The organism is Dokdonella sp. (assembly GCF_017744955.1).
In the GTDB taxonomy this organism is placed as follows: domain Bacteria; phylum Pseudomonadota; class Gammaproteobacteria; order Xanthomonadales; family Rhodanobacteraceae; genus Dokdonella_A.
Map to the genome: position 1 here is coordinate 57,672 of NZ_JAGIAG010000011.1, position 57,671 is coordinate 115,342.

32 protein-coding genes and 1 tRNA gene (2 of these 33 cut by a window edge) are annotated in these 57,671 nt (G+C 69.7%); 18 read left to right on the forward strand and 15 right to left on the reverse strand.

Features of this window, described 5'->3' with window-relative positions:
• A protein-coding gene (locus J7520_RS17105) for an Hsp20 family protein (protein WP_291190917.1) crosses the window boundary here: on the reverse strand, positions 1 to 333 show its 5' portion. Its footprint begins 168 nt before the window's first position; only the first 333 of its 501 coding nucleotides appear in the window; the start codon lies at positions 331 to 333; its stop codon lies beyond the left edge, outside the window.
• A 239-nt stretch (positions 334 to 572) separates the two neighbouring features.
• On the opposite strand from J7520_RS17105, the gene J7520_RS17110 reads away from it, so the two are divergent.
• A complete protein-coding gene (locus J7520_RS17110; protein WP_291190920.1) occupies positions 573 to 1,001 on the forward strand; it encodes a hypothetical protein in 429 nt (142 codons plus the stop codon).
• Positions 1,002 to 1,111: 110 nt separating this feature from the next.
• Here the strand turns inward: J7520_RS17110 and J7520_RS17115 are convergent.
• Positions 1,112 to 1,185, reverse strand: a tRNA-Gly gene (locus tag J7520_RS17115).
• Positions 1,186 to 1,418: 233 nt separating this feature from the next.
• Between J7520_RS17115 and J7520_RS17120 the strand changes: the two genes are divergently transcribed.
• The 6 genes from J7520_RS17120 to J7520_RS17145 all read left to right on the forward strand — a co-directional run bounded on the left by J7520_RS17120 (position 1,419) and on the right by J7520_RS17145 (position 8,360).
• Positions 1,419 to 3,911 (forward strand): DUF6600 domain-containing protein, encoded by a 2,493-nt coding sequence (locus J7520_RS17120; protein ID WP_291190923.1) that lies wholly within the window; start codon positions 1,419 to 1,421, stop codon positions 3,909 to 3,911.
• 97 nt (positions 3,912 to 4,008) lie between these two features.
• A complete protein-coding gene (gene thiS / locus J7520_RS17125) occupies positions 4,009 to 4,209 on the forward strand; it encodes a sulfur carrier protein ThiS (RefSeq protein ID WP_291190926.1) in 201 nt (66 codons plus the stop codon).
• 147 nt (positions 4,210 to 4,356) lie between these two features.
• Positions 4,357 to 5,166, forward strand: a complete 810-nt coding sequence (locus tag J7520_RS17130; protein ID WP_291190929.1) for a thiazole synthase — start codon at positions 4,357 to 4,359, stop codon at positions 5,164 to 5,166.
• Between the two features lie 5 nt (positions 5,167 to 5,171).
• Positions 5,172 to 5,897 (forward strand): tRNA (guanosine(46)-N7)-methyltransferase TrmB, encoded by a 726-nt coding sequence (gene trmB, locus J7520_RS17135; protein WP_291190932.1) that lies wholly within the window; start codon positions 5,172 to 5,174, stop codon positions 5,895 to 5,897.
• Positions 5,898 to 6,053: 156 nt separating this feature from the next.
• The gene (locus tag J7520_RS17140) at positions 6,054 to 7,904 is read left to right on the forward strand and encodes an SLC13 family permease (protein ID WP_291190935.1); all 1,851 of its coding nucleotides are present in this window, start codon (positions 6,054 to 6,056) and stop codon (positions 7,902 to 7,904) included.
• Between the two features lie 84 nt (positions 7,905 to 7,988).
• Positions 7,989 to 8,360, forward strand: coding sequence for a hypothetical protein (locus J7520_RS17145; RefSeq protein ID WP_291190938.1), 372 nt, complete (start codon positions 7,989 to 7,991; stop codon positions 8,358 to 8,360).
• Between the two features lie 8 nt (positions 8,361 to 8,368).
• Here the strand turns inward: J7520_RS17145 and J7520_RS17150 are convergent, their stop codons facing one another.
• Positions 8,369 to 8,701: a Rieske 2Fe-2S domain-containing protein gene (locus J7520_RS17150; protein WP_291190941.1), complete on the reverse strand. Its 333-nt coding sequence runs from the start codon at positions 8,699 to 8,701 to the stop codon at positions 8,369 to 8,371.
• Between the two features lie 98 nt (positions 8,702 to 8,799).
• On the opposite strand from J7520_RS17150, the gene J7520_RS17155 reads away from it, so the two are divergent.
• Together J7520_RS17155 and yedA are read left to right on the forward strand one after the other, a co-directional pair.
• Positions 8,800 to 9,078, forward strand: coding sequence for a hypothetical protein (locus J7520_RS17155; RefSeq protein WP_291190944.1), 279 nt, complete (start codon positions 8,800 to 8,802; stop codon positions 9,076 to 9,078).
• 294 nt (positions 9,079 to 9,372) lie between these two features.
• Positions 9,373 to 10,293 (forward strand): drug/metabolite exporter YedA, encoded by a 921-nt coding sequence (gene yedA, locus J7520_RS17160; RefSeq protein WP_291190947.1) that lies wholly within the window; start codon positions 9,373 to 9,375, stop codon positions 10,291 to 10,293.
• A gap of 273 nt (positions 10,294 to 10,566) precedes the next feature.
• On the opposite strand, the gene J7520_RS17165 is transcribed toward yedA, so the two are convergent.
• The 4 genes from J7520_RS17165 to J7520_RS17180 all read right to left on the reverse strand — a co-directional run bounded on the left by J7520_RS17165 (position 10,567) and on the right by J7520_RS17180 (position 15,326).
• A complete protein-coding gene (locus J7520_RS17165) occupies positions 10,567 to 11,880 on the reverse strand; it encodes an ABC transporter permease (RefSeq protein ID WP_291190949.1) in 1,314 nt (437 codons plus the stop codon).
• A 78-nt stretch (positions 11,881 to 11,958) separates the two neighbouring features.
• Complete coding sequence (locus tag J7520_RS17170; RefSeq protein WP_291190952.1) at positions 11,959 to 13,122, reverse strand: FtsX-like permease family protein; 1,164 nt, start codon at positions 13,120 to 13,122, stop codon at positions 11,959 to 11,961.
• A gap of 167 nt (positions 13,123 to 13,289) precedes the next feature.
• Complete coding sequence (locus tag J7520_RS17175) at positions 13,290 to 13,979, reverse strand: ABC transporter ATP-binding protein (protein ID WP_291190955.1); 690 nt, start codon at positions 13,977 to 13,979, stop codon at positions 13,290 to 13,292.
• 111 nt (positions 13,980 to 14,090) lie between these two features.
• Positions 14,091 to 15,326, reverse strand: coding sequence for an efflux RND transporter periplasmic adaptor subunit (locus tag J7520_RS17180; RefSeq protein WP_291190958.1), 1,236 nt, complete (start codon positions 15,324 to 15,326; stop codon positions 14,091 to 14,093).
• Positions 15,327 to 15,582: 256 nt separating this feature from the next.
• Here J7520_RS17180 and J7520_RS17185 point away from each other — a divergent pair, with 256 nt between their 5' ends.
• A complete protein-coding gene (locus tag J7520_RS17185) occupies positions 15,583 to 16,011 on the forward strand; it encodes a DUF3052 domain-containing protein (RefSeq protein ID WP_291190961.1) in 429 nt (142 codons plus the stop codon).
• A 138-nt stretch (positions 16,012 to 16,149) separates the two neighbouring features.
• Here J7520_RS17185 and J7520_RS17190 read toward each other — a convergent pair whose 3' ends face one another.
• Positions 16,150 to 19,515: an Ig-like domain repeat protein gene (locus tag J7520_RS17190; protein WP_291190964.1), complete on the reverse strand. Its 3,366-nt coding sequence runs from the start codon at positions 19,513 to 19,515 to the stop codon at positions 16,150 to 16,152.
• Positions 19,516 to 19,827: 312 nt separating this feature from the next.
• On the opposite strand from J7520_RS17190, the gene J7520_RS17195 reads away from it, so the two are divergent.
• The 4 genes from J7520_RS17195 (at position 19,828) to J7520_RS17210 (ending at position 24,092) form a co-directional block, all read left to right on the forward strand.
• Positions 19,828 to 21,162 (forward strand): Fic family protein, encoded by a 1,335-nt coding sequence (locus J7520_RS17195; protein ID WP_291190967.1) that lies wholly within the window; start codon positions 19,828 to 19,830, stop codon positions 21,160 to 21,162.
• Between the two features lie 111 nt (positions 21,163 to 21,273).
• Entirely contained in the window at positions 21,274 to 21,963 is a 690-nt protein-coding gene (locus tag J7520_RS17200; protein WP_291190970.1) for a fumarylacetoacetate hydrolase family protein, read from the forward strand.
• A gap of 74 nt (positions 21,964 to 22,037) precedes the next feature.
• On the forward strand, positions 22,038 to 22,433 hold the full coding sequence (gene mscL / locus J7520_RS17205) for a large-conductance mechanosensitive channel protein MscL (RefSeq protein ID WP_291190973.1): 396 nt from the start codon (positions 22,038 to 22,040) through the stop codon (positions 22,431 to 22,433).
• A gap of 222 nt (positions 22,434 to 22,655) precedes the next feature.
• Positions 22,656 to 24,092 (forward strand): M20/M25/M40 family metallo-hydrolase, encoded by a 1,437-nt coding sequence (locus J7520_RS17210; protein WP_291190976.1) that lies wholly within the window; start codon positions 22,656 to 22,658, stop codon positions 24,090 to 24,092.
• A 154-nt stretch (positions 24,093 to 24,246) separates the two neighbouring features.
• Here the strand turns inward: J7520_RS17210 and J7520_RS17215 are convergent, their stop codons facing one another.
• From J7520_RS17215 to J7520_RS17225, 3 genes are all read right to left on the reverse strand, one after another.
• Complete coding sequence (locus tag J7520_RS17215; protein ID WP_291190980.1) at positions 24,247 to 25,113, reverse strand: TrmH family RNA methyltransferase; 867 nt, start codon at positions 25,111 to 25,113, stop codon at positions 24,247 to 24,249.
• Positions 25,110 to 25,667 carry a GNAT family protein gene (locus J7520_RS17220; protein WP_291190982.1) on the reverse strand — a complete coding sequence of 186 codons (558 nt, stop codon included), beginning with the start codon at positions 25,665 to 25,667 and terminating at the stop codon, positions 25,110 to 25,112. The genes J7520_RS17215 and J7520_RS17220 overlap by 4 nt, the downstream gene beginning before the upstream one ends.
• 146 nt (positions 25,668 to 25,813) lie before the next feature.
• The gene (locus tag J7520_RS17225; protein WP_291190984.1) at positions 25,814 to 33,946 is read right to left on the reverse strand and encodes a CARDB domain-containing protein; all 8,133 of its coding nucleotides are present in this window, start codon (positions 33,944 to 33,946) and stop codon (positions 25,814 to 25,816) included.
• Between the two features lie 603 nt (positions 33,947 to 34,549).
• On the opposite strand from J7520_RS17225, the gene J7520_RS17230 reads away from it, so the two are divergent.
• The gene (locus J7520_RS17230) at positions 34,550 to 35,161 is read left to right on the forward strand and encodes an ECF-type sigma factor (protein WP_291190986.1); all 612 of its coding nucleotides are present in this window, start codon (positions 34,550 to 34,552) and stop codon (positions 35,159 to 35,161) included.
• 340 nt (positions 35,162 to 35,501) lie between these two features.
• A complete protein-coding gene (locus tag J7520_RS17235) occupies positions 35,502 to 38,207 on the forward strand; it encodes a serine/threonine-protein kinase (RefSeq protein ID WP_291190988.1) in 2,706 nt (901 codons plus the stop codon).
• A 238-nt stretch (positions 38,208 to 38,445) separates the two neighbouring features.
• On the opposite strand, the gene J7520_RS17240 is transcribed toward J7520_RS17235, so the two are convergent.
• The 4 genes from J7520_RS17240 to J7520_RS17255 all read right to left on the reverse strand — a co-directional run bounded on the left by J7520_RS17240 (position 38,446) and on the right by J7520_RS17255 (position 56,097).
• Complete coding sequence (locus tag J7520_RS17240; protein WP_291190990.1) at positions 38,446 to 48,987, reverse strand: hypothetical protein; 10,542 nt, start codon at positions 48,985 to 48,987, stop codon at positions 38,446 to 38,448.
• A gap of 74 nt (positions 48,988 to 49,061) precedes the next feature.
• The gene (locus J7520_RS17245) at positions 49,062 to 51,038 is read right to left on the reverse strand and encodes a CshA/CshB family fibrillar adhesin-related protein (protein ID WP_291190992.1); all 1,977 of its coding nucleotides are present in this window, start codon (positions 51,036 to 51,038) and stop codon (positions 49,062 to 49,064) included.
• A gap of 62 nt (positions 51,039 to 51,100) precedes the next feature.
• Positions 51,101 to 55,009: a GEVED domain-containing protein gene (locus J7520_RS17250; RefSeq protein WP_291190995.1), complete on the reverse strand. Its 3,909-nt coding sequence runs from the start codon at positions 55,007 to 55,009 to the stop codon at positions 51,101 to 51,103.
• A gap of 374 nt (positions 55,010 to 55,383) precedes the next feature.
• Positions 55,384 to 56,097: a response regulator gene (locus tag J7520_RS17255; RefSeq protein WP_291190997.1), complete on the reverse strand. Its 714-nt coding sequence runs from the start codon at positions 56,095 to 56,097 to the stop codon at positions 55,384 to 55,386.
• A 563-nt stretch (positions 56,098 to 56,660) separates the two neighbouring features.
• Here J7520_RS17255 and J7520_RS17260 point away from each other — a divergent pair.
• The gene (locus tag J7520_RS17260) at positions 56,661 to 57,191 is read left to right on the forward strand and encodes an O-acetyl-ADP-ribose deacetylase (RefSeq protein ID WP_291190999.1); all 531 of its coding nucleotides are present in this window, start codon (positions 56,661 to 56,663) and stop codon (positions 57,189 to 57,191) included.
• Positions 57,192 to 57,324: 133 nt separating this feature from the next.
• Positions 57,325 to 57,671 carry the 5' portion of a cysteine dioxygenase family protein gene (locus tag J7520_RS17265; RefSeq protein ID WP_291191001.1) on the forward strand. 229 nt of this gene lie beyond the right edge of the window, so 347 of the gene's 576 nt are visible here — the first part of the coding sequence; it begins with the start codon at positions 57,325 to 57,327; its stop codon lies beyond the right edge, outside the window.

The following is a 57,671-nucleotide window of genomic DNA, read 5'->3' on the forward strand; positions in this document are numbered from 1 at the left end:
GGCCAGTTCGAAACGCCGCTCGAACTCGCGCTCGGCGATGCCCTTGTGGAGATAGACGCAATCTTGCGTGCCGCCCTTCTTGGCGCCCGACACGACGAGCAGGTTCGGACGGTCGGTCAACGTCAGCTCGTCCCGGTCGAAGCCGGCGACGGCCATGACGATGCGGTAGCTGTCCTCGCCCTGCCTGATGATGTCGTAGGGCGGCCAGTTGTCGAACGGTTGAACGCGGCTCGCGCTGTCCAGCGCGTCGAAGACGCGATCGAAGCCGATGCCGGTGCGAAACAGAGGCGAAAAGTCGAGTGTGGTCCTCATAGCCATATCCTCGAAGAACAAAGCAACATGGGCATGAAGAAGCGCCGATCGTCGACGCCCTCACGGCGGGCCCGAATGGCGCCCGCAGATCGCCATCTGAGAACGCTCCGGAAGTTTTCAAGGGCACGTTTTCTCGACCCCGCCACCGCGAGACGCTCCTTCCGGATTTTTCTTCGACAGGCCAAATTTTCGGGAACCCGAACGCATCGCCGCTGTCTTTCCGGACGCGTATCGTTGAGCTCTGAAGAGAGTGCTTCCTCATGAACCCGACCGTCCGCTTTCAACCTCCCCAGTGGTGTCTCATGGCGACGATCCAGGTCGCCGAAGGCGCGCCGAACCTGGTCGACATTCTGGCCGACCTGAGTTTCGACTTCCGCTTGGATCCCGCTCCGGCGTCGCCGCCCGGATTCATCTGGTTCCAGCTGTTCGTCGATGCCCGCCGCGGCCAACGACGATGCGAGCTGACTGCGCATCGGCTGCTGTCGGCGCTCCAGCGCATCGCCGAGGGCGGCGACCTGCCCGGGTTCCGCGTGGTGGCCGGCGAGCGATGGCTGGAATACCCGGCGTCCGATGCACCGCGCGAAGGCGCATCCGCGCTTCGGTCCGCACCCGGCAATGAACGGGGGAAAGCACGCGCACGTACCGACGGACACGCGGGACAGGAGAGCGAAGGTCGGCCGACGCGGTAGCGGTCTCGGCACCACCGGTGACCTGCTCCCGGAAACGCAGGCCTTCGGGCAGCGCTCCTCCACCGAGCGCGCGCGCCGATACGTTTCCGGATATGCGAATGGAAACGTAATGGAGCGGGTGATGGGAATCGAACCCACGTTCGCAGCTTGGGAAGCTGCTGTCTTACCATTAGACGACACCCGCGGACCGCGCAAAGCGTAGCCGCAGCCGCGGGCAGCGACAAGCCGCCGGGCAGCGCCTCTGAACCCGCGCTAAGCAGGCCTGCAAGGACTTGCAAAGGCCCCGTGGCGGAAAGTCGTCATTCAGCCGAATTGCGCTGATATTGTGCACAGCCTGTCAGCGCGGGCGGCTGATGCGTTAAGGGGAAAGCGAATCCCACCGCAACCGCGTCTGGCGTAGGCTCCAGGAGAGCATTCATGGTCATCACGCGTCATTCCATTTTCAGGGTCTGGTACGCCGCGGCGACGCTGGCGTTCGCCCTGTTCGCCGGCAACGCGCTGGCCGACGTCGATCCGCCGGACCGCGTCGCGCGCGTGAGCTTCCTGCGCGGCAACGTCAGCTTCCAGCCGGCCGGCGACGACCAGTGGGCGGAGATCTCGCTGAACCGCCCGGTCGTCACCGGCGACAAGGTCTACGCCGACCGCGACTCGCGCGCCGAGCTGCAGATCGGCGCCGCCGACATCCGCCTCGACGAGGGCAGCACCTTCAACCTGCTCAATCTCGACGACAACATCGCGCAGATCGAGCTGACCGAGGGCACGCTGAATCTGCACGTGCGCCGCGTGCTCAGCGGCCAGTCCTACGAGATCGACACGCCGACGCTCGCCTTCGTGGTCGACCGCCCGGGCGACTACCGCATCGACATCTCGCCGCAAGGCGATTCGACCATGGTGACCGTGTTCGACGGCGCCGGCGACGTCTACGGCGAGAACAACGCCAGCTACAGCGTGCGCGCCGGCAATGCCTACAAGTTCCACGATTCCGCGCTGCGCGACTACGAAACCTTCGACCTGCCGCGCCGCGACGACTTCGACCAGTGGTGTTCGTCGCGCAACGACCGCTACGAGCGCTCGGTGTCGAGCCGCTACGTGTCCGACGAGGTGATCGGCTACGCCGACCTCGACGACTACGGCAGCTGGAGCGAGGAACGCGACTACGGCTCGGTCTGGTACCCGACGTCGGTCGAGGCGGGCTGGACGCCGTACCGCTCCGGCCACTGGTCGTGGGTCGACCCGTGGGGCTGGAGCTGGGTGGACGCCTCGCCGTGGGGCTTCGCGCCGTTCCACTACGGCCGCTGGGCGTACATCGGCAATCGCTGGGGCTGGTGCCCGGGCGCGCGCCGTCTGCGTCCGGTCTATGCGCCGGCGCTGGTCGGCTTCGTCGGCGGCAGCGGCTGGGGCGTGTCGGTGAACATCGGCGGCGGCGGACCGGTCGGCTGGTTCCCGCTCGGCCCGCGCGACGTCTACGTGCCGTGGTACCGCGCCTCGCGCAACTACTTCACCAACGTCAACGTGCGCAACACCACGATCATCAACAACACCTATATCACCAATGTCTACAACGACTATTCGCGCGGCCGTCCTATCCGGAACATGAACTACGCCTACCGCACGAACGTCAACGCCGTCACCGCGGTGCCGCGCGACGCGTTCATCGGTTCGCGTGCCGTGGCCGCCTCGCGCGTGCAGATCAACGAAGCGAACCTGCGCAACGCACAGGTGGTCAGCCGCGTCGGCATCGCGCCGGAACGCGCCAGCTTCGCCGCCACCGCCGGCCGCGGCCGCCCGGCGCCAGCCGCCGCGCTCGACCGCCGCGTGATCGCGCGTACCGCACCGCCGGCGCAGGCGGCGCCGATCGCCTCGCGCATCCAGGCGATCCAGCGCAACGACGCGCAGCCGCTCGCCCGCAACCAGCTGCGCGAACTCGCCCCGGCGCGCCCCGGCGCGACCGCCGGACGCGCCGCGCCGCCCTCGCGCGTGCAGGTGGTCGGTCAGAACGCGCGCAACGCGCCGCAGCCGCTGCCGATGCGCGGCAACGCTGCGACGCAGCGTGCGGGCGACACCGGCAACGACCGCGGCGCGCCGAACACGCCGCCGGCACGCGGCAATGCGACCCCGCCGAGCCGCGAGGCGATCAACGCGCCGCGTGGCGATGCGCGCGGCCAGCCGGGACGCGGCCAGCCGGACCAGTCGACCACGCCGGCGGATCGCGCCGGTGCGCTGCCGTCGTCGCGCTTCTCGCCGCGCGCAAACCCAGCCGGCGACAACCGCGCACCGGTTTCGCAGCCGCCGGCACGCGGCGCCACCGACACGCCGAATCGTTCGGTGACGCCGGCCAATCCGCGTCCGACGCCGGACGCCGGTGCGCGCGGCAACACGCGCGACGGCGCGCTGCCGTCGAGCCGCTTCTCGCCGCGCTCGCAGCAGACCCCGAACGAGCCGCGCACGCAGCCGCAGCAGGCGCCGCGCTCCACGCCGTCGTTCGACCGCGGCTCGACACAGACGCCGCGCAACGCCCCGCAGCCGCGCACGCAACCGGTGCCGCAGCAGCCGCGCAACACGCAGCCGCGTAGCGCGCCGGCGCAGGAACAGCGCAGCATGCCGCGCACGGAACGCGCACCGCAGCCGCAATACCAACCGCGCAGCGCACCGCAGCCCCAGTACCAGCAGCGCAGCGCGCCGGTGCAGGAACAGCGCAGCATGCCGCGCATGGAGCGCGCACCGCAGCCGCAATCCCAACCGCGCAGCGCGCCGCAGCCGCAGTACCAGCCGCGCAATGCTCCGGCGCCGCAGCAGCGCAGCATGCCGCAGCCGCAGCAACAGCGCAGTGCGCCGCCCCAGCAGCAGCAGCGCGCGCAGCCGCCGCAGCGTAACCGCGACGGCAAGGACAACGACCGGGATCGTCGCTGATCGGACAACGCACCAGGAGACCTCGACGCCGCGCACTGCGCGGCGTCTTTTTTTGGCGAGTTCGAGTCGCGCGATACGCTCCGATACAATGGCGATCATGAAAATCGCACTGAACGGCGAGGAGCGCGAGGTCGCCCCCGCCACCTCGATCACCCAACTGCTGCGCGATGCCGGCTACGCGGACCGACGCGTCGCCGTGGAGATCAACCGCGAAATCGTCCCGCGCAGCCGCCATGCCGAGCAGTTGCTGCGCGCCGGCGACCGCGTCGAGATCGTCCACGCGATCGGCGGCGGCTGAGCGCCCGGCCTCGCGCGTGAAGCCGACCCGCCGCAGCCGGAAGCAGGAAACCGCACGCACCGGTCGCCGCCGTCTTTCCACGCGCTCGGCGAACGCGATCGGCACCCGTCGACGCGCCTCCGCGAACTTCTCCTCACGAGCTTCATCATGAACGCACGAACCCACGCTCCGATCACCGGCGACGACGTCCTCACCATCGCCGGCAAACCCTACCGCTCGCGCCTGCTGACCGGCACCGGCAAGTTCAAGGATCTGGACGAGACGGAACGCGCGACCGCGGCCGCCGGCGCCGAGATCGTCACCGTCGCGATCCGGCGCACGAACATCGGCCAGGATCCGCACGCGCCGAACCTGCTCGACGTGCTGCCGCCGTCGCGCTACACGATCCTGCCGAACACCGCCGGCTGCTACACCGCCGACGACGCCGTGCGCACCTGCCGCCTCGCGCGCGAACTGCTCGACGGGCACCAGCTCGTGAAACTCGAGGTGCTCGGCGACCAGAAGACGCTGTTCCCCGACGTGGTGCAGACGCTCGCGGCGGCGGAAACCCTGGTCAAGGACGGCTTCGAGGTCATGGTCTACACCTCCGACGATCCGATCCTGGCCAAGCGCCTGGAGGAGATCGGCTGCGTCGCCGTGATGCCGCTGGCGGCGCCGATCGGCTCCGGCCTCGGCATCCAGAATCGCTGGAACCTGCTCGAGATCGTCGAGAACGCCAAGGTGCCGGTGCTGGTCGACGCCGGCGTCGGCACCGCTTCGGATGCGGCGATCGCGATGGAACTGGGCTGCGACGGCGTGCTGATGAACACCGCGATCGCCGGCGCGAAGGATCCGGTGCGCATGGCGCAGGCGATGAAGCTCGCGGTCGAAGCCGGCCGCCACGCGTTCCTGGCCGGACGCATTCCGCGCAAGCGCTACGCCTCGGCGTCGAGCCCCGTCGACGGGCTGGTCGGCTGAACGCGATGACCGGACCGACCGACGAGGAAGTCGCCGAGGCAACGCACGATCGCCGCATCCGCAGCTTCGTGCTGCGGCAGGGCAGATTCACGCCGGCGCAGCAGCGCGCGTTCGACCAGCATTGGTCGAGCTACGGCTTGGACTGCTCCCCGGCCGATCGCGACGGCGCGCCGCGTGATTTCGCCGCGGCGTTCGGACGCCGCGCACCGCTGGTGCTGGAAATCGGCTTCGGCAACGGCGAGCAGCTGCTGCATTCGGCGCAGGCCGAGCCGACGCACGACTTCATCGGCATCGAGGTGCACCGCCCCGGCGTCGGCCGGCTGATGAACGGCCTGGCCGAAGCGGGCGTCGCCAACGTGCGCCTGTACAACCACGACGCGGTCGAGGTGCTGCAGCGGGAGGTCGGCGATGCGGCGCTGGCGCAGGTGCGCATCTATTTCCCGGATCCGTGGCACAAGAAGCGCCACCACAAGCGCCGCCTGATCCAGCCGGAGTTTCTCGAACTGCTCGCGATCAAGGTCGAACGCGGCGGCCGCTTGCATCTGGCGACCGACTGGGCCGACTATGCGGAGCAGATGCGCGAGGCGCTGGCCGCGACACCGTCGTGGCGAGCCGATCCGCGCCACGACGATTCGGCGATGCGACCGCCCTGGCGCATCGAAACGCATTTCGAACGCCGCGGCCTGCGCCTCGGCCACGGCGTGTGGGATTTCGTCCATGAACGCACCTAGGATCACCAGCGCGGCCGGGGACCGCCGCGACGGCATCGTCGGAAGGATCGAGCCGGCGCAGAGGATCGACCCGGTCGGAGCGTGGCGGTCCTGGACCGATCGCAAACCCAAGACGTCCTGATCACGGTCAGGCACTGAATAAGAACCCAGCCCCGAATGGACGCCGGCCTGCCCCTGACCACCAACATGATCCTCGTGTTCGTGCTGCTCGCGTTCACGGTGCTGATGCTGGTGCTCGAATGGATTCGCGCCGACCTGGTCGCGCTGCTGGTGATCGTGGTGATCGGCGTCACGCGCCTGCTGCCGGTGGAGCAGCTGTTCGACGGCTTCGCCGGCAACGCCGTGATCTCGCTGATCGCGGTGATGATCATGGGCGCCGGCCTCGACCGCACCGGCGTGCTGAGCAAGGCCGCTTCGTTCATCCTGCGCCTGGCCGGCGGCGTCGAGGCGCGCGTCTCGCTGCTGATCAACGCGATGGTCGGCAGCCTCTCCGCGGTGATCCAGAGCCAGGCCCTGTCGGCGCTGTTCCTGCCGGTGGTCAGCCGCATCAGCGCGCGCACCGGACTGCCGCTGAAGCGCCTGCTGCTGCCGATGGCGTGCATGATCCTGTGCGGCACCAACGTCACGATGATCTCCAATTCGCCGCTGATCCTGCTCAACGACCTGATCGCCAGCGCGAACCGCAACCTGCCGCCCGGCGCGCAGACGATCCAGACCTTCAGCCTGTTCGCGATCGCGCCGATCGGCATCCCGCTGCTGCTCGCCGGCCTCGCCTATTTCGCGCTGTTCACGCGCAAGCTGCTGCCGAGCGACGAGGAACGCCAGAAGGTCACGCCGGGCCGCACCGAGACGTACTTCGCCGAGACCTACGGCATCGACGGCGACGTCGCCGAACTGATCGTCAGCACCGACAGTCCGCTGGTCGGCATGAGCGTCGGCGAGGTCGAGCAGCTGCGCGGCGCGCCGCTGATCCTCGCGCTGAAGACCGGCAACGAAGCGCGGCTGGCGCCGCCCGGCGACCAGATGATCTGGGTCGGCAGCGTGCTCGGCGTGCTCGGCAAGCGCGAGGCGGTGGCGGAGTTCGCCAACAACCAGCTGTGCCAGGTGCAGACGCGCCTGCGCAACTTCGCCGACCTATTCAATCCGAGCCGCGCCGGCATCGCCGAGGCGGTGATTCCGCCGAGTTCGCGCTGGATCAAGAAGGCGGTCGGCGAGCTGCGCCTGCGCAAGACGCACGGCATCTCGGTGCTCGCGGTCAACCGCGGCGAGCAGGTGTTCCGCGAGGACGTGCGCCAGGTCGCGCTGCGCGCCGGCGACACGCTGGTGCTGCACGGCTTCTGGCGCGACCTTGCGCAGACGGCCGAGTCGCACGACTTCGTCGTCGTCACCGACTACCCGAAGGACGAGCAGCGGCCGGCCAAGATCTGGCACGCGGCCGCGTTCTTCGCGCTGGCGATGGGCCTGGGCCTGTTCACCGACCTGAAGCTCTCGGTCGCGATGCTGGTCGGTGCGGTCGGCATGCTGCTGACCGGCGTCCTCAACATGGACGAGGCCTACGGCGCGATCAACTGGAAGACGATCTTCACCCTCGCCTGCCTGATTCCGCTCGGCTGGGCGATGGATTCGACCGGCGCCGCCGCCTGGCTGGCGCAGGAAGTGCTGGTCTATCTCGGCGACTGGCCGCAATGGGGCCTGCAGGCGGTGGTCGCGATCCTGGCGCTGCTGTTCTCGCAGATCGTCTCCAACGTCGGCGCCGCCGTCATGATGGTGCCGATGGCGATCAACGTCGCGCTCGCGTCCGGCGGCAACCCGGCCGTGTACGCGATGGTCGTCGCGGTCTCGACCTCCAACACGTTCATCATGCCGAGCGCGAACCCGGTGATCATGATCGTGGCCGGCCCGGGCGGCTACCGCCGGCGCGACTTCCTGCGCGTCGGCATTCCGCTGACGGTGCTCATGCTCGTCGTCATGCTGCTGGCGGTGAACCTGGTATTCGGGCGCGGTTGACGATTTCGCAATCGCGGCAACACGCAACGGAGTACGCTAGCGGCGGAATGGCCCCGCAGGGACGCGATCTGACGGAGAAATCCGATGATCATCCGCTTTGCATCCGCTCTGTTTCTCGCCTCGTTCGCATGCAGCGCGCCGGCTCTGGCCGAAGGCTGCAAGGTCACCGGCACGGTCTACGATTTCGAGGGCCGGCCCCTGCGCGACGCCGTCGTCCGGCTCGTCGATCTCGACACCCGCCAATCGCTGTTCGCGGTCGCCGACGCGCAGGCGGCATTCACCGTGCACGGTGCCGCGCGGCCGGGCACGGAGGGCTATCGCGTCGACGTCCTGAGCGAGCCGACGCGCGTCACCGGCTCGCACATTCCGACGCGTTCGATCCTCGGCATGACCGAGCCGTTCACCTGCGACGCCGGGCAGCTCGCGCGCCAGGACGTGCGCGTGCAGGTCGACTGAGCCGCCGCTCAGCGCAGGACGACGGCGCCGTCGACGACCTCGATCGGCGCCGGCGCCAGGCGGCTGCCGCGGCACGGACCTGCGATGCACTCGCCGCTGTCGACGGCGAAGGTCGCGCCGTGCGCGGCGCAGATCAGGCGGCCGTCGCGGACCAGGAACCGACCCGGGGCGTAGTCGAGATGGCGGCCCTGGTGCGGGCACTCGTTGTGGTACGCGAACGCCTGCTCGCCCTGGCGCAGCAGGATCAGCTCGCAGGCGCCGGCCGGCGCCTCCACGCGGGCGGCAATCGCATCACCGTCGGGAATGTCCTCGAGCCGGCACAGCGGCGGGTTCGCATTCATACTTTCAGCACTTGTCCCGGCGCCGTCCGTTCCCATACTGGACGTTCGGCTCCTCGAAACGGAAGACGGGGCGCGATTTTCGCATACGGAGTACCGGCATGATCCTGTTCCGCACCTTTCGTCCGCGCCATCCGCTCGCGCGGTTCGCGGTGGCCGTGCTCGGCGCGGTCGTGGTGGCGGGATTCATCGCGCTCAGCCTGTTCGCGATCGTCGCGCTGGCGATCGGCGGAGGCGTCTTCCTGCTGCTGAAAGCCCTGCGGGGGACGCCGCGGCCCGCCGCGGCGAAAGCGGCACCGTCGCGCGGCTCCGCTCCCGGAGTCATCGAGGGCGAGTACGTCATCGTGCAGAGCGCGCCGGCACGCGAATCCGCGCGCTGATCGCGCAAGATTCCGATAGTCCGGGTGCCGGCGCGGGCGTAGGCTGCGCGACATGGACGCTCGAACACTCATCGGAAACAGCCTGCGCGATGGGATCCCGCGCCTGACCCGGTATCTGCACGAACGACGAGCCGGCGCCCCGGATCGCAATCCGGCGCGCCAGCGATTCGAACGCAGAATGGCTCCTCGCTGGACGCAGACAGTGGAACTCGCGAGGAACCATCACCGCCCCTATCCTCACACTCGGCCCTCTCTCCGCCCAACGAGCCTTCGGCGCCGCCGCGCCGCATTCCGATGAACGACACTTCGTCTTGCGCCTCCGCCGAGACGGCGCCGCCGTCCGCGCTGCTGACGCCACGCGTGCTGGTGCCGCTGGCGCTGATCGCGCTGTACCTGGTCTGGGGTTCCACCTATCTGGCGATCCGCGTCGCACTGGTCAGCTATCCGCCGTTCCTGATGGCCGGCGTGCGCTTCCTCTGCGCCGGCTTCGCGCTGTACGCGTTCCTGCGCTGGCGCGGCATGGCCGCGCCGACGCGCGCGCAGTGGCTCAACGCCGCCGCCACCGGAACCTTGCTGCTCGGCTTCGGCAACGGCCTGGTCTGCTATGCGGAGCAGAGCGTGAATTCGGGGCTCGCCGCGGTCGCCGTCGCGGCGATGCCGCTGTTCGCGGCCTTGTTCGGCGGCATCTACGGCCATTGGCCGCGGCGCATGGAATGGCTCGGCCTCGGCGTCGGCTTCGCCGGCGTGATCCTGCTCAACTTCGGCGGCGGCATGGCCGGCACGCCGGTCGGCGCGATCGCCTTGATCGTCGCCGCAGCCGCGTGGGCGTTCGGCTCGGTCTGGAGCAAGCGTCGCGACATGCCGCCGGCGGCGATGAACACCGCCGCGCAGATGCTGGCGGGCGGCACGATCCTGTTCGTCGGCGCCCTGCTCGCCGGCGAGCGCCTGCCCGCCGCACCGACCTTGAGCGCGACGCTGGCACTGGTCTATCTCGGCGCCTTCGGCTCGATCATCGGCTTCACCGCGTATCTGTACCTGCTCAACACCGTGCGTCCCGCGCTGGCGACCAGCTACGCCTACGTGAATCCCCCGGTGGCGGTGCTGTTCGGCGCCCTGCTCGGCGGCGAGGCCGTGCACACCTTCGACGTGGTCGCGATGGCGGTGATCCTCGGCGGCGTCGCGTTGATCGCTCTTGCGCGCGAGCGCAAGGCGTAGCGGCCGGAGGGCCGGGAAGCGGTTTCTCGCAGAGCCGCAGAGGACGCCGAGAAGGGCAACAACCCGAGTCTTCATCGCGCTTCCGCGAGAGACTTCTTCCTGAGCCTTCCGAAAACGCCTCTCGCGGAGCCGCAGAAAGCGCCGAGAACAGCAAAAGCAGAATCTTTACCTCTGCGTCTCCGCGTCTCTGCGAGAGCGCTCTTTTTCTCGAGACGAACGTAGCCTGCGAACGAAACCCACCCCGGGACGATATCGTCCCGGGGTGGAAAGCGGCTACAGCTCGCGCAACGCCGTCGTCACCGGCAGGCGCGCCGCGCGCAGCGCGGGATACAGGCCGCCGATGAAGCCGATCGCCAGCGCCCACTTGAGGCCGGTCCACAGCAGCGAGGGCGACACCTTGAAGTCGAACGTGAGCTGGCCGACGCCGGACATCGTCGAGGCGGTGTAGCCGTTGAAGAGCGCCCACGCGATGGCGCCGCCGATCGCGCCGCCGATCAAGGCGAGCAGCATCGTCTCGAGCATGATCGCGATGACCACCGGCAGGCCGCGGAAACCGATCGCGCGCAGCGTGGCGATTTCGCGCGCACGCGTCGCGACCGCGGCGAACATCGTGTTGAGCGCGCCGAACACGGCGCCGATGCCCATGATCGCGCCGACCACGATGCCGATGAAGGTGATCACCTTCGCGATCTGCTCGGACTGCTTGCTGAAGTACTCGATCGTCGTGCTGGTATCCACCTGCAGGCGCGGATCGGAGGCGAGCGACGCCTTGAACGCGTCGAACGCGTCCGCCCCGGTCAGGCGCACGAACACCGAACTCAGGCTGTTGCCGCTGCGGTAGGCCGGACCGATCACGTCGGCGTCGCCCCACAGCTCCGATTCCATCGCGTCCTTCGACTCGAAGATGCCGACGATCTTCCAGGTCTGGTTGCCGAGCTTGATCTCGCGATCGACGTCGATGCCTTCGAACTGGCGCTGCGCGCCCTTGCCGGCGACCAGTTCGCGCAGGCCCGGCTGGAACTTGCGCCCGGCGACGATCTTCGCGTTCGGCCGCAGCTTCCAGGCACCGTCGCCGATGCCGCGCAGCTGCACGCTGCCGAAGTCCTCCTCGACGTTGCCGCCCTTGATCGGCAGGTTCGCCGCGACGACCAGCTCCGCCGAGGTGATCGGCTTGCCCTGCTCGTCCTTGGCGATGCCCGGCGCCTGCTCGATCACCAGCGCGTTGTCCTTCGACAGCACCGAGGCGACCTCGGCCGCCGAGGCGCCGCGCATGACGATCGCGGTGTCCTCGCTGCCGCTGCGGCGCAGGGTTTCGCTGTAGCCCTCGGCCATCGCCAGCATCGCCACCAGCACGGCGACGACGCCGGCGATGCCGATCACGATGACCGCCGACGAACCGAGCCGCTGCGGCAAGGTGGCGACGCCGATGCCGGTCACCGAGGCGGCCTGGCGGCCGCTGCGCGCCAGCAGCATCCACGCCGCCAGCACGACCAGCAGCGCGAGCAGGGCGATCCACGGCAGATTGAGGAACACCGCGACGCCAACCAGGACGGCGAGGAAGGTGATCAGACCGATCAGAAATTTCATGGTGGATTTCCTCCTTGCGATCGTCCTGATCGCAAAAGCCAGAGCGGCCGTCCTGACCGCACTTTTAATTAGGAAGAACTAACGTCCGGCCAGGGCGTCGACAATGTTCAGGCGCATCGCGCGCAGCGCCGGCAGCGCACCGATGACCAGGCCGATCGCCAGCATCAGCGCGATGCCGAGCAGCCAGCTGCTGAGGCCCACCGGCGGCAGGTTCAGCATGCCGTTGCTGTTCGCGGTGATCGCCGGCGCCAGCAGGCTGACCAGGCCGATGCCGATCAGGCCGCCGAGCAGTAGCAACAGGATCGATTCCGCGAGCACCAGGCACAGCACGCTGGTGTTCGAGAAGCCGATCGTCTTCAGCACCGCCAGCTCGGACGTGCGCTCGCGCACCGCCTGCATCATCGTGTTGCCGGTCAGCAGCAGCAGGGTGAAGAACACCGCACCCATGATCGACGTCACGATCAGGCCGATGTCGGCCACGTTCTTCATCCACGACGCCATCGCGGCCTGTTCGGTCTGCGTCTTCGTCTCGTGGTCGGAGTTGGCCGACAGGCCGTCGATCGCCTTGGCCACGCGGTCGGCGTTGGCCGGGTCGGTCACGCGCGTGACGTACCAGCCGACCGTGCCGCGGTTGTACGGCGTGGTCTCGTCGAAGTTCTTCCAGTGCAGGAGGAACATCTGGTCGTACCAGGAGTTCTTCTCGTCCTTGGAGTGGATGATGCCGACCAGATCGAAGTTCCAGTTCTTCGAGCCTTCCTTGTTCGGGAAGATGTTGGACTGCAGCGGGATCTTGTCGCCGACCTTCCAGCCGTACTTCTGCGCCAGCACTGCGCCCACCACCGCGCCGTTCGGCGTGGTGTCGAACGCCTTGCGCTCCTCCGGCGCGATCGAGATCTCCGGATACATGTCGATGTAGTTCGGCGCGACCGCGAAGGAGAAGATCTGGTTGTGCGGATCCTGGTACGCGCCGCCGAACCAGTTCGCGTAGGTGACCATCTCGACGCCGTCGACCGCGCCGATGCGCGCTTCGAGCGACAGCGGCAGGGTCTGGATGAACGACAGGCGCGAGCCGGTCTGCAGGCGCTTGGCGCCGTTCGCCGACTTGCCCACGTCGTCGAAGGAGATGCGCACGGCGTCGAGCAGGCCGAACAAAAGGAAGGCGGCGACGATCGAGACCAGCGTCAGGATCGTGCGCGTCTTGCGCCGGAACAGCGCGGCCCAGATGAGATGCAGGTATTTCATGTGTTACCTCGCTAGCTTTCCCCCTTCTCCCGCTCGCGGGAGAAGGTGCCGAAGGCGGATGAGGGCGCTCCTGGGACGACGCTTCCCGCGTGCGGACCGAAACGCCGTACTCCGATCGCCCTCACCCTGCCCTCTCCCGCGAGCGGGAGAGGGTTTGGTCGTCCGCGCTACGCCGCGACGGATTGTTCGACCAGCGTGCCCTTGTCCAGATGCAGCGTCTGCCGCGCGTACTCGGCCGCCTTCGGATCGTGCGTGACCATGATGATGGTCTTGCCGTGCTCGCGATTGAGCGTCTGCAGCAGGCCGAGCACTTCCTCGGCGGACTGCCGGTCCAGGTCGCCGGTCGGCTCGTCGCAGACCAGCAGCTTCGGATCGGACACGATCGCGCGCGCGATCGCCACGCGCTGCTGCTGGCCGCCGGACAGCTCGGTCGGCTTGTGCGTGGTGCGCTCGGCCAGACCGACCAGCTGCAGCGCGATCGAGGCGTTCTTCTTGCGCTGCGCGGCGGAAAGCTTGGTCAGCAGCAGCGGCAGCTCGACGTTCTTCTGCGCCGTCAGCATCGGCAACAGGTTGTAGAACTGGAAAATGAAACCGACGTGGTTCGAGCGCCACTTCGCCAGCGCGCCCTCGCTCAGGGTGTCGATGCGCTCGCCGCCGACCGACAAGGTGCCCTCGCTCGGCGAGTCCAGCCCGCCGATCAGGTTCAACAGCGTCGTCTTGCCGGAGCCGGACGGCCCCATCAGCGCGAGAAAGTCGCCCTCGGCGATGTCGAGGTTGATGTGGTGCAGCACCTCGACCTTCTGCTTGCCGCGTTCGTAGGTCTTGCTGAGATTGCGGATTTCGACAAGGTTGCCCATCGCTGACTCCTCTTCTTTTAGCTTTCGTGCTTTCCCCGGCTCCGGAGCCTCGGGAGAGCGCCTTTGTGTCTCGACGTTCGAGAAACCTCGATTTCGACAGGCCGCGAAGACTTATTTCGCGCCCTTGATCCGCACCTTGGCGCCGTCGGCCAGTTCGGCCGGCGGCTGCCGCACTACCTGCGCGCCGGCGGCGACGCCTTCGGCCAGGCGCAGGTCGCCGACGCTCTGCCCCGGCGTGACGATCTTGGCGCGCGCGCGGTCGCCTTCGACCGCGAACACGGTGTCCTTGCCGTCGCGCTTGACGATGGCCGAACCCGGTACCAGCGCGCCCTTCGGTGGAGGCGGCGGCGCCGCGCCGGCGGCCCTGGCCTCCTCCATGAACGAGACGCGCACGCCCATGTCCGGCAGGATGCGCGGATCCTTCTGTTCCAGCGCCACGCGCACCTTGACCGTCGCCTTGCCGCGGTCGGCGCTCGGGATGATCGCGATCACGCGGGCCGGGATCTGCCAGTCCGGATAGGCGTCGAGCACGGCCTGCGCCGGCTGCTTGGGCTGCACGCGGTTGATGTAGGACTCGGTCACGTCGACTTCGACCTCGAGCGAATCCATGTCGACGATGGTGCCGACACCGGTGCGCGTGAAGCCGCCGCCGGCCGACAACGGCGAGACGATCTCGCCGACCTGCGCCGCCTTCGCCGTGATCACGCCGGCGAACGGCGCGCGCACGGTGCAGTAGTCGAGCTGCACCTGCGCCGCGCGGACTCCGGCCTCGGCGACCTCGACCTGCTTGCGTTGCGTTTCCAGCTGCGAGACCTGCGTGGCGACCTGCGTGCGCGCGACTTCGACCGACTGCGTCGACACCAGCTTGCGCCCGACCAGATCCTCGGCGCGCGAAAGATCACGACGGCTCTGCGCCAGCTGCGCCTGGTACAGCGCGAGCTGCGCCTGCGCCGCGCGCAGACCCGCCTGCGCCTGCGCCAGCGCGGCCTTCTGCGCGGTGTCCTCGAGCGTGGCCAGCACGTCGCCGGCCTCGACGCGTTCGCCTTCCTCGATCAATACCTGGGTCAGGGTGCCGGTGATCTGCGCCGACACGGTCGCCTGGCGCCGCGCCGTCACGTAGCCGGTCGCCTGCAGCACGGCGGCCGAGCCGCCGGCGCCGGCGGCCGGCGAGGTCGCCGTCGCGACGTCGACTTCGAGCGCTTTCGCGCTGTGCAGCGCCACCCAGGTACCGACACCGATCGCGATCGCCAGCAGCACGGCGGCGGCGATCCAGATCGGCGCGCGCGAGCGCGCGGCCGGTTCGCTGCGATCGATGCGCAGCTGGTGCAGCAGATCCTTGTTTTCCACTCGACTGTCTTCCCCGTGCCGCTGCACTGTTGTGTACAACTTGCAAATTGGCTATTTGTTCGAATCGACGCCGTTTCGTGCGTTCGATCCGTCCGCTCCGGCGGAGCGTCGCCGCGGGCAGGGCACCCGTCCGGCTCGACGGTTGCGTCGGCGGAAGCGTGTCGCCGATCCGCCCTCCCAACCATCAAGTTTGCCATAGACTGATGGAGACGCCGCGGCCCCTCAAGGCGTCGCAGTCATGCCGTGGAGATGACAGATGTCAGCAGGTGCCGACGCCGGCTACTCCGGCAAACCGGCGTGGCAGAAACTCGGCCTCGCGCCGCACATGCGCGTGCGCGTGCTGCACGCGCCCGGCGACTACGCGGCGCTGGTCGGCGCCGACGCCGGTACGATCGCCCCGGTCGGCGCCCGCGCCGCCTACGACCTCGCCCACGTGTTCGCCGTCTCGGCCGCGAAGCTCGCCGCTGACGTCACCGCGTTGTCGAAGACCCTGCCCGCCGCCGGGGTGATCTGGGTGTCGTGGCCGAAGAAGGCGTCGAAGGTGGCGACCGACGTCACCGAGGACACCGTGCGCGCGATCGCGCTGCCGCTCGGCCTGGTCGACGTCAAGGTCTGCGCGATCGACGCGGTGTGGTCGGGACTGAAGCTGGTCTGGCGACGCACGGAACGCGCGACCAAGCGCTGAGGCGTTCTTTCGCGCGCCGTCGATCCGACTGCCTACCCGCCGGCTTCCACGGTCCGCCGGCATGCCGGACGAGCCGCCGGCACGCCGCCTCTCCGACAGGCGGGAGAAGCGGCTTCACGGCGATTCGCCGGCGCCGGACTATTCCTCGATCGGAACCGTCATCGTCACGGGCGCTTCGGCGCCCTCGAGCAGCAGCGTGACGGTGCCGTCCCGCGAAGGCAGCGCCGAGATCGCGAGCACCGCGTCGGCCGGGGCTCGCATCCACGGCGACACGCGTTCGACCTCGTGCGCGCCGCACAGCGACAGCCGCACCAGCGCACTCGCGCCGTCGAGCCGGCCGCGCTGGACCTCGAAGGTCTTCTCGTGGCCAGGCAGCACGAGCACGCGCTCGAAGGGCAAGTCCGTCACGGGCGGCAGCGCGAACGCGTGCACGCCGCTGCCGGAAAGGACCGACCTCGCGTCCACGCTGTCCATTGCGACACTGGAGGCGTACGCCTCGTCGAAACCGTCGCGCATCAGCACGAGCACGCCGCTGTCGGCGACGTGCAGCGGCGCGGGTCCGCCGACGTCGATCGTGAACACCGCGTCGGACTCCGGCGTGTCCGGCAGCACCGGCGCACTGACCAGGAACGTGAGGCTGCGCCCCGGCGGAATCGTCACGACGTCGTGCAACGGACCGGTACCGGCGGCAGTACAGGCCGCTCCGCCGTCGCCGCCGAAGCATTGCCAATGCGCGAGCGCGACGTCGAACGCCGCCGACCAGGTCGCATCGACCGGAACCTGCATCGCCGGACCGGGGCCGTCGTTGCGCAAGGTCACCGCGTAGTCGACGAAACGTCCGTAGCGCACGTAGGCCCGTCCACTCGACAGGCTCGACACCAGCGATGGCCGCTCGAAGACGGCGACCGGCGCCGACGCCTGCGATTCGCGGAAGTTCGCATCACCCGAATACGTCGCGACCAGCGTTCGCGTCCCGGCCGTGAGCGGCGTCAGGGCGCATCCCGTATCGGTATCCAAGGCGTACGTGCAGGACACCTCGCCGTCGCTGATCGTCACGCTGCCGCTCGGCGTGCCCGCGCCGGGCGCGATCACCTCGAGGGTGACGCCGGCGCTGAGCGGATCGCCGATCAGGATCCATGCCGGGGCGGCGATCGTCGTCTCGGTGGCGGCGCGATCGACGACGAGATCGAGCGGATCCGACACCGAGCCGGCGACCAGACTGGCGGCATCGCCTGCGTAGTGCGCGCTGATCGCGTGCACGCCGACCGCCAGGCCGGAGGCGGTGAAGGTCGCCTCGCCGTGCACGATCCCGCCGCTGCCGAGCACGTCGCCGCCGTCGCGGAATTCGACCGTGCCGCTTTCCAGCGCCGCGCCGCCCTGGTCGCCGACCTGCGCCGTGAAGATGACGGACTGGCCGAACACGATCGGCCCCGGCGCCGCGAGCGTCGTCGTGCTGCCGCCGTCGACGATCACCTCGAACGTGGCCGAGATCCGTTCGTCGCCCCTGCTGCGCACGGTGATCGTGCGCGGCCCGGTCGAGCCGAACGTCATCGCCAGGTTCGCGCTGCCGTCGGTGCGCTGGATCTCGCCCGGCATCGTGTCGGACGCATCGCTGCTGGAGAACCGCCATCTCGTCGTGTCGTCGATGTTGGCGTTGACGACCGCGTCGTCGACGCGCAGCACGAACGGATCGGCCGCATCCGCGGGCACCGTGACCGCGACCTGCCCCGCCGGAAGCACGACCCGCGCCGGCCCCGACAGCGACGGCACCGGCAGCGGCAGGTTGGTGAAGTCGATCGCAGCACGCACGTTGTGGCCGGGCATGCTGATGACGCCCTGGAAGGAACCGACCGCGTCGTTGGCACGGCGCACGGCGAGGTAGTAGCCGGGCGCGTCGGCGATGCCGGCCGCCAGCGCCTGATCGTCGGGGTCGGGATCGGTGTCCATGTCCACGCTCGCGCCCATGGACGGCACGTCGACGTGGATCGGCGCGGCGTAGGGAACGTTGCTGTCCGCGTCCAGCGAGCGGATGTCCACGATGATCGGCACGGCGGGATACGGCTGTCCGGCGCGGGCGCGCAACGACAGCGTGGGCGTGTCGCACAGCGCACCGGTGACGGAGGTGCCGATGCAGTACTTGAGCGCGCGCGTGCTGTCGTTGACGTCGAAGGCGTAGAAATTATTGGTCGGCACCGGCGTGATGGCCGAGACGAAGCGCGGCGCGCGCGCCGCTTGCGCGTTGTAGCGTGCCTCGAGCGTGAGCGGCCCCTGCACATTGGTCTTGCCGGCCACGGCGAATTCCTCTTGCGTATCCGTCGCGTAGGCGACGCGCAGCGCATCGACGTAGCTGCTGCTGACCTCGGTCAGCAACGGTTGCGACGGCACCGTGCTCGACAGGAGATTGGTGGCGATCAGCGCGCCCGGCGGCGGCTCGCTCCAGCCGTTGTTCCAGGTGATGACGTGATTGTTGTTGGCGGGATTGAAGAGCTTGCCGCGGCGATACCAGTCGATGCGGGCGGGATCCTGGGCGGAGACCGGTACCGGTGCGTCGACCGAGGTCGTCATCGTCATCTTGTAGGCGCGCGTGCCGATCTGGTTGAGGAAGGCGCGCATGTTGACGCCGCCGGTCGGAAGGCCGCGCGGCTGGGCGATCGCGTAGGCGATCTCCGTCGGCACGCCGTTCATCAGCATCTGCGGATCGCGCGAGAAGTCGCGGTCGGCGAGTGTGGGATCGCTCTGCGAATTCTGCACGCTGGAAGTGATGAATGCGCTGGACGTCATGCCGGCCGCATCCGTGAGCGTGACGAGCAGCTGCGGCTGGTGGTGATGGACGAAGGCATGGCCCATGACCTTCTCCTTGCTGGCGAACCGGAACCGGCCCCACGCGTTCGACTGCGGATCGAGCACCGACTGCACGCGCAGGATGCCTGCATAGCCGTTGCGCAGCCGGTCCTTGACGAGTTCGGTGACGTCGAAGCTGTAGTAGCCGCGCTGCGTGATGCGCAAGGTCTGCGCCGGTGCGTCGGCATCCGTGGCGACCGGCGCGCCGGCCACCGTCTGCGCGCACGAGGGCGGCGTCGCCTCGTCGGCGAAGCAGTCGCCGCCCGGCGCGTAGGCGCCGTCGACGCGGACGTATCCCGCCGCGAGCACGTCGTCGACGAACAGCACCAGGCGCGCGCGAAACACCTTCTCCGGCGTCAGCGCGTAGTTTTCGCTGCCGATCGTCGCCGTGCCGTCCTGGATCACGAGCTTGGACAGCAGGCCGTTCGGCAGCGTGTCGAGCGAGAACTTGAGTTCGGCGTAGGCGTCCTCGCCGACCAGCAGCGATTCCTCGAACGGCCGGCCCTGCCCGGTGCCGGCGACGTCGCGCGAGGTGTCGGCGAGCAGCGGAGCGGGGATCCACACGGGGCCACTGCCGCCGCAACCGGCGAGCATCAGCAGCAGGCACACCAGCGCGAACCACCTCCGCCCGCTCGCGCAAACCCGGCTCGCCATCGTCCACATGTCGGCATTCCCCCGTGCAAAAGCCTCGAAGACATGCGCGATCGCCTGCGGCTTCGCGCTCCTCGTCGCCTCTACGCGCAAACCTGCGGCGCCGAGGATCATCGGCTCGCTCACGGAAGCCGAGCGATCGGTATCGGGAAATTCGGCCAGGCCCGCGCGGCGGCGCGGCACTCCGCGTCCGCGCGATGGCCGTCGGGGCTGCGCCCACCAACAAAGACCTTCAAATTAATATAATTATTTCAATAGCTTGTGATACTCCTACCAATCTCCTACCGATTCCTATATGTTTCGGTAGCAAATCGGTAGAACGCCATGAAGCTGCCCCTGCCCCCTCCGTCCTTGCCGGAATTGTTCCAGCGGCATGGCCGCCACATCGACCGGATCCTCGCCCATCGCCTCGGCGCGGAGCCGAAAGGCGTCTACGAGCACTGGGACCATCTCAGGCACCTGACTCCGCCCGCCGGACTCGATCTCGAGCAATGGTGGCTCGGCATCAAGCTGGCTCGACAGATGCTCGGCAAGGAACTTCCGCTGCGCGACAAGAACGGAGCGCCCTTCACTTTCGCCGCCAGCGACAGCATCCAACGCCGGCTGTTCCTGGTCGCGCGCGATGCGGCGGGTGCGCTACAAGGAACCGATGCGACTCCTTCCGCCCCCATGCGCGAGCGGTACTTGATCCGCTCGCTGATGGAGGAGGCGATGACCTCCTCGCAATTGGAAGGGGCGGCCACCACTACCCAGGTCGCCAAGGAAATGCTGCGCTCGGGCCGCGCTCCGCGCGACTATGGCGAGCGCATGATCGCCAACAACTTCCAGACCATGCGCGAACTCAAGCGCTGGCTGGGGCGGCCATTGACGCCCGACACCGTGTTCGAGATCCATCGCATGCTCACCGACGGCACGCTGACGGATCCCGCTTCAGCGGGCCGCTTTCGCCGCGCGGACGAAGACATCGTCGTGCAAGACGAGACAGGCGCCATCCTGCACGTCCCACCGCCAGCCGCCGAACTTCCGCAGCGGATGCAGGCGCTGTGCGACTTCGCCAATCAGGGTGACGACGGCGAATACTTCATCCACCCCGTCGTGCGCGCCATCGTCATCCACTTCATGATCGGCTACGACCATCCGTTCGTCGACGGCAACGGCCGTACCGCGCGCACGCTGTTCTACTGGTCGATGCTGCGCGCCGGCTTCTGGATGACGGAGTACTTCTCGATCTCGAGCATCCTGCGCAAAGCGCCGTCGCAGTACACGCGCTCCTATCTCTACACCGAATCCGACGACGGCGATGCGAGCTACTTCCTCTCGCATCAACTCGACGTACTGCTGCAAGCCATCGAGGGCGTGCACGCCTACATCGCACGCAAGCAGCGCGCGCAGCACGAAGCGGAAGTCCTGCTGAAACCCGGCAGCCGGCTGGCGCGAATGCTCAACCACCGCCAGCGCGCCGTGCTGCTGAATGCCGTCAAGCATCCGGGCAAACCGTTCACGATCGCCGTGCACCAACGGACCCACGCCATCGCCTACGACACCGCACGCTCCGACCTGCTCGGCCTGGCGAAAGCGAAGCTGATGCGGCAGCACAAGCAGGGCAAGGCTCACGTGTTCGTGGCGAGGCCGGATTTGCCGGCGGAGCTGATGCGCTGAGGAAGTCGCTCCCAAGCGTCACGCCCGCGCGTTGGAACCGTTCGTCCGCACTTCCTCCATCGCGGCGGCAGCGGCGCTATCCTGCGTACTTTTCCAGCACGACGATTGCGCATGAACTACGCGATTCCCGCCCCGGCCACGCCGGTGATTCCCGTCGCCGGCAGCGACGCGTTCTTCCCGGTACGCCGCATCTTCTGCATCGGCCGCAACTACGCCGAACACGCGAAGGAAATGGGGGCGGTCGCCGATCGCGCGCAGCCGATGTTCTTCTGCAAGCCGGCCGACGCGATCGTCGCCGGCGACGACGTCGACGTTCCCTATCCCGTCGCGACGCAGGACCTGCATCACGAGGTCGAGATGGTCGTCGCGCTCGCGCGCGGCGGTTCGGACATCGCGGCCGGACAGGCGCTCGACCACGTGTTCGGCTACGGCGTCGGCCTCGACCTGACGCGCCGCGACCTGCAGGCCGCAGCGAAGGCGAAAGGCCATCCGTGGGACGTGGCGAAGGCGTTCGACCATTCCGCGCCGGTCTCCCGGCTGCATCCGGCCGCCGCGATCGGTCATCCGGCGAGCGCGCGGCTGACCCTGCACGTGAACGACGAGCTGCGGCAGGAAACCGACATCGCCACGATGATCTTCCCGGTCGCCGCGATCGTCCACGAACTGTCCAGGCTGTGGACGCTGGCGCCGGGCGACCTGATCTACACCGGCACGCCGGCCGGCGTCGCCGCGCTGCGGCCGGGCGACCGCTTCGTCGCCCGCCTCGGCGATCTGGCCGCTCTGCAAGGGCGCATTTGTTGACTTTTGCACGCGGCGATTTGTGCGCCGCGCTGCGCTAGGATGCGCGCGTTGCAACCAAGCCCCTGGGAGGAGCCATGAGTCTCGCTTCGGAATTCAAAGCCTTCGTCATGCGCGGCAACGTCCTCGACCTCGCCGTCGGCGTGGTCATCGGCGCGGCCTTCGGCAAGATCGTCACCTCGCTGGTCGACCAGATCATCATGCCGCCGATCGGCCTGCTGATCGGCGGCGTCGATTTCTCCGCCTACAAATGGATCCTCAAGGCGGCCGGCCCCGACGGCAAGGGCGAAGTCGCGATCCAGTTCGGCGCCTTCCTCAACACGATCATCCAGTTCGCGATCGTCGCGCTGGCGATCTTCCTGGTGATCAAGCTGGTCAATCGCCTCGTCAAGAAGCAGGAAGCCGAGCCGGCGCCGCCGGCGGCCGACGTCGTGCTGCTGACCGAGATCCGCGACCTGCTCAAGAAGAACTGAATGTCGGGAAGTGCGGCCACGGACGGCCGCAAGCAGACCTCGGGCAATCGGCTCGACGAATCCCGATCGCCGTCGCTCCCGTGCATGGCCTCGCTCGATCGAGGCGACGATCCCGAACGCCTCGCGCAGGCCCCGCTGGCCCCGCCCGCGACGTGACATTTGGCCCAATCCGCTGGTGCGGGCGCGGCGCATAATCGCCCTTTTCCTCCCAAGGGACATGCCATGCGCCCATCGCCGCTCGCCCTCGCCCTCGCCTTCTGTTCCATCGCCCCCGGCGCGCTCGCCGCCGGCAAGCCGACCACGATCGCGCCCGCCGACATCGCGATCGCCGAGCAGCTGCGCGACCGCGCGCTGCGCGACGACACCGCCTGGCAGTTCACCGAAGGCCTGACCACCGAGGTCGGCCCGCGCCTGGCCGGCAGCGACAACGATCTGAAGGCGCGCGACTGGGTCACGGCGAAGTTCAAGGCGCTCGGCTTCGACAAGGTCTGGAGCGAGCCGGTCACCTTTCCGAAGTGGGTGCGCCGCAGCGAGCACGCCGCGATCCTCGCGCCGTTCGCGCAGCCGCTCGCCGTGCTCGCGCTCGGCAATTCGCCGGGTACGCCGGCCGGCGGTCTCGACGCCGAAGTGGTCGGCTTCGATTCCTTCGACGCGCTGAAGGCGGCGGATCCGGCCAGCGTGCGCGGCAAGATCGTCTACGTCGGCGCGCGCATGCACGCGCGCCAGGACGGCCACGACTACGGCATCGGCTCGCAGGTGCGCGTGGAAGGTCCGCCGCTGGCGACGCAGAAAGGCGCCGCGGGATTCCTGCTGCGCTCGGCCGGCACCGACAGCGATCGCCTGCCGCACACCGGCGTGACGCGCTTCGAGCCCGGCAAGCCCTCGATTCCGGCCGCAGCGCTGTCCAATCCGGACGCCGACCAGCTCGAGCGCGTGCTGAAGAGCGGCCAGCCGGTGCGTGTCCAACTCGCGCTCGACTGCGGCTTCGACGGCGAGTACACCGGCGCGAACGTGATCGGCGAACTGCGCGGCTCGAAGAAGCCCGACCAGTACTTCGTCATGGGCGGGCACCTGGATTCCTGGGATCCGGGCACCGGCGCGATCGACGACGCCGCCGGCATCGGCATCGCGGTCGGCGCCGCGCGCCTGATCGCGCAGTTGCCGCAGCGTCCGGCGCGCAGCATCCGCGTGGTCGCGTTCGCGAACGAGGAGTCCGGCCTGTTCGGCGGCAAGTCGATGGCCGAGAAGTACAAGAAGACGATCGGCAACGCCGTGCTCGGCAGCGAATCGGATGCCGGCGCCGATCGCATCTGGAAGATCACCGCCACGGTCAAGCCCGAGGCGCGCGACGCGATCGGCCAGATCGCCGCGGTGCTGAAGCCGCTCGGCGTCGAGTACGACCCGAACGCGGGCGGCAGCGGCGGCTCGGACCTGTCGGCGCTGCACGCGGTCGGCATGGCCGGCCTGTCGCTGCACCAGGACGCGACGCGCTACTTCGCCTGGCACCACACCGCCAACGACACGCTCGACAAGGTCGACCCCGAGCAGCTGCGCCAGAACGTCGCCGCCTATGCGGCGGTCGCCTACCTCGCCGCGCAGGCGAACGGCGACTTCGGTTCGGCGCCGGGCGCGTTCGCCAAGGACAAGGGCGAGGACTGAGTTGCTCCGCGCGCGTCGTGAGGCGTGCTCGGGAAGAAATTTTCTCGCAGAGGCGCAGAGAACGCAGAGGAAAAGCCACTAGAAAAAAGCTTTTCTCCGCGTTCTCTGCGTCTCTGCGAGATCCCGCTTCTAAGTTGGCGCGCCGGCGCCCGCCTCAAGCCCCGCGCTGGCGCCAGTATTCGCCGAGCACCACCGCCACGCTGGCGGCGACGTTGAGACTCTCGACCGCTCCGCTGCCCGGAACCGTCAGGCGCAGGTCCGCCGCCTCGATCATCGCATCGCTCATGCCCGCGCCTTCGGCGCCGAACACCAGCACCAGTCGCGCCGGCAGCTCGGCTCGATACAGCGAAACGCCGTCGCGCGGCACGGTCGCGGCGATCGAATAGCCGCTCGCGCGCAACGTGGACAGCGCCTGCGCGGCCGACGGCGCGCGCGCCAGCGGCACGACCTCGGCCGCGCCTTCGGCGACGCGCGCGGCAGCGCCGGAAACCTCGATGCCGTCCGCCGCCGGCACGATCGCGCCGTGCACGCCGAAATGCGCCGCGCTGCGCAAGAGCGCACCGAGGTTGTGCGGATTGCCGACGCCGTCGAGCCACAGCAGCAGCGACGGCGCGGGCGCCGGCGGCACGCGCGCGAGCAGATCGGCCAGCGCCAGCGGCGCTTCGCGCGCCAGATCGAAGCAGACGCCTTCGTGATGCCGCGAGGCGGTCAGCTTGTCGAGATCGGCTTCCTCGACCACGCGGTAACCGAGCCGATGCTTGACGCACCAGGCCAGCACCGGCTTCAACGCCGCGATGCGCGCTTCGGTCAGGTACACCTTGCGCAACGCCTCCGGTCGCCGCGCGAACGCGGCGAGACAGGCGTTGAGACCGTACAGGCGCGCCTCCTCGTTGCGCGGCGTCGCCGGCTTCGGCGGCGCTGCTCCAGTCGGCGCTGCCCTGGTCGGCGCAGGCCTGCGCGCCGCCTGCGCTTCGCGCCACGGCGAGGTGTCGTTCTTGCGATCGGGTCGGTCGCGATTCATGCGTGGTTCTCCAGTTCGCGCCGCACCAAGGCGTAGACGTACAGATCGAGCAGCTCGCCGCGCTTGACCACGGCCGACTTCTGCACGCCCTCGCGCGCGAAGCCGGCTTTCTCGAGCACGCGCGCGGAAGCGGGATTGGTTTCGTACACGGTCGCGTAGAGCCGGTACAGACGGAACGCATCCATCGCGCGCGGCGCAAACGCACGGATCACCGCGGTCATGATGCCGTGGCCCCAGTGGCGCTGCGCGAGCCAGTAACCCAGCTCGGCCGAATGCCGATGCACGTCGACGCCCGGATGCAGGCTGACCCCGCCGACCGCGCTGCCGTCGATCTCCAGCGCCCAGGCGCGATCGGATTCGTCGACGGCGCGCGTCAGCCAGGCGCGGCCGTCGTCGCCGGTGTACGGATACGGAAAGCGGTCGCGCAGGCTGCGCGAAACGCTGGCGTCGTTCGCGCTGGCGACGAGGCTGTCGAGATCGTCGAGCCGCCACGGACGCAGCACGGCGACGCCGCAATCGAGCCGCGGCAGCGGCAAGGAGGAATCGGAAGACATGGCCGCATGCTACACGACGACGATGTTCCGACATTCGGATTGCGGGGATCGTCGCGCTTCCGATCCCCGCTCACCGTGACCGCCGAATGTCGCTTGCAGCAGCCCCCGGGACGGTGATGCTCCCGGGAGCTCGATCGCAGCGGCCCCTAGCGCCGCCTGCGCAGGGCCGGAACGCCGGCCAGCATCAGCAGCACGCCCATCAGCATCAGCATCCAGCGGGCGTCGACGGGTACCGGCCTGACGGACGCCGGCGGATTGCCGGTGACCGGCGTCGACACGGTGCTCGTGTTGTTTTCGGGTTCCGGATCCGGAACCGTCGGCGACTGCGCATCCGCGACGTTGCTGATCGTGCCGCTGTAGCCCTGCTGCACGACGTAGGTGACCGTGAAGGTCACGCTCGCGCCGTTCGCCAGCGGCGGCAATGCGCACGGGAAGCCGCCGGCGCACGGCGCCGTCGACGAGACGTACTCCAGGCCCGCCGGCGTCGGATCGTCGAGCACGGCATCGGGCACCGCGTCGGGACCGTGGTTGGCGACCTGGATCGAGTAGCTGATCGTCTGCCCCGCCGTCGCGCTGGCCGGACCGGTCTTGGTCACGACGAGATCGGCGGCCGGCGTGCCGGCCAGCGGCGTGATCGCCGTGTCGCTGTTGTTGGACGCGTTCGGATCCGGCGTATCGCTGCTCGCGCTGGCCGTGTTCGCGATCGGATTCGGACCGGCGTAGGCGGCGGGCACCGCGTAGGTCGTCGTGATCGTCGCGCTGGCGCCGCTGGCGAGCGTACCGATTGCGCACGGATACGCCGTCGCGCACGCGCCGGCGTTCGACACGAACACCAGCCCGTTCGGTGTCGGATCGGCCACGACCACGTTCACGGCCGGATCGGGACCGTGGTTGGTCACGACGATCGTGTAGACCGCATCGCTTCCCGCGGCGACGCCGGCCGGACCGGTCTTGGCCACGACGAGGTCGGCGGCGGTCGGCGTCTCGACCACGTCCGTGTCGACCGAGTCCTGGTTGTCGCTCGGATCGGGATCCACCGTGCCCGAAGGCGGCTCCACGCCGGCCGTATTGGTCAGCCGGGTCGCGTTCGCCGGCGCCGTGCCGCCGATGGTGAAGGTCACCGATCCGCCGGCGGGCAGCGCGGTGATCGTGCTCGTCACCGTGTTGCCCGCGACGCCGACCGCACCGCAGACGGCGCCGCCGGTCGGACTTCCGCACGACGCGGCCACGGCCGTGACGCCGACCGGAACCGGATCGCTGAACAGTGCGCCGTCGGCATTGCCCGGGCCCGCGTTGGTGACGACGACCGTGTAGCCGATCGCGCCGCCGGTGCCGACGATCGCCGGTCCCGTTTTCACCGCCGCCAGGTTCGCCTGCGGCGTGACCGGAATCGTCACGCTGTCCTCGTTGTTGCTCGGGTCCGGATCAGGCGTATCGCTGCCCGCGGTCGCCGTGTTCACGAGGTCGCCGGTGGCACCCGCGTCGACGGCGAACGTGACCGTGACGATCGCGCTCGCGCCGTCGGCGAGCGTCCCCAGATCGCAGGGGAAGCCGGCCGCGCAGGGCGGTGTCGCCGAGACGAAGCTCAGGCCCGGCGGCGTCGGGTCATCCAGCGTCGCGTCGACCGCGTCGTCCGGCCCGTTGTTGGTCACCGTCAGCGTGTAGGTCACCTGCGTGCCCGGCGTCGCGCCGGCCGGGCCGGTCTTCTCCACCACCAGGTCCGCCATCGGTGTGCCGACCGCGGTGTCGACGTCGTCCTGGTTGTTGCTGGGGTCCGGATCGTTGACGCCCGACGGCGGTGTCACCGTCGCCATGTTGCTGAGCGTCAGCGGTCCTTGCGGAGCCGTGCCGTTGATCGTGACGAGCACGCTGCCGCTCGACGGCAGCGTGCCGACGGTGCCGGTCACCGTGTTGCCGGTGACGGTCGGCGGCGTCACGCAGGCGGCGCCGCCCTGCTCGCCGGCGCACGTCGCGGTGATGCCGGTGATGCCGGCGGGCACCACGTCGCTGTAGCTCGCGCCGTTGGCCGGACTCGGCCCGTGGTTGACGATCAGCAGCGTGTAGCTGATCGCGCCGCCGGAAGCGATCGCCGCGGGACCGGTCTTGGTGATCGCGAGATCCGCGTTGCCCGGCCCCACGCCCGTCTGCGCCGAGCCCTGGTTGTTGGTCGGATCCGGGTCGGGCGTGTCGCTGCTGACGATGGCGGTGTTCACGATCGGGTTCGCGCCGCTGTAGTTCGCCGGCACGCTGTAGGTCGTCGTGATCGTCGCGCTGGCGCCGTTCGCCAGTGTGCCGATCGAGCACGGGTAGGCCGTCGTGCACGCACCGGCGTTGCTCACGAAGACCAGCCCCGCCGGCGTCGCATCGGCGACCACGACGTTGGCGGCGTCGCTCGGGCCCTGGTTGGTGACCACGATCGTGTAGACGACGTCGTCGCCCGGCGTCACCGTGGCGGAGCCGCTCTTGGTCACGCGCAGATCGGCCAGCGGATTGCCGTTCAACGACGCGCTGTCGCTGTTGTTGGCGGGATTCGGATCGGGCTGGTCCGCGCCGGTCACCGTGGCCGTGTTGGTCGTCGCACCGGCGTCGACGACGGTCGCCGTGATCGTCAACGTGGCGGTCGACGTCGGTCCGGCCGCCGTGAGCGTGCCGACGCTCCACAGGCCGGTGGCCGGGGCATAGCTGCCCTGCGACGGCGTGGCGGACACGAACGACAACGTCGCCGGCAGCTGGTCGGTCAGCACGACGCTGGTCGCGTCCGACGGTCCGTTGTTGTGGATCGTGATCGTGAACACGACGTCGTCGCCGACGGTGGGGGCCGCGTCGTCGACGGTCTTGGTCACCGCGAGATCGGCCGACTGGCCGTTGATCGTCGTGCCGGAGCTGTTGTTGGTCGGGTTCGGATCGAACTGGTCCTCGTGCGTGACCGTCGCGGTGTTGCTGATCGAGCCCGCCTGGTCGACGTGGACCGTGATCGTCAACGTGGCGCTGGCGCCGTCGGCGAGAGCGCCGACGACCCACACGCCGCTGGCGCCGTCGTACGACCCCTGCGACGGCGCGGCGCTCACGAAGCTCACGCCGGCCGGCAGGTGGTCGGTGATCTCGACGCCGGTCGCATCGCTCGGACCGTGATTGGTCGCCGTCAGCGTGTAGGTCACGTCGCTGCCGACGTTCGGCACCGTGTCGTCGACCGTCTTCAGGACGCCGATGTCCGCGCTGGGTTCCGCGTTCACCGCCGCCGCCGCGCTGTTGTTGCTGGTGTCGGGGTCCGGCTGGTCGGAAGCGCTGACCACCGCGTGGTTGGTCAGCGCGCCCGCCACGTCGACGGACACCGTCAGCGTCAGCGTCTGGCTCGCGCCGTTGGCGAGATTGCCGATCGTCCACAGTCCGCTGGCCGGATCGAACGTGCCGACCGACGGCGTCGCCGAGACCAGGCTCAGCCCGAACGGCAGGCCGTCGGTGATCGCCACGCCCGTCGCGTCATTCGGGCCGTGGTTGGTGGCGGTGATCGTGAAGGTGACCTGCTCGCCGACGTTCGGCGCCGCATTGTCCACCGTCTTCAGGAGCGCGATGTCGGCGACGCGCGTCACCGGCACCACGACGGTGCCGACGCAGCGCGTCGCCGCGGGGCAGCCCGGATCGCCGCCGCCGCTCGCAGTCGCCGTGTTGTCGCCGTTCGCCGCGCTGGCGGCGACGTCGACGTCCAGCGTCAGCGTCGTGCTCGCGCCCGCCGCCAGCGTGCCGCCGAAGGTGCAGCTCAGCGCCGTCGTGCCGGTGCACGTCCAGTTCGCGCCGCCGAACGTCGCCAGCGTGATGCCGGCCGGCAGCGTATCGGCGATGGTGATCGGCGCGCTGGTCGGCGTGCCGCCGGAGTTCGTCACGGTGATCGCGTAGCTCGCCGGCTGGCCGACCAAGAACGGATTGGGCGTCGCGCTCTTCGTCACGGTCAGCTGCGGACCCTGCGCGTCGGTATCCGTCGCGCTGTTGTTGCCGGGCACCGGATCGGTCGTGCCGCTCGGCGCCGTCACCGTCGCGGTGTTGGACAAGGACCCGGTGGTGCCTGCGCCGACGGTGCCGGTCACCGTGAACGTCGCCGTGCCGCCCGCGGGAATCGTCACCGTCGCGTTGATGTTGCCGCTGCCGCTCGCCGGTCCGGATGCGCCGGCCGAATAGACCGCGGTCCACGTCGCCCCGGTGATCGCCGCCGGGATCGTATCGGCCACGGTCGCGCCGACCGCGGTGCTCGGTCCCGCATTGCTGGCCACGATCGTGTACGTGATCGGATTGCCAGGCGTATAGATCGCGCTGCCGTCGGTCTTGGTGATGGCGAGATCGGCGATCGACGAAACGGGCACGACCACCGTTCCGGTGCAGCGGGCGGCCGCCGGACACGCCGGATCGCCCCCGCCGCTCGCAGTCGCGCTGTTGTCCGCGTTGGTCGCGCCGGCGTCGACGGTGACGTTGATCGTCAGTGTCGTGCTCGCCCCCGCGGCGAGCGTTCCGGCGAAGGTGCAGCTCAGCGTCGGCGCGCCCGTGCAGCTCCAGCCGGTACCTGCGGCACCGGCGAACGTGACGCCCGACGGCAGCGTGTCGGCGATCGCGATCGGCGCCGTGGTCGGGCCCGTGCCCGCGTTCTGCACGGTGATCGCATAACTGCCCGGCTGCCCGACGACGAACGGATTGGGCGTCGCGGTCTTGGTGACGACCAGCTGCGGCGGCTGCGGAGCGACGGTTGCCGAGGACGTGTCGTTCGCGGAATTGGGATCCTGCTCGTTGCCCGTCACCGTCGCGCTGTTGGTGACGGCGGCGGTGAACGGGTTCGGCGCGTTGCCGGTGATCGTGATCGCGAACGTGCCGCCGCTGGCGAGGGTGCCGCCGACGCAGGTGACCGTGTTGCCCGCGACGGTGCAGCCCGGGGTCGGCGAGGCGACGCCCGTGACGCCCGCCGGTACGACGTCGCTGACCGTGAAGCCCGAACTTGTACCGGGGCCGTGGTTGGTGACGACGAGGTTCCACGACAGCGCGCCTCCGGGCGCGACCGTGGCGGGGCCGGTCTTGACGATGCCCAGGTCGACGGGCGGCGCGACGCAGGAGGTTCCGTCGTTGTTGCTCGACGAAGGTCCGGGCGAGGAAGACACCAGCGTCAATGTCGGCGTGCCCGACGGATTGGTCACGGCGATCTGGTAGATCACGCCGCTGACGTTGTTGCTGAGGCCGAGGTTGCCGTTGCCGAAGGTCCAGATAGCGCCGTATGTGCCCGCCGGAATGAACGGTATGGGGAATTGCGAGGTGTTGCCCGTGGCCGGGTCGATGCGCACCAGCGTCTGCGCGCTGTTGGTCACGCCCCACAGGAAGCCGTCGGCGTAGGTGAAGTCGCTGACGTTGATCGCCTGGGACGGAACCAGATTGACGGGCGTCGCCACATGGGTCGTGAGGTCGAGACGGTAGATCGCGGTGCCGGCGCTGATGGCGATCCAGTAGTTGTCGGACGAATCGAATGCTCCGATGTTCGCGCCGCTGGTCGCGAGCGGGCCGGTGATCGTGCCGAGATCCACGGTCAGGCCGGTGGTCGGATCGATTCTCAGCAGGTGCCCGACCGGGTTCGCGGCGTTCCTGGCCTGAGTGATCGCGTAGATGAAGCGATCGGCGTCGCGATAGGCCACGGCGTTGTAGATCCAGTCCGAGGCGGGCCCGATCGGATTGAAGGTGGCGGCGCCGCCGGCGCCGTAGACCGCCGCGTTGAGCTGGGTGGGACTACCCTGGCCGACGAAGATCGTCGACACGTCACAGACGAACGGCGAACCCGCGGCGGTGTCGGTGTCCGTCGCGGAGTTGTTGCCGGGCGCGGGGTCGGTCATGCCACCCGGCACGGCGATCGTCGCGGTGTTGACCAGATCGCCGCTCGCGCTCGCGCTGATCGTGCCGGTGACGACGAAGGTGGCCGTGCCGCCGACCGGGATGTTCACCGACGCGCCGATGCTGCCGGCACCGGAAGCCGGGCAGCTCGCGCCGCCGGCGCCGGTGCAGGTCCAGGTCGGGTTGACGATGCTCGCCGGAATCGTGTCGACGACGCTCGCGCCGATCGCGTCGGCCGGACCTGCGTTGCTCGCCACGATCGTGTAGGTGATCGGGCTGCCGGCGACGTAGGTCGCGCTGCCGTCGGTCTTGCTGATCGCCAGATCCGCGCTGAGGCCGGTGTTGGTGTAGGTGCAGACGATCGACGAATCCGTAGCGCCGACGGTCAGCGTGTCGCCGACCAGCGGATGGGCGTTTCCGGTACACGTCAGCGCGCTGCCGTAGCCGGCGGCGGTGCCCGCGGTGAACGTCTCCGCGAAGTCGATCACGTCGCCGTCGTACACGGTGATCGGCGTGGTGTCGGTCGTGGTCTGGTTCGAGCTCGCGACGACCGAGTCCATGCTGTCGATGAGGTTGCCGTCGATGCTGGCCTGCATCGAGACGGCGTCGCCGACCCGGGCGCCGACCCAGGTCTTCTGCAGCGTCAGCACCGCGGGATTGCACACGCTGTCGCCCGCGTCCTGGGTGGACGTCGCGCCGTAGAACGGCAGCGCCGTGTTGACGACGAGGGTCGACGGCAGCACGTCGGTCGAGGCCGTGGTGGGAATGGATTCCACCCGGTACAGCTCGCCCGCCGAACCGATCAGGTAGAGATCTCCACCGGACATGGCGGCGCCGAACGTGGAGCCGACCGTGCCGACCTGGAAGATCGCAAGATCCGGCGGTATGCGGTACACCGCGACCGAGCCGTCGAGCTGGGCGCCGAGGGCCAGGATGTCTCCGTCCGGCAGCGTCACGAAATCGCCGGCCGACACCACGTCCGTCGGGAAGCCGGCGCCGAACCGGGTGCTCGCTCCGGTCGTCGGGTTCACGAGGTAGATGTTGCTGGAGAGGTATGAGCCGGCCAGCAGCATGCCGTCGGCGCGTACGCTCAGCCCGTTGATGGCCGCGACGTCGTCGGTGGCCATGTCGCCGGTGATCTGGAAGCTGCTGATCACCGCGCCGGTGACCGGATTCACCCGGTCGATCGTTCGCCCTTCCGGCAGGTTCTGGGTGAATCGCACGCCGTAGAGAAGGCTGCCGTCACCCGTGAGGGCAATGTCGCCGTACGACTCGCTTAGCGGCGCCGAACCGAGTTCGGTGCCGTCGGTCGGATCCCACGCCTGCAGCATCAGTGGGTCTTCGCCCGTGTTCGTGTAGATCGGCACTTTCCGGCAGCCGGTTCCGACCGTCGACAGCACGGCGAGTGTCGCGTTGGCCGGCGGATTCAGGCCGATCGACGAGGTGATGTTGGCAGGCCCGTTGGCGTACAGGCCGAGCGCGGCGGCGGTCACCGGCACGGCGACGGTGCACGAGGCTGCGCCCGCGGCCAGCGATCCGCCGGTCAGGGTGACGCTGCTGCCGCCGGCCGCTGCCGTCAGCGTGCCGCCGCAGCTGTTGCCCGGCGCCGGCGTGGCGGCGATCGTCAGGCCCGCCGGCAGCGAGTCGGTGAAGGAGAATCCGCTCTTGGCGGCGCGCTCGTCGGTATTGGTGACCGTCAGGGTCAGCATCGAGGTGTCGCCGACGGCGACGACCGCCGGTGTGAACGTCTTGTCCAGCTGCGGCGTCGCGTCGTAGACGCGGATGTTGTCGAACGCGGCGTCGTTGCCGCTGCCGCTCCCCTGCGTGTTGCGCATCAGGACGCCGAGCGAGGTTCCCGTGAACGGATAGGACTGGTTGGTCGTGAAGCGCGCGGCGTTGATGTTGTCCACACCGTTGCCGCCGATCGCCTCGACCGGCCGGGTGGGCGTGCCGGCAGCGCACGGATTCAGCGTGCTGCCGACCGGAATCGGCGCGCCGGCGCCGGTGAAGATCGCGAACTGGAACGCCGGATGGGCGGCGAAGCAGCTGACCGCGGCGGCATCGACGCTGAAGGTGACGAAGCGCGTGGAGGGCGCCGAAAAGGGCACTTCCACGGACGTTCGAAACTGGGTCAGGTTGGCGCCGGGATTGGCTTGCGTGAACGCGGCCACGGCGAGGTTCTGCCGCGCCTGCGCCTGCGTCATCCCGTCGACCTGACCCAGCGCCTGCGCCAGTTGGCGCACGTAGGCCCAGCCGCTGGTTCCGCATTCGGCGGGCGTGGCGCCGCCCGAATTGAACGACAGCACCATGCCGTTGCACGCCGTGAGCCACGGCGCATCGGCGGTGTAGCTTTCGCCGGCGGGCTTGGGCGGAAGGTTCGGCGTGCTGCCGGTGCCGGGGATGTCCGGTGCATACGTCGTCAAACGTACCCAGGTCGCCGGATTGGAATTCTGGAAGTTCTCGATGAAGATCGGGGTGGCCGGTTGCGGCGTGCCCGGCGTTCCGGGAGTCGTGGCGCGAACCGGGCCTGCAGCGAGGACGGCCAGACAGACGACCGCGAAGGAAAACTCCCTGTGAAATCGAACCGGCTTCCGATAGGACGCCGTTCCTGCGAACTTCAAACGCACGATTCCCCCTTCGCCTTGTGAGCGTCTTTGAATGTCAGCGGCACACGAACACTGCATCCCGGCCCTTTCAGACGAAGCGACACGCTCGGGAACGCATCGAGTCGCGCGGAAGCGTCTGTTTTCCGGCGCGCCGTCGAACAAACCGGATCGCACAGGAAGCCTTCCCGCCCTTCGCGACGCGACCGCATCTCGACGGTCCGTTCGCCTCTTCACCCTTGGCCGATGCGCGTAGTTCGCAAAAGCGCGGCGAATCCGGACACGCTGGGCGGCGCGGCGGGAAGATTTCCCGTCGGCGACGGGTCCCGGCTGGTGCGCGGCGACGGATCGGCCTTCCGCAAAGCCGTCTACTGATCGCCGATCGGATGCTTTGCGAGCCGCTACAATGACGCGAAGTAGACTTTGGAACTCTGCATGTCCCGAGCCGGTGACTCAGCCGACGACGTCGTCCTCGATAGGTTGCGGGAGACCCTGGACAGCGCGATGCGCGACCGGTCCCACAGCCTGGCCTCGATGATGACGCAGGCTTACCGGAACCTGCTGCGCGTGGCGCACGCGCAGCGCCACGCCTTCGGCGCGAGCCCCACCCTGTCGACGACGGCGCTGGTCCACGAGGTCTATCTCAAGCTGCAGGAATCGCCGGACCTGGTGGTCTCGGACATCAACCACTTCCACTACCTGGCCACGCGCGCGATGCGCTTCGTGCTCACCGACCATGCGCGCAGGAAGCTCGCGCGCAAGCGCGGCAGCGCCGTGCCGATGGAATCGCTGGACGATCACGCCGCCCCGGACCTCGACGGACGCCACGCCGAGCAGGTGCTGGAGATCAACGAAGTCATCGATCAGCTCGCGCAGATCTTTCCGCGCATGGCGCAGATCGTCTCGCTGCGGTTCTACGTGGGATTGGGCGACGCGGAAATCGGAGAGGCGCTGGGCATCGACGAGCGGACCGTGCGGCGCGACTGGATCAAGGCCAGGGGCTGGATGATCGGCCGCCTGCGCGAGGCCGATTGACGCCGGGCGGACACGTCCGGCGTCACGAACGGCGGCATCAGGGGCCGTCGGCATGTCCAGGGGGACTTGCCGGCATGGAGGCGACACAAGCGAGCAGCGCAAGAACGCCGGCGGAAGGCGTCGTCTCGGCAAAGGCAGCGGCAGCGCCTGCGATCGGAATCGCGCCGCAGCCCTGATGACGCAAGGCGCGTCGGACGGAACCGGAAACAACGAATGAAGGCTCCCGCGCCCGCTCGCGCGCACGGACCGGACGTCTTCTCACTGGCGGGCGATGCCCGCCTTTCGCACCGAATTTCGATATTCCCTCGGCTTCTCTCCGATCCAACCACCGATTTCCCTCATGTCGACGTCCCATTCCTCCCTCGATTGGCACCTGCTCGAAACGCAACTCGACGCGATCCTGGATCTGCCGCTGGAGCTGCGTGCGGTGCGTCTGGCCGAACTGCTCGACAAGGACGAATCCGCCCATGCCCACGCGCTGCGCCAATGGCTGGCGGACATCGAGCAGGCGGAACGCGATCCGTTGGCGCACACGCACGACGGCGAGCGCGTCGGCCCCTGGCGCGCCATGCACCGGCTCGGCCGTGGCGGCATGGGCGACGTGTGGATGGCCGAGCGCAGCGACGGCACCTACGAAAAGCGCGTCGCGATCAAGTTCCTCTACGGCGACACGCCGAAGTTGCGCGCGCGGCTGGAAATGGAGCGCCACCTGCTCGCGCAGCTGCAGCATCCCAACATCCCCCGCCTCATCGACGGCGGCGTGACCGCGGGCGGCCAGCCCTATCTCGTCACCGATTTCGTCGAGGGCATGTCGCTGGACCTGTGGAACCTGACCCCGCAGGCGGCGGATTTCGATACGCGCATCCGCCTCTTCCGCCAGGTCGCCGCCGCCGTGGCGCACGCGCACGAGCACTCGGTCGCGCATCGCGACCTCAAGCCGAACAATGTGCTGGTCGACCGCGAAGACTGCGCGCACCTGCTCGACTTCGGCGTCGCGCGCCTGCTCAACGAAGAGCGCCGGGCCGACACCATGCAGCCGCTGACGCTCGAATACGCCTCGCCCGAGCAGGTCCGCAACGGCAAGGCCAGCGTGCGTACCGACATCTACGGCCTCGGCGCGCTGTTCTACTTCCTCGTCGCGAGGAAGCCGCCGTTCGACTTCCACGACCTGCCGATCGCCGCCTGCGTGAAGCGCATCAGCGAAGACACCCCGGCACGACCGAGCATGGCGGGTGACGTCCCGAACCTGCCGCGCGCATTGGCCGCCGATCTCGACGCGATCGCGCTGAAGGCCCTGGCGAAGTCGCCGGACGACCGCTACGCCAACGTCGAGGACATGCTGCGCGATCTCGACGATGCGTTCGCGCATCGCCCCATCGAAGCGCGCAAACTCGACGGCGGCGTGTATCGCGCGCGGCGCTTCGTCCGCCGCAACGCGCTGGCACTCGGCGTTTCCGCCGCGATCGGCCTCAGCCTGGCGACGGGCATGGTGCTGGCGCTGTGGCAGGCGCACCTCGCATCCGAGCAGCGCGACGTCGCACAGGCGGCGCGCGCGGTCGCGGAAACCGAGCGGACCAACGCGCGGACGCAAGCGGCGCGTTCGGACATGACCGTCGACTTCCTGCTCTCGGTGCTCGGGTCGGCCGCGCCGAACAACCAGGCGATCAAGATCGACGATCTGCTGGCGCTGGCGGCGCAACGCGTCACCCAGGCCGCGGAGAGCCACCCCGAACTCTATCCCCGACTGTTCGACACGCTCATGCAAGCCTACGAACAGCGCGGCAACGCGCGAGCGCTCGAACCGCTCCTGCTGGCCCTGCTCACCGATCCGAAGAAGAACCTGCCGCCCGCCGTCAACGCCGAACTCTCCTGTTCGCTCGCCGATCTGGAATGGACGATCCAGAACTGGAACGAGGCGCGCCGTTGGGCCGAGACCGGCCTGCAGCAGACCGCAGCGCTCGCACCGGAGCAGGCGCGCGACATTCAGGCGGGCTGCCGGCGCATATTGGCCGAGTCGCAGTTGCTGTCGGGCAAGCTCGATCAGACATTGAAGTTCTATCGCGAGGCGGTCGTCGCACTGGGCGACCCACCGCACGACACGCGCAAGAACGCGCAGCTCCTCGGCACCTATGGAGTGAAGCTCGCCATGGCCGACGATCTGGTCGAAGCGCGCGCCCAATTCCGCAAATCGATCGACATGTACACGCGTCTCGGGCGCGAGAACAGCGCAGACGCCCTGGCGACTCTGGGCCAGATGGCGTATTGCACCGCCCGCGTCGGCCTGGTGGTCCAGGGACTCGACGAAATGCAGCGCAACATCGAGCTGAACCTGAGAGCCACCGGTCCCACCGCCGACATCGCGATGATGATGTACGGCCAGGCGCAGATCACGTTGGACTTGTCGCGACCGCAGGAAGCGGCGGCCCTGCTGGAGCGGTCGCAGACGATGGTGCGCGACTTCGCGCCCGAGCAGACGAAGCGCTTTCGCGTCCAATGGGCCGCTCTGGGCGTCCGCATCGCGACGCTTTCCGGCGACGAGCGCTTGCGGGAGGCGAAGATCGCCGAAACGCGCGAGGCGCTCGACGACCTGAAGCTGCCGCCGGAAGCTCGCCTGCGAAGCGCGCTGCGAGAAGCGGAAATCGCCAGCGCAACCCTCATCAAGGCGGCCAGTCCCGAGGAGACCTTCGACCGATTCGAGCACGCGGAGGGAGAGCTGCGCGCGATGGGAAGCGGATCGAAATCGGCCCTGGCCCGGGTCATGCTGGGTGGTGCCGAGGCTGCGCTGGATATCGGCCGGGACGATCTGGCCGGAAAGAAGGTTGCGCAGGCGCGCGAGATCTTCGGCAATTCGGTCGATCCCGAGAGCTGGCAGCTGGGTGTTTACGATGCCGTCGCCGCCGTCGTCGACTGGCGCGCGGGCAAGGACCGGCCACTCGCGCGCGCCGGCCTCGAACGTGCCCTGGCGCGCATGCAGGCGGCACTCGGTGCGGATCATCCGCGCGTCGCTCGCTGGCGAGACCGCCTGCGCAGCCTCGATGCGTCATGACGGCAGCTGCTCGCCGGATGCACCTTCCGCTGGCTCCGCTCACCCGGCCGGCGGCGTGATCGCAGCGTGCGGCATCGAGGGCGGATGCCGCGACTGAATCACTGAGCTCCGCTGCCGGAGGTTTCGCGTTTCCCGCACGGCACCCGCGCCGGCCGGAGACGCGCGGCGAATCGCAGCCGCCGCGCTCCGTTCGCGGCGCGCGACCCGATACGGATCGCGCGCCTGTCGCTTCCTGCCGTCAGGACCGGCGCCGGCGCCAGGCCAGGCCGAACAGGCTGAGCGCGATCAGCAGCTGCGCCCAGACGTGCACGGTCGGCACCGGTAGCGGCGCCTGCGGCTGTACGACCGTACCGATCGCCGTCGCCGGACACGGCGGCGTCGTGCCGTCCGCGCAGGTGGCGATGCCGCCCGGCGTCACCGTCGCGGTGTTGTTCACCGTCGCCGGCGGATTCGCCGACAGCGTGGCGCTCACCGTGTAGACCACGCTCGCGCCGATCGGGAAGCTCGCGATCTGCTCGGTGATGGCGCCGCTGCCGCTGGCGTTCGGGCAGACCACGCCGGTCGCCGCGCAGGTCCAGGCGTAGGCGTCGATGCCGGCCGGAATCGGATCGCTGACGACGACGTCGCTCGCATCGGCGGTGCCGACGTTGCGCACCGTGATCGTGTAGACCACCGTGCCGCCCGGCTGCAGCACCGCGCTGCTCGCCGTCTTGGTGATCGACAGCTGCGGCACGCCGGTCTGCGGCGGCACCTCGATGTCGACGCAGCTCGGCGGCCGTCCCTTGTCGTTGCAGTTCGGCGGCGTCGTGCCGGTCTGGTAGGCGACGTTGCCGATCAGCGACACGCCGGCCGGCAGCGGGTCGTTCACTTGCACGACCAGGGTCAGGCTCAGCGTGCCGTTCGCCGGCACCGTGAGGCCGCTCCAGTTCACCACGCCGGCCACGTGCACGCCGCCGTTGTCGGCCGAGACGAAGCGCGTGTTGGCGTCGAGCGGATCGGTGACGGCGTAGTCGGTCACCGCGCTGCCGCCGGTGTTGGTCAGCGCGATCGTGTAGGTCAGCTGCTCGCCGGGCTGGGCCAGGCCGTCGCCGCTCGCGTCGGCGACCGACTTCACGATCGTCACCGCACCCGCGGTCGGCGTGACCACGCACTGCCCGCCGGCCGGCGGGCACGACGGCGGCGTGGTGCCGGTCTCGTAGGCGACGTTGCCGATCTGCGTCACGCCGGCCGGGATCGGATCGACCACCTGCACGACGACGGTCAGGCTCAGCGTGCCGTTCGCCGGAATGGCCAGGCCGCTCCAGTTCACCACGCCGGCCGCGAACGCGCCGCCGTCGCTGGCGCTGACGAAGAGCGTGTTCGGATCGAGGCGATCGCTGACGGCGTAGCCGCTCACCGCGCTGCCGCCGGTGTTGGTCAACGTGATCGTGTAGGTCAACTGCTCGCCCGGCTCGGCCACGCCGCCCAGGCTGCCGCTCTCGCCGCTCAGCGTCTTGGCGATGACCACCGCGCCTTCGGTCGGAATCACCACGCACTGCCCGCCGGCGGGCGGACAGGTCGGCGGCGTCGTGCCGGTCTCGTACGCGACGTTGGCGATCTGCTCGACACCGGCCGGCAGCGGATCGGCCACCTGCACGACGACGGTCAGCACCAGCGAACCGTTCGCCGGCACGGTCAAGTTGCTCCAGGTGACGACGCCGGCCGCGTGCACGCCGCCGTTGTCGGCCGACACGAAGCCCGTGTTCGGATCGAGCGCGTCGGTCACGCCGTAGCCGGTCGCATCGCTGCCGCCGGTGTTGCTCAGTGTGATCGTGTAGGTCAACTGCTCGCCCGGTTCGGCCACGCCCGGCAGCGCGCCGCTCTCGCCGGCGAGCGCCTTGACGATCGTCACCACCGACGGCGTCGGCGTGCTCGTGCAGTTCGGCGGCTGCGGCGTCGTGCTGCAATCGGGCGGACCGATGCTCGGATCGTAGGCGACGTTGCCGATCTGCGTGACGCCGGCCGGGATCGGATCGGCCACGCGCACCGTCACCGTCAGCGCGAGGCTGCCGCCGGCCGGTACGCTCAGGCCGGTCCACTGCACGTTGCCGCCGACCAGGGTGCCGCCGTTGTCGGCCGACACGAACGTCACGTTCGGGTCGAGACGATCGGTGATGCTCTGGTCGAGAGCGTCGCTCGAACCGCTGTTGCTCAGCGTGATCGTGTAGGTCAGCTGCTCGCCCGCTTCGGCGACGCCGGCCGCGCTGCCGCTCTCGCCGGTCAGCGCCTTGGCGATCGCCAGCAGCGGCGTGCCGGTGCAGGTGCGCGCGTCGCCGGCGGCGCTGCCGCCCAGCGCGGCGGTATTGCGCAGGCCGCCGTTCGGGTTGGCGCAGTCGTCGGCCAGGTCCGCGTCGGTCAGCGTGAACGTCACCGTGTAGGTGTAGCTCTCGCTGCCGGCCGCGGCGATCGTCTCGGCAGTGACGATGCTGCCGCCACTCGTGCCGAGCGTGCCGAGCGCGGTCGCCAGCGGATCGGGGCCGGCGTGCGTGACGGCGCTGACGGCGTCGATCGTGGCGCCGGCGAACGCGAACGCGTCGGCGAGATCGTAGCTGCCCTCCGCGCCGCCGCCGTTGTCGACGGCGACGGTGTAGACGATCGCGTACTGGTTCGGCGTGCCGGTCGGCGTCGGACCGCTCGCCGACTTGGTCACCGTCACGTCCGGCACGTCGCTGCAGGTCTCGACCTGGCCGGCCGAGCTGCCGCCGAGCGCGGCGTGGTTCTTCAGGCCGCCGCCGTTCGCGCAGGTGCCGATCGCGGCGACGTCGTCGATCGTGAAGACCACGCTGTAGGTGTAGTTCTCGTCCGCACCGGCGGCGATCGACTCGCCCGTGACGATCGTGCCGCCGGCCGCGCCGAGCGTGCCGAGCGCGGTCGCCAGCGGATCGCTGCCGCCGTGCTGCACGGCACCGACCGAGACCACGTTGACGCCGGCGAAGGTGAACGTGTCGGCGAGGTCGTAGTTGCCCGGCAGCGTACCGTTGTTCTGCACGTTGACCAGATACGTCAGGCGGTACTCGTTCGGATTGCCGGTCGGCGTCGGACCGCTGGCGCTCTTGCCGATCACTACCGCCGGCGCGCCGGTGCAGGTGGTCGACTCGCCGGCGAGCGAACCGCCGAGCTGCGCGCGGTTGCGCAGGCCGCCGGACGGATTGGCGCAGTCCTGCGCCGTCGCCGGATCGGTGACGGTGTAGGTGACCAGGTACGTCCAGCTCTCGGTGCCGCCGGCGGAGATCGCCTCGCCGGTGACGATGGTGCCGCCGTCGGGCGCGGCGAACGTGCCCGGCGTACCGTCCTGCGTGTCGCCGCTGCCCGAGCCGTAGGCCGGCGTGCTGATCGTGTCGACCGTGGCGCCGTTGAAGCTCAGCGTGTCGGCGAGGTCGTAGCTGCCCGGCAGCGAGCCGGTGTTGGCGACGTCGACGACGTAGGTCAGCGTGAACTGGTTCGGGCTGCCGGTCGGCACCGGTGCGCTCGCGGTCTTGACGATGCTCACGCTCGGCGCGCCCGTGCAGGTGCCCGCCGACGGCGTGCCGCTCGCGGCGCCGCCGAGCGCGGCCTGGTTGCGCAGGCCGCCGTTCGGCGCCGCGCAGTCGGCGGCGAGGTCGGCGTCGTCGACCGTGTAGGTCACGGTGTAGGTCCAGCTTTCCGTGCCCAGCGCGCCGATGCGTTCGTTGCCGACGATGCTGCCGCCGCTCGGCGCGCCGATGCCGCCGAGCACGCCGTCCTGCACTTCGCCGGCGCTGCCGGCGTAGACCGGTGCGCTGATCGCGGTGACGGTCGCGCCGTTGAAGGTCAGCGTGTCGGCGAGGTCGTAGCTGCCGACGCTGCCGCCGTCGTTGCGCACGGTGACGACGTAGGTGATCGCGTACTGGTTCGGTGCGCCGGTCGGCGTCGGCGCGCCGGCGCTCTTGTTCAGCGCGAGCTTCGGCGCGGTCGGCACGACCACGCACTGGCCGCCCGCCGGCGGACACGCCGGCGGCGTCGTGCCGGTCTCGTAGGCGACGTTGCCGATCTGCGTCACGCCGGCCGGGATCGGATCGACCACCTGCACCACGACCGTCAGCGTCAGCGAGCCGTTCGCCGGCACCGTCAGGCCGCTCCACGTCACCGCGCCGCCCGCGGCGCTGCCGCCGTTCGACGCGCTGACGAAGGTGACGTTCGGATCGAGCGTGTCGGTGACGCCGTAGTTGACCGCGGCGCTGCCGCCGGTGTTGGTCAACGTGATCGTGTAGGTCAGCTGCTCGCCCGCCTCGGCTTCGCCGGGGCGGCTGCCGCTCTCGGCGGTCAGGGTCTTGGCGAGCGTCACCGACGGCGCGGTCGGTACGACCACGCACTGGCCGCCGGCCGGCGGACACGTCGGCGGCGTGGTGCCGGTCTCGTAGGCGACGTTGCCGATCTGCGCCACGCCGGCCGGGATCGGATCGACCACCTGCACCACGACCGTCAGCGTCAGCGAACCGTTCGCCGGCACCGTCAGGCCGCTCCACGTCACCACGCCGGCGGCGGCGCTGCCGCCGTTGTCCGCCGACACGAACGTGACGTTCGGATCGAGCGTGTCGGTGACGCCATAGCCGGTCGCGGCGCTGCCGCCGGAATTGGTCAGCGTGATCGTGTAGGTCAGTTGCTCGCCCGCCTCGGCCTGTCCGGCCAAGGCGCCGCTCTCGCCGGTCAACGCCTTGGCGACGGCGACGTTCGGTGCGCTGGTGCACACCGCCGCGTCGCCGCTGGCGCTGCCGCCGAGCGCGGCGCGATTGCGCAGGCCACCCGCCGGCGCGGTGCAGTCCGCGGCCGCGGCCGCATCGGTGACGGTGAAGGTGACCGTGTAGGTGTAGGTCTCGTTCGCCGACGCGGCGATCGTCTCGCCGGTGACGATCGTGCCGCCCGTCGCGGTCAGCGTGCCGAGCGGGGTCGCCAGCGGATCGCTGCCGCCGTGCGCGACCGCGCCGACCGCGTCGATGGTGGCGCCGGCGAAGGCGAAGGCGTCGGACAGGTCGTAGCTGCCCGCGGCCGCGCCGGCGTTGTTCACGGTGACCGTGTAGGTCGTCGTGTACTGGTGCGGCGTGCCCGTCGGCGTCGGTGCGCCGGCGGTCTTGCTGATCGCGATGGCCGGCACGTCGCTGCAGGTGCCGACCTGACCGCTCGAACTGCCGCCGAGCGCCGCCTGGTTCTTCAGGCCGCCGCCGGCCGCGCAGGTACCGACCGCGGCGACGTCGTCGATCCGGAACACCACGCGGTAGGCGTAGGTCTCGCTCGCGCCGGCGGCGATCGTCTCGCCGGTCACGATCGTGCCGCCCGTCGCCGTCAGCGTGCCCGGCGTCGTCGCCAGCGGATCGCCGCCGCCGTGCGTCACCGGGCTCACGGAAACGACCGTGACGCCGGCGAACGTGAACGTGTCGGCGAGATCGTAGATGCCGGGCAGCGTGCCGTTGTTCTGCGCCGTGACCAGATAGTCGAGCGCGTATTCGTTCGCGTTGCCGGTCGGCACCGGACCGCCGGCGCTCTTGCCGATCACCACCGCCGGCGCGCCGGTGCAGGTGGTCGACTCGCCGACCAGCGAGCCGCCGAGCTGCGCGCGATTGCGCAGGCCGCCGGACGGATTGGCGCAGTCCTGCGCCGTCGCCGCGTCGGTGACGGTATAGGTGACCGTGTAGGTCCAGGTCTCCGCCCCGCCGGCGGCGAGGCTCTCGCCGCTGACGATGGTGCCGCCGTTCGGCGCGGCGAAGGCGCCGAGCGTGCCGGTCTGGGTGTCGCCGGTCGAGGAGGCGTACGCCGGCGCGCTGATCGCGCTGACCGTGGCGCCGTTGAAGCTCAGCGTGTCGGACAGATCGTAGACGCCGGCGAGCGAGCCGCTGTTGCTCACCGCGACCGTGTAGGTCATGGCGAATTCGTTCGTCGCGCCGGTCGGCACCGGCGCGGTCGCCGTCTTCACGACGCTGACGCTCGGCGCGCCGCTGCAGGTGTCCGCCGGCGGTGCGCCGGCCGAGGCGCCGCCGAGCGCGGCGTGGTTGCGCAGGCCGCCGCCCGGCGTCGAGCAGTCGGCCGCGACGTCGGCGTCGGTGATCGTGTAGGTGACGACGTAGGTCCACGTTTCGACGCCGCCGGACGCGATCGTCTCGCCGCTCACGATCGTGCCGCCGGCCGGCGCGCCGAACGTGCCGGGCGTGCCGTCCTGCGTGTCGCCGGTGCTCGAGGCGTGCACCGGCGTGCCGACCGCGGTCACGGTGGCGCCGTTGAAGCTCAGCGTGTCGGCGAGGTCGTAGCTGCCGGTGCTGCCGCCGACGTTGCTGGCGGTCACCACGTAGGTGATCGCGTACTGGTTCGGCGTGCCGGTCGGCGCGGGCGCGCTCGCCGTCTTGGCGATCGACACGTCCGCGGCGGTCGGCAGCGGGCAGCCGGTCACCGTCTGCGGCAGGCCGAAGCTCGTGCTCGCGCCGGCGGCGAGCGGATAGCCGCCGGCGACGTAACCGGCGCTCGCGTCGTCGGGCGTGTTGACGACATTGAGCGAGGTGCCGCCGATGTTGCCCGGGATGTACATGCGATCGTCGGCGCCGCGGCGCACGTGGCCGCCCTGGTTCGAGCCGGTGGCGCCGAGGAATTCTTCCGTGGCGAGCACGTCGGCGGCGGTGTTCGCGCCGGCGATGCGATAGCGGTAAAGACGTCCGCCGCTGAAGATGCGCGTGGCGTAGACGTAGTCGCCGGCCGGCGAGAAGTCGGCCGTGTAGAGAACCGAACCGGCCGGCACGCCCGTCACGCCCGGACGCCAGGTGAAGCGCTCGAATGCCTGGCCGGTCGCGCCGTCGAAGGTCAGCACGCGCAACTGGCCCGAACCCGGGTTGTCCGACGTGGCCTGGACGAGCTGGTTCAACTTCTTGTTGAAGTACAGCGAGCCGTACCAGCGGCCGTTGCTGGTCGACAGCGCGCTCGCGACCGGTGCGCCGACCGGGCCGTTGTCGTCGAACGCGTAGGCCAGCAGGGTCGGCGCGTTGTTGGTCGCGGTCAGCACCCAGAAGCCGGTGCCGTCGGCGTTCGGCACCGCCGTCAGCGATTCGGAGGCGGTACCTGGCGCACCGAGCGGCAGGTTCTTCTGCCCGGCGACGATGTCGCCGAGTCCGCCGTTGAGCGTCATGTCGACCACCGAATAGCGCAGCTGGCCGTTCGGCGCCGAACCCACGTCGGTGTCGGTGGTGACGATGAAATAGCGGCCCGGATGGCCGATCGCCGGGAACGCCGCCACCGTCTGCGTGGCCGAATCGTTGCCGAGCAGGCCCGAACCGTTCGGCATCGGCGTCTGGTTGCGCGTGTAGGCGACCTTCGCGTTGGACCAGAACTGCAGCTGGCCGGCCGTGTCGGTGACCACCGTGCTGCCTTCCGGCGTGACGATGTTGCCCGGATTCAGCACGGCGGTCGCGGCCGTTCCGCTGACGCCGAAGTCGATGCCGGCGCGGGTGCCGAAGAACCACCAGCGTTCGGTGGCGCGCGCGTCCTGCTCGGAGCAAGCGAGCGGCGGATGGATCGTCGGCACGATCACGCACTGCCCGCCGGCCGGCGGACACGCCGGCGGCGTGGTGCCGGTCTCGTAGGCGACGTTGCCGACCTGCGTCACGCCGGGCGGAAGCGGATCGACGACCTGGACCACCACGGTCAAGGTCAGCGAACCGCCCGCCGGGACGCTCAATCCCGACCACGTCACCGCGGCGCCGGACGCGACGCCGCCGTTGTCGGCGGAGACGAACGCGACGTTCGGATCGAGCGTGTCGGTGACGCCGTAGCCGGTCGCGGCGCTGCCGCCCGAGTTGCTCAGCGTGATCGTGTAGGTCAGCTGCTCGCCGGCTTCGGCGAAGCCCGGCAGGCTGCCGTTTTCGTCGACCAGTCGCTTGACGATCGCCACCTTCGGCGCGGTCGGCACGACCACGCACTGGCCGCCCGCCGGCGGGCACGCCGGCGGCGTCGTGCCGGTCTCGTAGGCGACGTTGCCGATCTGCGTGACGCCGGCGGGGATCGGGTCGGCCACCTGCACGACGACGGTCAGGCTCAACGTGCCGTTCGCCGGCACCGTCAGGCCGCTCCACGTCACCGCACCGCCCGCGGCGGCGCCGCCGTTCGACGCGCTGACGAAGACGACGTTCGGATCGAGCGTGTCGGTGACGCCGTAGTTGGTGGCGGCGTTGTTGCCCGAGTTGGTCAGCGTGATCGTGTAGGTCAGCTGCTCGCCCGCCTCGGCCTGGCCGCTGCGGCTGCCGCTTTCGGCGCTGAGCGTCTTGCTCACGACGACGTTCGCCGGCGACAGGTTGGTCGCCGTACAGGTGATCTGCTGGCCGTAGGCGAGGTCGCCCGGCGCGATGGTCAGGATTCCGCCCGTCGCGTCGAAATTGCCGATCGGCGTGCCGTCGCGCAGCTGGCAGGCGACGTCCGACAGCGTCCAGCCGGCCGGCAGCGCCGACTCGGCGACAGTGACCGGCTGCGCCAGGTCGAGCACGTCGAACACGCCGGCCGAGGTACCCGGCGCGCCCGGCGCCGTCGTGGTGACGGCGGCCGGATTGGGCGCATTGGTGTTGGTCAGTCCGAAGCCGAAGCTGCCGACGCCGCCTTCGCTGACCTTGATCAGCTCGATCGTCGGCATCACCGCGACGCACTGGCCGCTGATGCCGTTGTTCAAGTTCGGCGACAAGCCGCTGATGTTGCCGAAGCCGTTGGTGACGGCCGAATCCGGGCAGTCCGGCGGCGTCACGCTGACGCAGGTGTACTGCTCGATCTGCGCGATCAGGTTCTGCAGGCCGACGAGGTTCTGGTTCTCGTTGGCGAAATTCGGGTTGTAGCACAGGCCCGAGAAGCCGGGCCGGTTGGTGATGTTCACCGACACCGTGCAGAAGCCGCCGGCCGGCACGTTGCCGCCGGAGAAGACGATGCGGTTGTCGCCCGGCGCCGCGGCGATCGTGCCGCCGCAGGTCGTGCTCGCGTTCGACGGAGCGGCGATCTGCAGGCCGGTGGCGAGGTTGTCGGTGAAGGCGATCGGGCGATCGATCGCGCCGGCGCCGGAATTGTCGACGGTGAAGGTCAGCGTCGTGCTGCCGCCGTACGGAATCGTGTCGGGCGCGAAACGCTTGCCGATCGTCGGCACCGCCTCGTCGGTGATCGTGTAGGTCGAGTCGGCGACGCCGGTACGACAGCCGCTGGCGCCGGCGATCGACAGGCCGGCCGATGCGTTGGCCAGGCGCAGCACGATCGTTTCCGCGCCCTCGACCGCACTGTCGGTGACGATCTGCAGATACGGCGCCAGCGAGATCGCGGTCGCCGCGGTGCCGTCGTAGGTGCCGGCCGGGATCGTCACGACGATCGTTCCGCTGGCCGGATTGGTCGTGTAGTCGCCGCCGCGCGTGGCGCTGCCGCCGACGATCTGCAGTTCGATGGTCTGGCCGGCCGTCACCGGTCCGTTGACCAGCAGCTTGGGCAGATTCGCCGTGGCGACCGATTCCGGTCCGGTGGCCGCTCCCGCACTGAATTCGACCGCGGCGGTCAGGCCGGTGACGCTGACGTTGTCGATGAAATTGCCGTAGCCCGAGCCGCCGGACGAGGAGATCGCCGCGAACTCGAACGTCATCGCCTTCGGCTGCGGTTGCGTATTGGTCCAGTTGCCCTGCCAGCGGCCCCAGCCGGTGGCGGTGGGCGAGCCGGCCTGCGCGGTGCAGTTGAAGCCGGCCGCGGGCGCGCAGGTGTGCTCGTCAGCCTGCGTGACGCCGTCGCGGAACGTCGCGATGTCCTGCCCGTTGATGCGCAGGCGCGCCACGTCCGTCACGCCGGCGGCGCCGCGCGCGCGATGCGAGACGCGCCAGCTGAAGGTCTCGCCGGGATAGACGCACAACGGTGCCGGACTGAGCGTGCCGTTGTTGAACGCGTTCAGCTCGACGAACTGGCTGCCGGCATCCGCGGTGACGCCGCCGAAGCCGGTATTCCACATCTCGATGTTGCCGCCGGTCAGGAACGCCGTGCCGAAGCCGGCATTGGGAACCGCGACCGGTTCGGTGGTCGACCAGCCCGGCACCAGCGTCTCGGCGATCTGCGCGTTTCCGCCCGCGTTGATGCCCGGCTGCTCGAAGCTCGGGTTGACGATCGAGCGCGACGGCGGCGCCCCCTCGAACACCTCGATCTCGGCCAGGTTGAGGACGGTGTTCGCCTTCATCGTGTAGATGCGCACGTAGCGCGCGATGTGCGTGCCGACCTTCATGTCCAGCGAAGTCCACGGATCGCCCTGGCCGGTGCCGTAGATGCCGCCCGCCGTGCTGGTACCGGCGCCGTAGGCGATCTTGTTGACGAACGGCGCGTTCGGATTGAGCGCCGAGTTGAGCGTGGACAGCGGATCGGACGTGACGCCGGTCAGGCTCGACGGCCGCGTCGTCACGGCGAGCCAGCGCGAGAGATCGCCGTTGCTGCCGTCGGTGCGGTTGGACAGCCGCACGCGGTCGATGATGTAGTCCTGGCCGAGATCGACTTCGATCCACTCGCGGTTCGCGCCGGTCTGCGTCGCGCCGGTCCAGCAGATGCCGTCGGTCGGATGGTTGCCGTTGCGGTTGCCGTCGGTGCAGTTGGCGCCGACCAGGGTCGGATCGCTGGTCGTGCCGGACATCGTCACCGGCTTGCCGAGCGCGATGTTGTCGCCCTGCGCCGCCTGCGCGGTGCCGGCGACGAGCGCTGCCGCGCCGAAGCCGAGCCATGCGGCGATGCGCGGCAGCGTCCGCAGCGACGTCATGCCGACGATCCGCCTCGGGACCGTCGCAAGGGAACGCGTTTCCTGATCGATCGATTTCATCACCATCCCCTTTTTCATGGCGCGCTGCCCACGCGCACGGTGAAACTGCAGTCCGTGCCGGCGGCGGCGTTGCCGCCCGCCAGCGTGATCGCGTTCGTTCCGGCCTGCGCGGTGACCGTGCCGCCGCAGGTATTCGCACCGACCAGGGCGCTCGGCGGCGCGCTGCCGTTCGCCAGCACCAGTCCCGGCGGCAAGGTGTCGGTGAACGCCAGGTTGTTCTGCGCGCTCGCGCTCGGCGCGCGGTTGCTGATCACGAAGGTCAGCAGCGCCGCGCCGCTGCGCGGGATCACCGGCGGCTGCGGCGCCGGATCGCTCGGCGGATCGGTGTTGAAGAACTTGGCCAAGGTCGGCAGCGCGGTCGGCGCGTTGGTGTAGGTGCAGGTCACCTGGTCGCCGAAGCCGACCGTCACGTTGGCGGTGTCGTCGCCGCGCTCGAAGCCGCTGCTCGGGTTCGCCGTCGCGCCGATGTAGGTGAACGTCGCGGCGCCGGAGGTGTTGCTGCAGGTGATGTCGATCAGCGCCCAGCCGGCGTTGCCGCCTTCCTCGATCGCCACCGTGCCTGCGCCGGCGTAGAACGTCCGCGTCAGTGTCGTGCCGCTCGACAGCGTGAACGCGTCGTTCGGCGCTGCTGCCGTCGTGGTGAATGCGAACGGCGTGTCGTCGAGCGCGGTCGGCACCTTGGTCACGGTGATCTGCGCCGCGATCGGCACGCGGTGGTCCTCGACTTCGCCGTCGCGCGCCAGGCCGGCCGGCGCGGCCACGTCGGCGGCCTGGGTGGCGATGCGGAAGCGCGCGAACGTCGACGCCCCGCCGGCGATCGGCGGCAGCCCGCTCCAGTTCAGCGTGAACGGCGTCGGCGTGGTCGTGTTCGCCGGCACCGTGATCTGGGCGCGCTCGGCGGCATCGAAGCTGCCGTTGCGATCGACATCGATCCAGCCGGCCAGCGTGACGGGGCTCGCCGTCGCGTTCACCGCGCGCACCGTCGCCTGCGCCGTGGTGGCGCCCGGCACGAGCAGCACGCTGCCCGGCACCAGGCCGTCCTCGTCGGCGAGGCCGGTCGTATCGTCGGCACCGGCATTCGCGCTCGGCTGGTTCGCGATGTCCGCGTCGACCAGATCGCCGAGGCGCACCGCCGGCATCCGCAGCGTGCCGAGCGTGAAGTTCGCGGCGAAGATGTCCTGCGTGGTGTTCGGCGCAACCGTGCCGCCCGACCACGAGGACTGCAGCAGATGCACGGCCTCGCCGTAGCCGGCCGGCGCGTCGCCGTAGTCGGCGCCGTCCATCATCACGCCGAGCGCGACCGCGGTGACGCCGCCGCCCAGGATGCCCACCGTGCCGCTGGTCGCGCCGTCGATGAAGCCGACCATCATCGGCCCGGCGCCGCCGACGCAGTAGTTGTCCGGAGAACTCGTGGTGTAGGTCGTGCCCGCCGCGTCGGCGGTCACCTGGTAGCGCCCCGTGCAGCCGGCGCGATACCGCTCGATCGCGCGCAGCGTGCTGCCGGCCGGAATCGTCGCGCGGATGTACTCGTTGCTGCCGTTCGTTTCGGCGTCCGCGAACACCAGGCCGCCGAGCGCGAACGGTTGTCCGTCCAATGTCGCCGAGCAGGTGAAATTGAACGTGGCGAGCTGGGCGGAGGTGGCCACGCCGATGATCAGCGCGTTGGCGCCGCCACCGCCGCCGATGTTGTAGAGGTCGTCGAGGCCGTCGCCGGAGAACTGGCCCGGCCGGTAGCTGTAGATCGCCCCGGAAATGCTGCCGATCGAACACTGCACCGAGAGCGGACGGCCGGCGATGCTGTAGTTGTTGGTGACCGTGGTACCGGCCGCCGGAATCGCCTGCCCGTTCGATCCCCAGGAGAACCAGACGATGTTGCCGCGATAGAGCCCGCTGCCGCCGGTGGCGTACTGCGCCAGCGCCGGTGACGGCATCAGCGCGAGCGCGATCAGCGTGCCCGCGCCCGCGAGCGAACGCGCGAGCGCAAGGCGCATCCGCGCCGCGGCGGATGCGCTCCGTTTCTTCGAGCGTCGGTGCGGCGTCGTGCGGGAGGTTCTCATGGCGCAGCCGCGACGCGCACCGTGAAGCTGCAGTCGGCACCGGCCGCGACGCTGCCGCCGGCGAGCGAGATGGCGTTGGTGCCGGCCTGCGCGGTGACCGTGCCGCCGCAGGTGTTCGCACCGACCAGGGCGCTCGGCGGCACGCTGCCGTTCGCCAGCACCAGCCCCGACGGCAAGGTGTCGGTGAAGGCGAGTGCGCTCTGCGCCACCGCGCTCGGCGCGCGGTTGCTGATCACGAAGGTCAGCAGCGCCGCGCCGCTGCGCGGGATCACTGGCGGCTGCGGCGCCGGATCGCTCGGCGGATCGGTATTGAAGAACTTGGCCAAGGTCGGCAGCGCGGTCGGCGCGTTGGTGTAGGTGCAGGTCACCTGGTCGCCGAAGCCGACCGTCACGTTGGCGGTGTCGTCGCCGCGCTCGAAGCCGTTGCTCGGATTCGCGGTCGCGCCGGTGTAGGTGAACGTCGCGCTGCCGGACGCGTTGGTGCAGACCAGGTCGATCAGCGCCCAGCCGGCGTTGGCGCCCTCGCTGATCGACACCGTGCCCGGCGCGGCGCTGAAGGTCCGCGTCAGCGCCGTGCCGCTCGACAGCGTGAACGCGTCGTCCGGCGCCGCCGCCGTCGTCGTGAACGCGAACGGCGTGTTGTCGAGCGCGGTCGGCACCTTGACGATCGTGATCTGCGCCTGCGCCGGCGGATTGGAGACCGTGCTCGTGCACGGCGGCTGCGTGTTGTCCGGCAGGCACAGGCCGTCGGGCGGCGTGACCGCGACCGTGTTGACGACCTGCGCCGGCGGCGCCGCCGCGACCGTCGCCGCGATCGTGTAGGTCACGCTGCTGCCGGGCGGGAAGATCGCGATCGTCTCGTTGAGCAGGTCCGCCGGCGGCGTGACGGTGCCGCCGCTGCCCGCGTTCGGGCAGGCGGCGCCGCCGGTCGCGGCGCAGGTCCAGGTCGCCGAGACGATGCCGGCCGGGAAGGTGTCGACGACGTGCGTCGCCGGTGCCGGCACGCTGCCTTCGTTGAACGCGGTCACCGTGTAGGTGACCGTGCCGCCGGCCGTCAGCGCGCCGGGCGGATTGGCGCTCTTGGTCACGCGCACCTGCGGCGCCGCCGGCAGGATCACCGTGCTGTCGCACGGCGGCGCGCTGCCGTCGCTGCAGATGCCGCCGCCCGGCGGCGTGGTCGTCGCCGTGTTGGCGATCGCCGCGGGCGGATTCGCGTCGACCGTCGCGGTCACCGTGTAGAGGAGTTCGCCGCCGGCCGGAAACACCGCGATCGTCTCGTTGATCGCGCCGCTGCCGCTCGCGTTCGGGCACAACGCGCCGCCGCTGGAAACGCAGGTCCAGCTCGCACCGCCGAGCCCGGCGGGCACCGGATCGGCGATCGTGGCGCCGTCGGCCGCGATGCTGCCGGTGTTCTGCACGCGAATCTCGTAGGTCAGCGTCGCGCCCGGAATCGCCTGCGTGGCGGTGGTGGCCTTGGTCACCGCGATCACCGGCACCGGCGGGTTGGCGACCGAGGCCGTGCACGGCGCCTGGCCGTTGCCCGGATAGCAGGTACCCGTGCCGGGCGGGGATGCGCTGGCGGTGTTCGTCACGCTGGCCGGCGGACTGCCCGCGACCTGGCCGACGATGGTGTAGGTCGCCACGCCGCCGCCGGGGAAGGTCGCGATCGTCTGGTTCAGCGGCATCGTGCCGCTGGCGCTCGGGCAGACCGCACCGCTGGTCGCCGCGCAGGTCCAGGTGCCCGAGACGATGCCGTTCGGCAGCGGGTCGGTGACGATCGTGTTCGGTGCGGAGACGTTGCCGGTGTTGGTCGCGGTCACCGTGTAGGTGACGGTGCCGCCCGGCGTCAGCGCGCCCGGCGGATCGACGCTCTTGTCGATGCCGACCTGGATCGGGCACAGGCTGGTCGAGGTGACCTGCGCGAGGAAGCCGACGAACGGCGCGCCGCTGCGCACCTGCACGACGATCTCGTTCGGGCCGGTACGCCAATTGCGATTGAGCTGCAGCTGGGCGCGATTGGCGGTGGTGAAGCCCGCATACAGGTACGAATTGGTCGGGCTCTGCGGCAGGCCCGCGACCTGTCCGCTCTGCGCCTGGCCGTTGACGTAGACCTCCCATATCGAGTTGTCGGCGTAGAAGTCGATGCCGAGCGCGAACGTGCTCGGATCGACCGCGCCATCCAGCGTGAAGCGATAGCGGTGGTACTCGTCGACGTTGCCGCTGGCGCCCTGATTGGCGTTGGAGTAGTAGGAAGTCCAGTCGGCATTGCCGAACGGCGAATTCGCCCAGGTTCCCGGCACGGCGTTGCCGGTGACGTACGCGTCGATCCAGCTCGGCACGCTGGCCGGTCCACCGGCCGGCGTGCCGAGGCCGACGTCCCAGTTCCGGTCACGCGTGCCGGGCGCGAGCACGCCGTTGCCGGCGGCGTTGATCGCGGTGTTGAACACCGACGGACTGGTCGAGCAGCCGATCGGCTGGGTGATCGGCACCAGGTAGTCTTCGACTTCTCCGTCCGACGCCGCGCCGACCGGATTGGCCACTTGCGCCGCCGTGGTGGCGATGCGGAAGCGCGCCGCGCCGCTGAAGTTCGCCGCGATCGGCGCCAGGCCGGTCCAGTTGAGCGTGAACGGCGTGGCCGCGGTCGTGTTCGCCGGCACCGTCGCCTGCGCGCGCTCGCCGGCATCGAACGTACCGTTGCCGTTGAAGTCGATCCAGCCGGCGAGTGTCGCCGGCGTTCCTTTCGCGTTGATCGCGCTGACGACGGCCTGCGCCGTGGTAGCGCCGGTAGTCAGGATCAGGCTGGTGGGATCGAGGCCGTCGTCGAACGTGTCGAGCGCCGCGTTCGCGTCGGGCTGGCCGTCGGCGTCGGCGGTGATGCGGCTGCCGAGCATCAGCGTCGCCGTCTTCGCCGCCGCGTTGTAGCCGGGGATGCTGTGGCGCGCGCCGTTGTTCGCCAGCAGGGTGCCGTAGCTGTTCGGCGCGTCGCCGAAGTCGACCGGCACCGGCGCGTTGAAGCAGCGTGCGCCGTCGTTGGTGCCGCTGGCCGGGCCGGTGGAGAACAGCACGCCCGTGTTGTTGCTCGTGTTGACGCGGTAGATCTCGCCGGTGACGTTGTCGCTGGCGTAGATGAAGCCGCCGGCGTCCGCGTAGTTCGCGCCGATCAGTGCGTTCACGTTGACCGTGACGCCGGCGACCGGGCCGAGATTGGTCAGCGCGCCGGTCGAACGGTTGTAGCGGAACAGATGGAGCCGGTTGGTCGTCGTGTTTCGCGGCGTGCGATAGAGGAATCCGTCGACCGGGTTGTAGGCCCAGTCGGCGCTGGTGCCGCTGAAGCCCGCCGGCACGGTCATCGCCCGCGAATTCACGACGCGGAAGTACGTCGCCGAGCCGGGCTTGAGGTCGACCTCGTAGACCGTGGTGGAATCGGCCGAGGTCGTCACCCAGTAGTGGCCGTTGCCGTCGAACTCGCCGATGTTGTAGCCGGCGGCCGGCAGTCCGGTCGGCAGGCCGAGGTCCTGCACGCTGAAGTCCGCGCCGACGCGGTAGACGCGGCCGAGCGTGGCACCGGGCGTGTTCGACACGCCGTAGACGTAGTTGTCCAGCGGGTTGTAGGCCACGCCGTTGAGGTTCGGCGGCGCGATGTTGGTGCCGACCTGCGTCGACGCGCCGGTGACCAGGTCGATCGCGACGACGTTCGTCGGCGTGCCTTGGAACAGGAACGCGCGCGTATCGCAGCCCGGGAATGCCGGCGGCACCTGCGCCATCGCGGGCGCCGCCCACGCGGCGGCGAGAAGCAGCAGCAGACGGATGTCGCGCCGCCATCCTCCGCGCCGGGCGCGGCGGATCGAGTCGTGCGGCGCACGCGCGCCGGTCGACGAACGCAGATCGTCAGTTTCGCGATTCATAAGCCCCTTCGCCCCTGCCGTGAACACCTTCGCGATGCGAGCCGACGCGCGCCGGCGTCCTCACGGGACGTCCGCAAACGACGTCATCGACCTCGGAACTGCCGCCGACGCGCACCGTCCCCGCCGTCCGCGCACGCCCTCTCGGCGGACACGACGACTCGGTTTCGCGACGAACTTTTCCGCGCGCGGCGACCTGCCGCGAGCGCGGCCGGAAAGTACTAAATGCGTGACGGGGAAATCACTCGCGTTCGCTCACGCTCGCTCACGTCCACTTACAAAAATAGATACAAATACCTGTTGTATCTAAGTTCCTATGTGGAATAGCGACGATCCGGAACTGTGAAGCCGCGCACATTGCCTTTCGCGAGCGGGACTCAGCGCTTGAGGCTGCGCTCTTCGACGACCAGCATCATGTAGCCGACGCCGCGCACGGCGCGCAGCGGGAGGGACAGGCCGAGCTGGCGGTCGGCCTTGCGCCGCAGCCGGTGGATGACGATCTCGAGACGATGGCGGTCGAAGTTCTCGGCCACCGTGGACAGGTCGGCGATCAGCTCGTCGTGCCCGACCGGCTCGCCGCCGGCGGCGAGCAGGCGCGTCAGCAGGCGCCGCTCGAGCAGGTTCACGGCGATGCTGCGGCCGCTCGGCGCGTGCAGGCGCCAGCCGGACTCGGACAGGCGCCAGCATTCGATCGTCGGCTGCCCGGCGCGGTCGCGCGCGCTCAACTGCGCGCGGCGGGCTATGCCGCGCAAGGTCGCCACCAGCAGTTCGATCTCGATCGGCTTCGGCAGCCAGGCGTCGACCAGGTCGGCCACCGCGCGCAGTTTCTCGTCGTCGCTGCCGCGGCCGGTCAGCATGACGATGCCGATGCTGGAGACCTCGCCGAGATAGCGCGCGACCTCCAGCCCGCTCTCGCCGTCCAGGCGCAGGTCGAGCACGAGCAGGTGGAACGGCACCGCGACCATGCGCCGGTACAGCTCGGCCGAACTGGCGAAGCCCTCGACGTCGAAGCCGGCGTCGGCCAGTTGCGGCACGAGGATGTCCTCGCGCAAGGCCATGTCGTCTTCCAGTACCGCAACCTTCAACTGCACGCGCGGATTCCCTGATTCCGCCGCCGCGGAACGCAAATGCGAGTCCCGATCCGGCTCGCCGCGGCGTTTCGCGACACCTCGGGGAGCGGTTCGGACTGCGAGTGGAGATTTTCGAGAGCGCCGGCGACGACGTCCACGGCGAGCGCGGCGCGACGGCCCGCACGGGCCTCGCGACATGCATTGCCTGCCGGCAAGTGTTCAACTCTACGCTAGCGGCATCAAGGGAAAATGTCACGATTTGTACTAATCAAGAGACGGTATGCGCGCGTATGCGCACTGCCTCCGCTCGCGGTGCGCCGTCGAGCGCGCGAGGAATGTCGACGCTCGACCGGCGAGCGCAGCGATGCCGCCTCGGTGTCGCACGGAAAATTTTTCCGAAGTCGACATGACCGAAGCGCATGTCGGCACGAGCGCCGACGCAGTCGAAGGGAACCCGCTCCCGCGCGAAGGGAAGACGGCGACGCTCGTCCACGCCGCCGCTCGCCCGCACGGCGAGCGGCGAACCGGGTTGCATGATCGGCAACGGAGCGCGAACCTGGCGGCGACTCCACGCCGACATCCCCATGCATCCCGCACTGGACATCGTCGAAGCCGACATCACCACGTTGCAGGTCGACGCGATCGTCAACGCGGCCAACGAAAGCCTGCTCGGCGGCGGTGGCGTCGACGGCGCCATCCATCGCGCCGCCGGCCCGGGCCTGCTCTCGGCCTGCCGCGCATTGCCGCAGGTCCGCCCCGGCGTGCGCTGCCCGACCGGCGAAGCGCGCATCACGCCCGGCTTCGCGCTGCCGGCGCGCCGGGTGATCCACACGGTCGGCCCGATCTGGCGCGGCGGCGCCCACGGCGAGCCCGACCTGCTCGCGAGCTGCTACCGCGAATCGCTGCGCCTCGCGCGCGAGCACGACGTCGCCTCGATCGCATTCCCCGCGATCAGCTGCGGCGTCTACGGCTACCCGATCGATCCGGCCGTCGCGATCGCCGTGCGCGAGGCGCGCGCCTGGCTCGGCCGCGGCGAGGCGCCGCGTTCGATCGTGTTCTGCTGCTTCGGCGCGCCGGTCGCGACGATCTATCGTGCCGCGCTCGCCGGCGACTGAAGCGTCATCACGCGGCGGCATGTCGACAGTCGTGCAGACCATGATGACGCGCCCCACTTGCGGCTTCCGTTTAGCCGGCGTTTAACGCTCGCCGTGGTGGCATGCGCTCCGTCGAATCGAACGAGCGCGCCACATGCCCTTCCATCCTTTCACACCGAACCGGAGCTGGCTCGACGCCGTGCGCGGCGATCTTGCCGGCCTCGGCGACGTGCCGACGGTCACCGCGATCGAAGCCCTGTCCACCCGCCTCGCCGCGCGCGCCTTGCAGATCGACGCGCCGCGCGCGTCGGCGCCGGAGCGCGACCGCTACCGGCGTCATCTGCTCGACGGTGGCGGCGCGCATTCCTGCCTGCTGATCGAATGGCCGGCCGCGCACCGCACGCCGATCCACGACCATGCCGGGCTGTGGGGCATCGAGCTGGTGCTCGACGGCGTGCTCGAAGTGGAGGAGTTCGCGCTCGGCGGCGATCTCGACCAGCC

Coding starts and splice junctions, on each gene's coding strand:
- J7520_RS17110 (WP_291190920.1), top strand. CDS start 573: ATGAACCCGACCGTCCGCTTTCAACCTCCCCAGTGGTGTCTCATGGCG.
- J7520_RS17120 (WP_291190923.1), top strand. CDS start 1,419: ATGGTCATCACGCGTCATTCCATTTTCAGGGTCTGGTACGCCGCGGCG.
- thiS (WP_291190926.1), top strand. CDS start 4,009: ATGAAAATCGCACTGAACGGCGAGGAGCGCGAGGTCGCCCCCGCCACC.
- J7520_RS17130 (WP_291190929.1), top strand. CDS start 4,357: ATGAACGCACGAACCCACGCTCCGATCACCGGCGACGACGTCCTCACC.
- trmB (WP_291190932.1), top strand. CDS start 5,172: ATGACCGGACCGACCGACGAGGAAGTCGCCGAGGCAACGCACGATCGC.
- J7520_RS17140 (WP_291190935.1), top strand. CDS start 6,054: ATGGACGCCGGCCTGCCCCTGACCACCAACATGATCCTCGTGTTCGTG.
- J7520_RS17145 (WP_291190938.1), top strand. CDS start 7,989: ATGATCATCCGCTTTGCATCCGCTCTGTTTCTCGCCTCGTTCGCATGC.
- J7520_RS17150 (WP_291190941.1), bottom strand. CDS start 8,701: ATGAATGCGAACCCGCCGCTGTGCCGGCTCGAGGACATTCCCGACGGT.
- J7520_RS17155 (WP_291190944.1), top strand. CDS start 8,800: ATGATCCTGTTCCGCACCTTTCGTCCGCGCCATCCGCTCGCGCGGTTC.
- yedA (WP_291190947.1), top strand. CDS start 9,373: ATGAACGACACTTCGTCTTGCGCCTCCGCCGAGACGGCGCCGCCGTCC.
- J7520_RS17165 (WP_291190949.1), bottom strand. CDS start 11,880: ATGAAATTTCTGATCGGTCTGATCACCTTCCTCGCCGTCCTGGTTGGC.
- J7520_RS17170 (WP_291190952.1), bottom strand. CDS start 13,122: ATGAAATACCTGCATCTCATCTGGGCCGCGCTGTTCCGGCGCAAGACG.
- J7520_RS17175 (WP_291190955.1), bottom strand. CDS start 13,979: ATGGGCAACCTTGTCGAAATCCGCAATCTCAGCAAGACCTACGAACGC.
- J7520_RS17185 (WP_291190961.1), top strand. CDS start 15,583: ATGTCAGCAGGTGCCGACGCCGGCTACTCCGGCAAACCGGCGTGGCAG.
- J7520_RS17190 (WP_291190964.1), bottom strand. CDS start 19,515: ATGTGGACGATGGCGAGCCGGGTTTGCGCGAGCGGGCGGAGGTGGTTC.
- J7520_RS17195 (WP_291190967.1), top strand. CDS start 19,828: ATGAAGCTGCCCCTGCCCCCTCCGTCCTTGCCGGAATTGTTCCAGCGG.
- J7520_RS17200 (WP_291190970.1), top strand. CDS start 21,274: ATGAACTACGCGATTCCCGCCCCGGCCACGCCGGTGATTCCCGTCGCC.
- mscL (WP_291190973.1), top strand. CDS start 22,038: ATGAGTCTCGCTTCGGAATTCAAAGCCTTCGTCATGCGCGGCAACGTC.
- J7520_RS17210 (WP_291190976.1), top strand. CDS start 22,656: ATGCGCCCATCGCCGCTCGCCCTCGCCCTCGCCTTCTGTTCCATCGCC.
- J7520_RS17215 (WP_291190980.1), bottom strand. CDS start 25,113: ATGAATCGCGACCGACCCGATCGCAAGAACGACACCTCGCCGTGGCGC.
- J7520_RS17220 (WP_291190982.1), bottom strand. CDS start 25,667: ATGTCTTCCGATTCCTCCTTGCCGCTGCCGCGGCTCGATTGCGGCGTC.
- J7520_RS17235 (WP_291190988.1), top strand. CDS start 35,502: ATGTCGACGTCCCATTCCTCCCTCGATTGGCACCTGCTCGAAACGCAA.
- J7520_RS17240 (WP_291190990.1), bottom strand. CDS start 48,987: ATGACGTCGCTGCGGACGCTGCCGCGCATCGCCGCATGGCTCGGCTTC.
- J7520_RS17245 (WP_291190992.1), bottom strand. CDS start 51,038: ATGCGCCTTGCGCTCGCGCGTTCGCTCGCGGGCGCGGGCACGCTGATC.
- J7520_RS17250 (WP_291190995.1), bottom strand. CDS start 55,009: ATGAATCGCGAAACTGACGATCTGCGTTCGTCGACCGGCGCGCGTGCG.
- J7520_RS17260 (WP_291190999.1), top strand. CDS start 56,661: ATGCATCCCGCACTGGACATCGTCGAAGCCGACATCACCACGTTGCAG.